Source organism: Cohnella phaseoli (genome assembly GCF_003386235.1).
In the GTDB taxonomy this organism is placed as follows: Bacteria; Bacillota; Bacilli; order Paenibacillales; family Paenibacillaceae; genus Cohnella; species Cohnella phaseoli.
Genome location: NZ_QRDZ01000003.1, coordinates 1 through 56,909 on the forward strand (window position 1 = coordinate 1; position 56,909 = coordinate 56,909).

Below are 56,909 nucleotides of genomic sequence, written 5' to 3' on the forward strand. Positions count from 1 at the left end.
TAGTTAATCTCGATGAAAAGAGGGGGGGATGTATCTCCTGGAGGAGCGAAGCGTTTGCCTTTGGAATCGTGAAATCTCCTTGTTACGAGTTTACCCATTCCGATTTCACGATTCCAACAGCAACCGTAAGGAGATACATCCCCACAAAAACATTCATCGAGATAAAACAAAGGCTGCTCATAAGTCCACTTATGAGACAGCCCCATTTTTTTTCCTCAACTCGACAAAAAAAGGTAGATTAGGCTGGCAAGATTAGACAGACTCCGAATTTGAAAGCGATTATACTGGTTTCATCCATCCCGGCCTGCATGTTTGGAGATGTTCCGGGCAATGAAGGATGGGGGCTTCGTATGACCGTATATGTGGATCTTGTCTTTCTGACCAACCTGGCCGTTGACGGTGTCGTGCTGATGACCACCGCCAAAGTGCGCCGCATCAACCCGTCCCGCCGTCGCCTGTTCGCAGCCGCGTCTCTTGGAGCGATGTATGCGGCATTGATGTTTTGGGCTCATATTCCTTACTTTTATTCATTCGGAGCCAAAGTATTCGTCTCGGCCGTTATGGTACTGCTGTCGTTCGGTTATGGAGGGCCGCTGCAATACATTCGAAATTTCGCGGCGTTCTACGTCGTCAGCTTCGTTACGCTGGGCGGCGTGATCGGACTGTCCTTTTTGCTGCGGAGCGCCAATTCGCCGTGGGGCGCAATGACGTTTACCGAGGACGGCGGGTTGGTTCTGGAATGGCAAATGCAGCTCGGGCTGTTTGTCGTTACGTTTCTCATGTCGATCTGGTTGTTTCGCGGCGCCTCTGAGACAAGCCGCAAACGGCAGCAGCTTGATCAGCTTGTATGGGAGACCGAGGTCCGAATTGACGACGAGAGCTGGACGTTTAAGGCGCTGCTCGACACGGGAAATCGACTCTACGATCCGCTTACACGTACTCCCGTCATGATTATGGAGGCGGCCTTATGGCGAGAACGGCTACCGGTAGGGTGGAGCGAACGACTGAAGGAGGAACCCCCGGATAAGCTCATCTCCGAGCTCGATGTGAATGCTTCGGAACCGTATACCTGGGGCAACAGACTGCGTCTCATTCCTTACCGCGCCGTGAACGGCTCCAGTAGGCTGATGCTGGCCGTCAAGCCGGACTATGTTTTGCTGTATCGGGATGGGGACGGGCATCCTCCTCTCCAAGTGAACCGGGTGCTCATTGGTTTAGATGGAGGCACTTTGTCATCCGAAGGAACTTACCGCGCCATCGTCCATCCGGACATGGCACAAGCCGACCCCGTATCGTCGGTTCCATCTCAACCTGCGTGACAGGAGGTAGCAGAAATGTTCGTGAATTTGAAGCTGAAGACGCAATTGTCGGTGTATCGCCTGTTGTTCCTGTTCGGTTGGAAGAGCGAGGAAGTGTACTATATCGGCGGAAGTGAAGCATTGCCGCCGCCGCTCAGTCGCGAGGAAGAAGAATATTTGCTGGGGCGGCTTTCCACCGGTGACGCTGCCATCCGCGCGATGCTGATCGAACGAAATTTGCGTCTGGTCGTCTACATTGCTCGCAAATTCGAGAACACGGGGATCAACATCGAAGATTTAGTTTCGATCGGCGCAATCGGACTAATCAAAGCGGTTAATACGTTTGATCCGGAGAAAAAAATCAAGCTGGCCACATACGCCTCGCGATGCATCGAAAATGAAATCTTGATGTATTTGAGGAGAAACAGCAAGACGAGAACGGAAGTGTCTTTCGATGAGCCGCTAAACATCGATTGGGACGGCAACGAACTGCTGCTATCGGACGTGCTTGGCACCGAGAACGATACGATCTATCGCAATATCGAGGAGCAAGTGGATCGAAAGCTGCTGCACAAAGCGCTTGATAAGCTAAGCGAACGGGAGCGAACCATTATGGAGCTTCGCTTCGGTCTTGCCGATGGAGAAGAGAAGACGCAGAAGGACGTCGCCGACCTGCTTGGCATCTCGCAATCTTACATTTCTCGTTTGGAGAAACGTATCATTAAGCGTCTTCGCAAGGAGTTCAACAAGATGGTTTAGGAATAAAAACCTCCTTCCCGGAGATACTTTACATTAATGCTGCTCCCCGGGAGGAATTGCCTTGACCCGTAACAAAGTGGAGATTTGTGGAGTGGACACCTCAAAGCTGCCTGTCCTCACCAATGCCGAAATGAGGGAGTTATTTCTCGCTCTGCAAACCCGTGGAGAGATTGCCGCCAGGGAAAAATTAGTGAACGGCAACTTGCGACTCGTACTCAGTGTGATTCAGCGATTTAACAATCGCGGAGAATTTGTGGACGATCTTTTTCAGGTCGGATGTATCGGGCTGATGAAGGCGATCGACAATTTTGACCTGAGCCAGAATGTTCGATTTTCCACTTATGCCGTTCCGATGATCATCGGAGAGATTCGCCGCTATCTGAGAGACAACAATCCGATCCGCGTATCGCGCAGCTTGCGGGATATTGCCTACAAGGCGCTGCAGGTGCGGGACCAGCTGACGAATCAGCATTCCAGGGAACCGACGATTCTGGAAATTTCGGAAGTGCTGAACGTTCCGAAGGAAGACATCGTTTTCGCTCTGGATGCCATTCAAGATCCCGTGTCGTTGTTTGAACCGATCTATCATGACGGAGGAGATCCGATTTTCGTCATGGACCAGATCAGCGATGAACGCAACAAGGATATTCAATGGATTGAGGAGATCGCACTCCGTGAAGCGATGAGAAAGCTTAACGATCGTGAAAAAATGATCTTGTCCATGAGGTTTTTCGAAGGTAAAACCCAGATGGAAGTCGCTGATGAGATCGGAATCTCTCAGGCTCAGGTTTCTCGCCTCGAGAAGTCGGCCATACAGCAAATGCAAAAGCACGTCAAAACCTAATCTGCAGCATCGAAAAAGAGGATGAACGTCTAGGCGTCATCTTCTTTTTTTTGCCTAATGCCTCGATGTACCTCTTAGCCGGAAGGGGCTCGCTTGACTTATTTCTGGGAGCTGCCGTGGGTCATATACTCTCTTTTTGCCCCTTATGGCCATTATCCCCGTTGCTCAGAAAAACATTGCGTATCGTGGAAACAGAGCGTTCTAGACAAGAAGACCTTCCCATCCCCCCACTCTACTTTTGTGCCTGACAGACCTCTACTTTCAAGCAAATTAACGTTCGCAATGGATTTCAACATGCCCCCCTGAACTTCAAAGTATCTCAATACATGTTAACGTACGCTAATGCATCTCAAAGAACCTCAACTTAACTCATACATTTCCAGACGCTCTAACCTATAAACTCAACATTTCTAATCGCTATAACTTAGCCGAGGTGGAGTTGAAGTGTAAAAAATTTTATTGAAAAGGCGGCTTCTTCAAAATTATAAGAGAGGACAGGCGATTAACTGGCATCCTTAAGCAATTCATAGTAGATACGCTTGTGCTGGTCGGAGTGATCGACACGACTTATAAGTTGAGGATAAGTTATAACGGAAGACGAGGCAGCGCATTTGAGCAGATGGAGAAACCGACTTGAGGATCTGTCCATATTGTTAGTGCCGAAGCAGAATTGATCAAGGTAAGACTGCAGATGTTTGGGACCGATACCGCTAAATACATAGTTAATCCAGTTGCTCGCACGTTCGCACAATTGTATTAACGGCCGGTAACGACCGGGACTGAATTTCAGAATAACGGCATTAACATCTTTAACGTCGGGGGAAACATAATTTTCTATAAAGTGGTGCTTACCTCCGTTGGTGATCCGATCATAGATTAAATATTTGTCGGGAACTTGTTTAATTTTTACGTAGGCGAACTGCCCGTTGTTATCTAGGGAAGCAGCTGCAAGCAAGGGCTGCTCTTGAGGGTGACGGAAAACGGTTGGGTTGTATGGACGACCGTAAACGCCGCAATTAATTCGTACGATTCCGCTTAGAAGCTCTTTACTATCGGTTGCAGACATCGCTTGGCGGATTTTGTGGCAGATCAGCCAGGCCGTCTTATAGGTTGTTCCGATGATTTCCGCAAGTCGAGACGCGCTAATGCCCCGTGGCTGAGCATGAAGAAATAGGGCTTGAAACCATAAGCGTAGAGGCGTACGGCTGCCCTCCATAATTGTGCCAACAATAAGAGAGGTCTGCACTCGGCATGAGCGGCATTCGAATAAAGGTAGCCGGCGAGTCCGAATCTCATAATAGCTCGGACAGGCGCATTGCGGGCAGCGGAATCCGTTCGGCCATCGTGCGGTAAATAAAGCTTGAATACAGGAGTGCTCATCTTTGAAAGTTTCGCAAAACAGCTCAAAAGTTACGCTGTTATCCATGTTCCAAACCTCCAATCACGAACGTTTGTTCTTATTTTAGAATATACTATTTTTCCGAATTTTTCAAGTGTTGAATGAGGGATACTGACACGGCAACCGAGACCGGGATTGACGGTCGACCCAACGCTTTTGCTGAGTCAAGGGGATAATGGCTATAAGGTGCGAAAAAGGGATACAACAGGGAAGGGGAAGGCATTGGGGGAGAGAGATAAGACGCATATTCCGTACATTTTTCCCAGATGGATCATATATTTAATAGCAGGGGTACGAATGCCCGGTCGGACGGGAGCGTGAGCGGATGAAAATATCGGATTTTCAGACCAAGGACGTAATTAACATCGTCGACGGGAAGAAGCTGGGGCAGGTCAGCGATTTGGAGCTTGATTTGCGGCAGGGACGCATCGATTCGATTGTAGTGCCGACTTCGACGAGGCTGTTCGGGATGTTCGGCGGAGGCAACGACGTCGTCATTCCATGGCGGAACATTGTCAAAATCGGGACCGACGTTGTGCTGGTTCGGCTGGACGACGCGAAGGTGTACCGGCTGGAGGACGGGGAAGTACATTCGGGAAGATAGCGCGCAGCCGCGCGCTTTTCTTCCGCTTGCGGCGCGGCTATGGTACACTTGGGTTCGGAGGTGCGATAGTTTGGAGCCTTTTGTATTGCACGAGGAAAAGGGGAAGCCGTCGTCTATATTCATGCTGCATTCCTGGTGCGAGCCGGGAGAGGACGAGGGACTGACCGCGGGGTTTACGACGAGACACGCAGGGAACGTCGCATTGCACGTCGGAGACGACCCGCAAGCCGTGATTGCGAACCGGGAGTCGGTGGCTGGGCTGCTAGGCTGGAAGTTCGCGGCATTCACGTGCGCGGAACAGGTGCATGGCAGCGACGTCTACGTCGTCACGGCGGAGGATACCGGACGAGGGAGCGGAAGCCGGGAAACGGCCATAGCCGACACGGACGCGATGATTACAAATGAGCCGAACGTTTTGCTCGCGATGTTTTACGCGGACTGCGTTCCGCTTTATTTTCATGATCCCGTTACGGGCGCGATGGGGCTGGCGCATGCCGGCTGGAAGGGGACCGTATCCGAAATCGCGGTGAAAACGGTCGCCAAGATGCAGGAGGTTTACGGAGCTCTGCCGGAAAATATACGGGCGGCCATGGGACCGTCGATCGGAGATTGCTGCTACGAGGTAGATGAATCCGTCCTGAAGCATGTGCGTCCCTTATTGGATAATTTGACAGAAGATATCGTCAAACTGAACGAATTTGGCGACAGAGCGCAGCTTAACTTGAAACATTTGAACCGACAACTTATGATAAAAGCAGGAATAATGCCGAGCCGCATCGAAATATCTTCATGGTGTACAAGCTGTCATACGGAAATGTTGTTTTCCCACCGGAAGGAAAAGGGAGCAACGGGACGGATGATGAGCTGGTTGGGCAAGAAATCGAGGTGATCGTTTCGTGGCATTGGAAAGCCGACTGCGAGACGTGGAGAACCGGCTGGAGCAGGCTTGTTCGAGAAGCGGCAGGAGACGCGAGGATGTGCGCATCATCGCGGTCACTAAGTATGTATCGACCGCTACGGCGGAAGCCGTCGTACGCGCAGGCGTGACCCATATCGGGGAAAATCGCTGGCCCGACGCGAAGGCGAAATGGGAAGCGCTTGGAGACCAGGCCGTATTCCACTATATTGGCTCTTTGCAGACGAATAAAGTCAAAGACGTTATCGGCAAATTCGACTACATCCATTCGTTGGACCGTCTTTCGCTCGCCGAAGCGATTCAGAAGAGGGCGCAAGCGCTGGATTTGACGGTTTCCTGCCTTCTGCAGGTGAACGTCTCCGGAGAACTGTCCAAGCATGGACTGGAGCCGGGGGCGGTTAGGCCTTTGCTGGAAGAGCTGCGTAGATTCGACCGCATCAAGCCGATCGGATTGATGACGATGGCTCCGTACGAGAGCGAGTCCGAGGAGACGAGACCCGTGTTTCGGGCGTTAAGACAGCTAAGGGACGAATTGAACGCATCGTCCGTTTTGGACGAGCCGCTAACGGAGCTGTCGATGGGCATGTCCAACGATTTCGAGGTTGCTGTAGAAGAAGGCGCGACTTGGGTGCGTTTGGGAACGGTGCTCGTTGGGAAAGAAGAAATAGAGGAGGGATAGGCATGGGTGTCATGAATAAGTTTCTTAATTACTTGGGATTGCAGGAAGAGCAGGAACAGGAAGCGGAACGCGAACGTCTCGCCGAGAACGAGGAACAGGAAATTGAAACTCCAACGTTCGAAACGCGTAGACATTCAAGTAAGAACAACGTCGTGAGCATTCATTCCCAGAAGTCCGCCCGCGTCGTTCTCACAGAGCCGCGTTCCTACGATGAGGCGCAGGAAATCGCCGATCACTTGAAGTCGCGTCGCGCAATCGTCGTTAATCTGCAGCGCGTCAGAAGAGACCAGGCGATCCGGATCGTTGATTTTCTTAGCGGCACTGTGTACGCGCTTGGCGGTCATATTTCCAAGCTGGGATCGGACATTTTCCTCTGCACGCCGGATTCGGTGGAAGTGTCGGGAACGATCACGGAAATGCTGTCGGAAGAAGCTGCCGACTATTCCAAAATGAGGTGACCCCGGGTTGGAGCAAATAGAAAACTACATTGGCATTCTGTACCGAATTTACTCTTACATGATCATTATCTACGTGCTCATGTCTTGGCTGCCGGCTGTGAAGGAAAGCTTCGTCGGCGAGCTTCTCGGTAAATTGGTTGAACCGTACTTAAGACCTTTCCGCAAGCTGATTCCTCCGATCGGCGGCATTCTGGACATCTCCCCGATCATTGCCTATTTTGCGCTCGGATTCGTCGCGCAGGGCCTGATCGCCGTGTTGAATTTTTTCTTCTAAGATTGTAGGTGTCCTATGTCGCGAATGAGTATTTACGAGCATTTTCATCCGGATGAAAAAGCATTCGTGGATCGCGCCTTGGAATGGGTCGAAAGAGCCGCCGAACGTCACGAGACGAAGCGGACGGATTTTCTCGACCCGCGCCAGGCGCATATTTTGTTTACGCTGGCGAATCGGGAGCCGGACGCCCAAGTGCGGCTGGACGGCGGAGGCCCGCAAGCCGAAAGAAAAAGAGCGCTAATCGCCCCTGATTATAGAACGCTGGACGACGAAGACATGGGAATCGTCGTACTCGACATCACTTCCGACGACCGAAAGATTTCCGAGCTGGATCACGGGGATTATTTGGGCGCTTTGCTCGGTCTGGGCATCAAGCGGGACAAAATCGGCGATCTGCATGTCGGAGAAACGGGCTGCCATGCGCTGATCGCGGAGGAAATCGGAGATTTCCTCGTTGGGCATTTCAGGCAGGCTCATCGGGTAGCCGTCAACGTCTCTGTGCGCCCGCTCTCTGAGCTGCGCGAAATCGCAGTGGAGCTTGAAGAGCAGGTGCTCTCCGTCGCTTCGATGCGGCTTGACGGGATAGCCAGCGATGTTTTTCGGCTCAGCCGAACGAAAATCGTCGATCCGATCAGAGCCGGAAGATGCCGAGTAAGCTGGAAAACGGTGGAGGATCCTTCGCATCCGCTTAGAGTCGGCGATGTCGTATCGTTGAAAGGGTTCGGGAGATTTAAGCTCATCGATGTGGAAGGCGTGTCGAAAAGCGGCAGAACTCGGGTGCGTATCGGGAAATTTGTGTAGAAGCTTAGAAGGAATTTTTCAGCTTTCGTCGAATTGATCTTGTGAACAGGTTACTTGGAAATCAGGACCGAGGAGGTGCACCGATGCCACTGACCCCACTGGATATTCATAACAAAGAATTCGCCCGCCGCCTTCGCGGTTACGACGAAGATCAAGTCAACGAGTTTCTGGATCAAATCATCAAGGATTACGAAGCGATGATCCGCGAGAACAAGGAATTGCAAAATATGGTCGCCGCTTCCCAGGATAAGCTGGGCCATTTCTCCAATATCGAGGAGACGCTGAGCAAAACGATCATCGTTGCGCAAGAAGCGGCTGACGAATTGAAGAACAACTCCAAGAAGGAAGCTCATCTGATCGTGAAGGAAGCGGAGAAGAACGCCGATCGCATCATTAACGATGCGCTGGCGAAATCCCGCAAAATCGCTCTCGAAGTCGAAGAGTTAAAAAAGCAAGCGACGATCTACCGGGCGCGTTTCCGCGCGTTGATCGAATCCCAGATGGAATTGCTGTCGCAGGATGGCTGGGAATCGCTTGAAGGGCGCGAGTCGCGGGGAATTGAAGCCTAAGCGGTTTGACAAATGCTTTACGGGAAAGTATAACAAGAGTATTACGATGAACTACTGCAATGTCGAAGACGGGAACGAGTAAGCGCGATACCTTAGCTCAGAGAGTTGGCGGACGGTGCGAGCCAACGCGAAGGATGCGCCGAATATCCTCCCCGAGACGCCTGCCGAACGTCGCCTGAAGCCCTGCGCAGCAGCGATGAGTAAGCGAGGCCGGAAATCCGCCGTTACCGGATGCTGAGTTGTCGCTCGTTTTCGCTTTATTGCGGAGCAGGCGGAACAAGGGTGGTACCGCGAGTTGGACTCGTCCCTTTTTTGGGGCGGGTCTTTTTGTTTTTGTCAATCGAAAGGATGGGATGATATGCAAAGAGTCGACGTTAAGGAAAAGGCGCGAGCCCGCGAGCTTCGCGTTCTGGAGCAGTGGAAAAAGGAGGATACGTTCCGTCGCTCCATCGACAATCGGGAGGGCAAGCCGAATTTTGTGTTTTATGAAGGGCCCCCTACGGCGAACGGCAAGCCGCACATCGGCCACATGCTTGGTCGCGTGGTCAAGGACTTCGTCAGCCGCTATAAAACGATGTCCGGATACCGCGTCATCCGCAAAGCGGGATGGGATACGCACGGTCTGCCTGTCGAACTGGGCGTGGAGAAGCAGCTTGGCATCTCCGGCAAGCAGGAAATCGAGAACTATGGCGTAGAGCCGTTTATCATCAAATGCAAGGAGAGCGTGTTCGAGTATGAGCGCCAGTGGCGGGAGCTGACGGAAGCGATCGCGTATTGGACCGATCTGGACGATCCGTACATCACGCTCGATAACAATTATATTCAGAGCGTATGGCACATTCTGGCCACGATTCATGAGAAAGGGCTGCTGTACCGCGGCCATCGCGTCAGCCCGTACTGTCCTTGCTGCCAGACGACGCTCAGCTCGCACGAGGTGGCTCAAGGCTACGAGGACGTCAAGGATTTGACCGCTACGGCGAAGTTCAAGCTGAAAGAGAACGGCGATTATGTACTCGCCTGGACGACGACGCCTTGGACGCTGCCGGCGAACGTGGCGCTGGCCGTTCATCCCGAGCTTGACTATGTGCGCGCGAAGCAAAACGGCGAAGTATATATCGTGGCTGCGGCGCTCGCTGACAAAGTGCTCAAGGGCGAATATGAGACGCTAGGTACGATGAAAGGCCGCGAGCTCGTCGGTCTGACCTATGAGCCGCTGTTCCCCTATGTCACCGTCGATAACGCCTATCGTGTGATCGACGCCGAATACGTTACAGATGCAAGCGGTACGGGTATCGTACACATTTCCCCGGCTCACGGCGAGGACGATTACCGGGTGGCGCGTCAGCATGGCATTCCGATGCTGATGGTTGTCAACAACGAAGGCAAATATATCGCGGAAGTGACGGATCTGGCCGGCCGCTTCGTGAAGGATTGCGACGTGGACATCGTCAAAATGCTGTCGGAGCGCGGACTGCTGTTTCACAAAGAAAGAATGGAGCATAGCTATCCGTTCTGTTGGCGCTGCAAAACGCCGCTGCTCTATTACGCGACGGAGAGCTGGTTCATTAAGACGACAGCGGTCAAAGATCAGCTGATCGAGAACAACAAGCAAATCCAGTGGTATCCGGAGCACTTGAGAGACGGCCGCTTTGGTAAGTTCCTCGAGGACTTGGTCGACTGGAACATCAGCCGAAACCGTTACTGGGGCACGCCGCTCAACGTGTGGACTTGCGAAAGCTGCGGCAAGGAGAAGGCGCCGCACAGCATTGCCGAGCTTCGCGCTCTGGCGATCGAGGACGTGCCGGAGACAATTGAGCTGCACAAGCCGTACGTGGACGACATTCATCTGCGCTGCGAGTGCGGCGGCAAAATGAACCGGGCGTCTGAGGTCATCGACGTGTGGTTCGACAGCGGCTCGATGCCGTTCGCGCAATACTTTCACCCTTACGGCGACGAGGCGAAGTTCAAGGAACAATATCCGGCGGACTTCATCTGCGAAGGGATCGACCAGACGCGCGGCTGGTTCTTCAGCTTGCTGGCGGTATCGACGCTGTACAACGGCCAAGTGCCGTACAAGTCGGTCATTTCTACGGGACACGTGCTCGACGAGAACGGCCAGAAGATGAGTAAATCCAAGGGCAACGTCCTTGATCCCTGGGAGATCATCGACGAGTTCGGCACGGATGCGTTCCGCTGGTCGCTGCTGGCGGACAGTGCGCCTTGGAACAGCAAGAGATTTTCCAAAGGCATCGTCGGCGAAGCAAAGTCCAAAGTTGTGGACACGCTCGTTAACACGCACGCCTTCTATGCGCTATACGCTTCCATTGACGGCTATAATCCCGGAGAGCATGAGAAGGTCAAGCTGGAGAACAAGCTGGACCGCTGGATTTTGTCGAGATTGAACACGTTGATTCAGGAAGTCGTGAAAGGCTTGGAGGTTAACGATTTCCTCAATCCGGCGAAGGCGATCGAGACGTTCGTCGACGAGCTGTCGAACTGGTATGTGCGGCGTTCGCGCGACCGTTTCTGGGGCAGCGGCCTCACCGAGACAAAGCTGGCGGCCTATCAGACGCTGGGAGAAGTGCTGCTGACGCTGTCCAAGCTGATCGCGCCGTATACGCCGTTTGTCGCCGAGGATATTTACGGCAATCTGGGCGGGAAAGGCAGCGTGCACTTGGCAGATTATCCAGAGGCGGATACGGAGGCGATTGACGCGGAGCTGGAGCGAGAGATGGCAGCGGTGCGCGGCATCGTGGAGCTGGCGCGAAACATCCGCAACGAGACCGGCCTGAAGACGCGCCAGCCGCTGTCCGAGCTGCTCGTGTCGCTGAGCGAAAGCTTCGACCTGTCGGGCTATGAAGAGATCGTACAGGACGAGATCAATGTCAAGCGGATTACGATCGTCAGCGACGACGGAGGCTTCGTCAACTTTAACCTGAAGCTGAACCTGAAGGTCGCTGGTAAAAAATACGGCAAAAACGTCGGGCCGATCCAGGCGGCGTTTAAGGCGATGTCCAGCGACGAGACGCGGGGCGTCGTGCAAGCGGGCAAGTACGAGTTCGTATCGCCGGATGGCGAAGCGCTGACCGTCGAGCTGGAGGAAATTCTCGTGGAGAAGGAAGCGAAAACAGGCTTCGCCTCCGCGTCGGGCGGCGGCTTGACGGTAGCGCTCAACACGGAGATCACGCCGGAGCTGGTGCAGGAAGGCTGGGTACGCGAAGTTATCCGCGCCGTTCAGGATACGCGCAAAAAGCTCGACCTGCCGATCGAAAAGCGAATTGACCTCGTGCTCGACGTCGATTCCGAGCTGGAAGCGGCGCTTCGCGCATTCGACGGAGTGCTGAGGGAGAATGTGCTTGTGAACGAGGTTTCATTCGGCAAGACCGAGGCGACCGAGTCGGTGCAAGCCGGCGAGAAAACAATCGGCGTAGCCATCGTATAAAGCGTAGCCGTATAAAGCGTAGCATTGGCAAAGAAAGCATAAGCTAAGACGAGCTGCAGGGCTCAAGGGCGGGGGCGACTTCGCTCGGGCCCGGGCTCGTTTTGCTTTTGATTAGTAAGGGTAATGGCAAGGGAAAGAGGTTGGCAAGGAGGAGGAAGGCAGCCATGAGCGGAAATTACAAGCAGAAGGGCAAGCCGAATTCGATTCAGGTCAAGCTGCCCGCCGGAAAGCCGGAACAATCGGCGGACAGGCTGGCCGAAGAGGCTAAGGATTTGAAAGGGACGCTGCATTACTTGTCGGACAAGCTGGAAAAGCTGAGTCAGGATATGGAGAAAGCTCAGTTGAAGGAATACGTGAATTTGATGCAGCGTCCGTGGCAGCTGATCGTTAAAAACTTCATCGCCGGTACTGCGCGCGGAGTAGGTATCGCGCTAGGGTTCACGTTTTTCGCCGCGACAATCGTTTATTTGCTGCAAATTCTCGGGGCGCTGAACTTGCCAATCGTGGGCGATTACATCGCGGATATCGTAAGAATCGTACAGCGGCAGCTTGAGATTAACCCGTATTGAGTCAGTCTAAGCCGCCGCTCCCGCTTCGATCGTTCAATAGGATTCCGGCAGCTCGCCGGTTGACTCCAGCAAGTGATCGCCTTCGTTGTCATCCATATACCGGTGGTAGGCGTGGTTGCGGACGATGGAGACATGAGTGCCGGTAATGTCGGTGGCGACGAAGCTTTCGTAAGATTCGACGAATCCGTCGTTCTCGTCGGCTTCGATTTCCATATGGTTGTAATCCTCTATGTTATTGTCTTCAGCCATCGCCGGGGTATTGGACGTCCCCCACGATTCGACGATCTGCCAGGCGTCCTCCCCGTCGAAACCGTTTTGATCTTCTCTGTCGTCCAGGCTGGTCCGGCCGAATGGCGGCGCGAGAAACTGTTCCTCGATCGGACGATCGTTGGAGGGCTCCTGACGCGGCTCGTGCTCGATGCAGTAGATGGCCGTAGGCAGCGCTTCGAGTCGTTCGAGCGGTATAAACTTGCCGCATGCGGCGCAATGTCCGTATTCCCCCGTATCCATCCGTTCCAGGGCGGCGTCCACTCGCTCCAGCCGGAACGCTTCCTTTTCCAGCAGCGCGAAATCCTTGCTCCGTTCGAACATCTCCGTACCGGCGTCGCCCGGATGGTTGTCGATGCTTGACAGCTCGCCGGTCGAATCGCGATAGGAGGCGGCGAGTCCGAAATGGCCGTTATCGTTCACGCGCCGCTCAAGCTCGCATCTTTCCTGTATCAATCTGCGCTGCAGCGATTGGAAGGTTTTCTGATCGAGATGCTTTGGCAACGTCATCCACTCCCTTTGTTCACAAGGTGCTTGACTGTAGTTTTCTCGGATGGTACAGGTTTTACGTGCGGCGTTCGCAGGGCTTGTATGGGGCTTTTGTCGATTTTTACTTGCGCTTCGTGGACGCTCCATGTCGCGGTATGATAAAATCAACAGGCAGGAGAATGAGATGAAGGGCGGAAAAAATCAATGCAACGTCGGATTTGGCCGATATGGGTTTACTACGGAATTGCGGTTTTCGCGTTCCTGGCCGATTATGCAAGCAAGAAATTCATTAGCCGTACGGTCGAGTTGAACACAGAGAAGATTTCCGTGCTGGGAAATTTCTTTGAGATTACCCATATTCGCAACAGGGGAGCGGCTTTCGGGATGCTGCAGGAGCAGCGGCTGTTTTTCATCCTCATTACGATAGTCGTCGTTTCCGGCCTCCTCTGGTATTTACACCGTTCTTATCGTTCGGCCGGCAGCATTTTATTGCTAAGCGGCTTGGCAACGATACTGGGCGGGGCCCTCGGCAATTTCCTTGATCGCGCCCTGTACGGGGAAGTTGTAGACTTCTTGCAGTTTAATTTCGGTTCGTATACATTCCCGATTTTTAATATTGCCGATACGGCGATTACCGTAGGCGTAGGTCTGATCATTTTGGATGCGCTGCTGACTATGAAACAGGAGAAAAATGCAAATGGCAATGGAGAGCAAACCAAAGACGAATCTGCCGGACAGCAGTCCGTCTAACGAAAGTTTCGAATGGACGGTCGAAGAGGGACAGAAGGGCGAGCGGGTGGACAAGCATATCGCTCAAATGCTGGCGCAGCAGGACCAAAGCTTCTCCCGATCGCAAATTCAGGAGTGGATTCGCACGGGCGCGGCGACGGTTAACGGAGCCGAGGTTAAAGCCAACGCCAAGCTGGCCGTCGGCGATACGATTCGCATCGTTCTTCCCGAACCTGAGCCGGTAGAAGCGTTCCCGGAAAATATTCCTCTGGAAATCGCATACGAAGATTCCGATGTTATCGTCATCAACAAGCCGCGGGGGATGGTCGTCCATCCCGCCGCCGGTCATCCGAGCGGTACGGTGGTGAACGCGCTGCTGTACCATTGCAAGGATTTGTCGGGCATCAACGGGGTGATGCGTCCGGGGATCGTGCACCGGATCGACAAGGACACGTCCGGCTTGCTGATGGTTGCTAAGAACGACTTGGCACATGCTTCGCTGGCCGAGCAGCTTAAGGAGCACAGCGTGACGAGAAAATACCGCGCGCTTGTCTATGGCGTCATGCAGCATGACAAGGGAACGGTAGACGCGCCGATCGGGCGAGCCAATCACGACCGCAAGCTCTACGTCGTTACGGAGAAGAACAGCAAGCATGCCGTCACGCATTTCGCGGTGAACGAGCGGTTCGACGAGTATACGCTGCTTGATCTCAGGCTGGAAACCGGACGCACGCATCAGATTCGAGTTCATATGAAGTATATCGGCTATCCGCTCGTCGGAGATCCCGTATACGGCGGCAAAAGCGGCCGAACGCTCGGTATGTCAGGCCAAGCGCTGCATGCGGAGACGCTCGGTTTTAAGCACCCGAGGACAGGGGAATATTTGGAGTTCAGCGCCCCGATTCCGGAGGATATGGAGCATGCGCTGGACATATTGAGAACGAGGTAATATATCGCTCTGCCAGCCAAGCCAGGCAAGCGTAGCGATAACTGCAAATGATCGGCGCAATAATCCATGGCTGTCTTTTCCCGTATCGTTCATAGTTTGAATATGACTATGCAACGATACAAGGGGTGTCTGGAATGAGCGCAGAACATTATCAGTCGACTTACATTCAGGAGCAGTTTGCCGCCCGCATCGGCGGCTCCAACTACGGCAAAGATACGAACATTTATAAGTTCGAGAAAATCAAGCGCGCCAAAGCTGCAGCCAAGAAAGCCCACCCCGACGTCGAGCTGATCGATATGGGCGTCGGCGAGCCGGACGAGATGGCCGACGCCGGCATCGTCGCCAAGCTGGCGGAAGAGGCGGCCAAACCGGAAAATCGCGGCTACGCGGATAACGGCATCGCCGAATTCAAACATGCGGCGGCGAAGTATTTGAAGGAAGTGTTCTCCGTTGACGGAATCGACGCGGAGACGGAGATTTTGCATACGATCGGGGCCAAGCCTGCGCTTGCGATGCTGCCTACGGTGTTCATTAATCCGGGCGATGTCGCGATTATGACGGTACCGGGCTATCCTGTTTTGGGCACACATACAAAATATCTCGGCGGAGAGGTATATAACGTTCAACTGACGAAGGAGAACAACTTCCTGCCGGACCTGAATGCCATTCCGGAAGAGATTGCGAAACGCGCAAAGCTGCTGTACTTGAACTATCCGAACAATCCGACCGGTGCTGCGGCTACGACCGAGTTTTTCGAACAGGTCGTCGCTTGGGCGAAGAAGTTCAACGTTGTCGTCGTGCATGACGCTCCGTATGCCGCTTTGACCTATGACGGAATCCGGCCGCTTAGCTTTTTGTCCGTACCGGGCGCTAAAGATGTCGGCGTGGAACTGCACTCGTTGTCCAAGTCGTACAATATGACGGGATGGCGGATCGGTTTTATCGCCGGAAATCCGTTGATCGTGAAAGCATTTGGCGACGTCAAGGACAACAACGATTCCGGACAGTTCATCGCAATTCAGAAGGCGGCCGCTTACGGTTTGGAGAATCCGCAAATCACCGAGGCCATCTCGGAGAAGTATTCCCGCCGGCACAATAGGCTCGTTGCGGTGCTGAACGAAATCGGCTTTCGCGCCGAGAAGCCGAAAGGCTCCTTCTTCCTCTACGTCGAAGCGCCTAAAGGCATCGTCGGCGGACAGCGGTTTGAATCTGCCGAAGATTTCTCGCAATATCTGATACGCGAGAAGCTGATCTCCACCGTACCGTGGGACGATGCGGGCAAATTCATTCGTTTTTCGGTTACGTTTATCGCGCAGGGAGAAGCGGAGGAAGCTCGCGTCATCGATGAGATCAAGCGCCGACTGACCGACGTTCAATTCGAATTTTAATGTGCGGATTTTCTTGACACTTCATGTCGAACATGGGATAATCGTTGTTAGTGAACGGGTACCTTTAACTCAGTCCAGAGAGACTGGCAAGGTGGCGCAGAATTGACACATATCCCTAGACATGCGACGGGCATGCTTATCTTCGGGTTAGACTGAAGTTGGGCAAGCATCGTTACCGCTGTCTGCCGATATTTTGTTCTGGCTGAATCCTCCTTGCAAATGCGCAAGGAGGTTTTTTATGTGCAAATCTCGCTTGAAGGAGGGATCGGATTGTCGGACTCGCGCGTCATCATGGACGAATCCGCCATTCGGCGGGCGCTTACCCGAATCGCTCACGAGATGGTCGAGAAGAACAAGGGCATTCAGAACTGCGTGCTGATCGGGATACGAACCCGAGGCGTCTACTTGGCGCAACGGGTTGCCGAAAGAATTTATGACATCGAAGGCCAGCCGATTCCGGTCGGCGAACTGGACATTACCCGCTATCGCGACGATCGCCCTTCGGCGACTAGAGCGAACGCGGCCGGGCCGGGAGAAGAGCTGAAGCGGCTCGTAACCGACAAGCGAATTATTTTGGTCGACGATGTGCTTTACACCGGGCGCACGATCCGCGCGGCGCTGGATGCGCTGATGGACTGCGGAAGGCCGCAATCGATTCAACTGGCTGTCCTGGTGGACAGAGGACATCGCGAGCTTCCGATACGCCCCGACTATATCGGTAAGAACGTGCCGACGTCTCGACAGGAGAAGATCGATGTTTCGTTGAGCGAAGTCGATGAGACGGATTGCGTTACGATTATGCATCCACGCGAGGCGGAGATCGAAGGCTAGACCAAGGATAGGATTAAAAGTTCAATTATGCTAGAGGAGGCGCCAGTGAACAGATGACGACATGGATTATTAACGCTAGCAGATGGAGCGCGGAAGCCGGAGGACTCGAGGTCGCGCATGTGCGTATCGAGGAAGGGATTATCGCGGAGTGGCGCACCGGAGAAGCGGCGCCCGACACATCGGGGGCGGAAACGATCGACGCTCGGGGCAAGCTAATCTCGCCGGGGTTGATCGATATGCATGTTCACTTGCGCGAGCCGGGTTTTGAATACAAAGAAACGATCGCCAGCGGTACCGAATCGGCGGCCAAGGGCGGCTTTACCGTCATCGCGCCGATGCCGAATACGCGGCCGGTGATGGATACGCAGGAGACGATTTCGCTCGTGCTGGACAAGGCGAAGACCGAAGGCGTCGTACGGGTGCTGCCTTATGCGGCGATCACGAAAAATGAGTTGGGCCGAGAGCTGACGGATTTCCCTGCTCTGAAGGAAGCGGGAGCGATCGGTTTTACGGACGACGGCGTCGGTGTGCAGAACGCGCAGATGATGAAAAACGCAATGGCGCTTGCCAAATCGCTCGACATGCCGGTTATCGCACACTGCGAGGACGACACGTTGGTGGAAGGCGCGGCGGTAACGGAAGGCGAGTTCGCTCGCAAGCACGGACTTAAGGGCATTCCGAACGAGTCCGAAGCGATCCATGTCGGTCGGGACATTTTGTTGTCCGAGGCGACTGGCGTACACTATCATGTATGCCATGTGAGTACGGAGCAATCGATTCGTCTTATCCGCCTAGGCAAGTCGGTCGGCGTAAACGTCACTTCCGAGGTGTGCCCGCATCATCTGATCCTTTCGGACGAAGATATCCCGGACAGCATGGACGCCAACTGGAAAATGAATCCGCCGCTGCGGACACCGAAGGACGTCGAGGCCTGCATTCAGGCGCTGGAGGATGGAACGATCGACATTATTGTCACCGACCATGCTCCGCATAGCGAGGAAGAGAAGGCTCGCGGAATGGAGCGCGCTCCGTTCGGAATCGTCGGATTCGAGACCGCATTCCCTCTGCTTTACACGAAGTTCGTACGCACCGGACGTTGGAGTCTCGACTTCCTGCTGCGCCGAATGACGAGCGATCCGGCAAGAGTGTTCCGCCTTCCATATGGAACGTTGGAACAAGGAGCGCCGGCGGACTTGACATTGATCGATCTGGAGAACGAGCGCGAGGTTGATCCTGCGACGTTCCTGACGAAAGGTCGCAATACCCCGTTTGCGGGTTGGAAGCTATACGGCTGGCCGAGCATGACGATGGTCGGCGGCAAAGTGGTCTGGACCGAAGAGAACGGCATTAACCGCTAAGGAGTGATTGGAATGCAGGCAAGATTGTTGTTGGAAGACGGTACGCTGTTTACCGGAAAAAGCTTCGGAGCCGAAGCCGGCTCCGTTGGAGAAGTGGTGTTTAATACAGGGATTACAGGGTATCAGGAAGTGCTGTCCGATCCTTCGTACTGCGGCCAGATCGTCACGATGACTTATCCGCTCATCGGCAATTACGGCATCAACCGCGATGATTTCGAAAGCATTCGCCCGTTCGTACACGGCTTTGTCGTGCGTCGTCACGAGGACGTGCCGAGCAACTGGAGAGCGCAATATACAGTAGACCAACTGTTGAAAGAATATGAAATTCCGGGCATTAGCGAGATCGATACTCGCATGCTGACGAGAATTCTTCGCGTGCACGGCACGATGAAAGGCATCATTACCACCGGCAACGAGCGTGTAGAGGAATTGCTTGAGCGTCTCGGAGCGGCTCCGTTGATGCGCGACCAAGTCGCGCGAACGTCGACCAAGTCGGTTTTCTCCAGCCCAGGAAACCAAGAACGTATCGTACTGATCGACTACGGCGCAAAAAGCGGCATTCTGCGCGATCTGACGCAGCGCGGCTGCGACGTAATCGTTGTTCCGCAGGATGCGACGGCAGACGAAATTCGCCGCTTGAACCCGGACGGCATCCAATTGTCCAACGGTCCTGGGGACCCGAAAGACGTGCCGCACGCCGTTGAAACGATCCGTCAACTGCTCGGCGAGTATCCGATCTTCGGAATTTGCCTTGGACACCAACTGTTTGCGCTGGCGTGCGGAGCGGATACGGGCAAGCTGAAATTCGGCCACCGCGGCGGCAACCACCCGGTGAAAGAGCTGGAATCCGGCCGCTGCTTCATCACTTCCCAGAACCACGGCTATACGGTCGTCGACGAATCGATCGCCGGAACCGAACTGGAAGTGACGCACATCAACAACAATGACAAAACGATCGAAGGCTTGAAGCACAAACGTTTTCCGGCCTTCACCGTTCAATACCATCCGGAGGCGGCTCCAGGACCTTACGACAACAGCTACTTGTTTGACCGGTTCCTGCAAATGATCCGCGATCACAAGAATGCCAACCCGGAACGTCCGCGTCAAGCCCAATTGTCGGAGACGCTGAGAGGAGAGCTGCTGTATGCCCAAAAATAATTCGCTCAAAAAACTGCTCGTCATCGGCTCCGGTCCGATTGTCATCGGACAAGCGGCGGAATTCGACTATGCCGGCACGCAAGCCTGCCAAGCGCTGAAAGAGGAAGGCTTCGAAGTCGTCCTGATTAACAGTAACCCGGCGACGATCATGACCGACACGAACATCGCTGACAAAGTCTACATTGAACCGATCAACCTGGAATTCGTCTCCCAAATCATTCGCCAAGAACGTCCGGACGGCCTTCTGCCGACGCTCGGCGGACAAACGGGTCTTAACATGGCGGTTGAGCTGGCGAAAGCAGGCGTCTTGGAAAAAGAAGGCGTTAAGCTGCTCGGCACGCAGTTGACGGCGATCGAAAAAGCGGAAGACCGCGACCTGTTCCGCGCCCTCATGCGCGAGCTCGACCAACCGGTGCCGGAGTCAGACATCGTTACGAACGTTCAAGCGGCCGTAGACTTCGCCGCGACCATCGGCTACCCGGTCATCGTTCGTCCGGCTTACACGCTGGGCGGAACGGGCGGCGGTATTTGCGCCAACGAGGAAGAACTGCGTGAAATCGTCGACAGCGGTATTCGCTACAGCCCGATCGGCCAATGTCTGATCGAGAAATCGATTGCCGGCATGAAGGAAATCGAGTATGAAGTTATGCGCGACGCCAACGATAACTGTATCGTCGTCTGTAACATGGAAAACTTCGATCCGGTCGGCGTTCATACCGGCGACAGCATCGTCGTCGCGCCAAGTCAGACGCTGTCCGACCGCGAATACCAAATGCTTCGCTCGGCATCGTTGAAGATCATTCGCGCGCTGAACATCGAAGGCGGCTGTAATGTACAGTTTGCGCTCGATCCGCAAAGCTACCAATACTATGTCATCGAGGTTAACCCTCGCGTCAGCCGCTCCTCGGCGCTCGCGTCCAAGGCGACGGGCTATCCGATCGCTAAGATGGCGGCGAAAATTGCGATAGGCTATACGCTTGACGAGATCGTCAACCCGGTTACGGGCCAAACATATGCATGCTTCGAGCCTACGCTGGACTACATCGTATCGAAAATTCCGCGCTGGCCGTTCGATAAGTTCACCTCCGCGAACCGCAAGCTGGGCACGCAGATGAAGGCGACCGGCGAGGTTATGGCGATCGGCCGCACGTTCGAGGAATCGATCCATAAAGCGGTGCGCTCTCTCGAAATCGGCGTGCACCGTATTTACCTGAAGGGTGCAGAAGAGCTATCCGACGAAGTGCTGGAAAACCGGTTGATCAAACCGGACGACGAGCGAATGTTCCTTGTCGCCGAAGCGTTCCGTCGCGGCTGGCCGCTGCAGCGTATTCAGGACTTGTCCAACATCGACTGGTGGTTCCTCGACAAGATCGAGCGTATCATTCAGCTGGAAGACGAGATCCGCAGAGCGCCTGCGCTTACTCCGGAGCTTCTGTATAAGGCGAAGAGAAACGGATTGACGGACCGCGCAATCGCGGAGCTGAGAAGCGAAGGACATCCGTCCGGAGCCTATACGAAAGAAGCGGATGTCCGCACTTACCGTAAGGAACAAGGCTTCACGCCGGTTTATAAGATGGTAGATACTTGCGCCGCGGAGTTCGAGGCGACGACGCCATACTACTACTCCACTTATGAGACGGAGAACGAAGTTCTTCCGAGCGACAAAGAAAAAATCATCGTGCTCGGCTCCGGTCCGATCCGTATTGGACAAGGCATCGAGTTCGACTACTCAACCGTTCACGCCGTATGGGCAATCCGCAATGCGGGCTACGAAGCTGTCATTATCAACAACAACCCGGAGACGGTGTCCACCGACTTCAGCACGTCGGACCGCCTCTACTTCGAGCCGCTCTTCTTCGAAGACGTTATGAACGTCATCGAGCAGGAGAAGCCGATCGGCGTCATTGTACAATTCGGCGGACAAACCGCGATTAACCTGGCAGCGCCGTTGGCGAAAGCCGGCGTTCGCATCCTGGGCACATCGCTGGACAGCATCGATGAAGCGGAAGATCGCAAGCGGTTCGAAGCGCTGCTAAGCAAGCTGAGCGTACCGCAGCCGAAAGGCACGACGGTCACTTCCGTTGAAGAAGCGGTTGGCGCTGCGCAAGAGCTCGGTTATCCGGTTCTCGTGCGTCCGTCTTACGTCCTTGGCGGCCGGGCGATGGAAATTGTCTACTCCGACGATGAACTGCTCTCCTACATGGAAGTGGCTGTGAAAATCAATCCTGAGCATCCGGTTCTGATCGACCGCTACATGCTTGGCAAAGAAATCGAAGTCGACGCGATCTGCGACGGCGAGACAGTGCTCATCCCGGGCATCATGGAGCACGTCGAGCGCGCGGGCGTTCACTCCGGCGACTCGATCGCGGTATACCCGCCGCAATCGTTGTCCGACGATGTGAAACAACAAGCGATCGACATTACGATCAAGATCGCCAAGGAACTGAAAACGGTCGGACTCGTCAACATTCAGTTCGTCGTATGGCAAGATCAAGTGTACGTGATCGAGGTTAACCCTCGTTCGTCCCGTACCGTGCCTTTCCTGAGCAAAGTGACCAAGATTCCGATGGCTAACCTGGCAACGCAAGCGATTCTGGGCAAAAAGCTGACAGAGCTTGGCTACCAAGAAGGTCTATGGCCGGAAGACGAGTTCGTCTCGGTCAAAGTGCCGGTATTCAGCTTTGCCAAGCTGCGCCGCGTCGACCCGACGCTGACGCCGGAGATGAAGTCGACCGGCGAAGTGATGGGCCGCGATCGTTTCTATGCGAAGGCGTTGTACAAAGGCTTGGTCGGCTCGGGCATGAAAATCCCGAATTCCGGCGCGATCATCGCCACGGTTGCCGACAAGGACAAGGAAGAAGCGATTCAAATTTTGAAGGGCTTCTACAATCTGGGCTACAAGCTGCTTGCAACTGGCGGTACGGCTGACGCTCTTGAGGCTGCAGGACTTAAAGTTCGCCGCGTCAACAAGCTGTCCGACGGCTCGCCGAACATTCTGGATCTGATCCGCACCGGAGAGGCGCAGTTCGTCGTCAATACGCTGACGAAGGGCAAAACGCCGGAGCGCGACGGATTCCGTATCCGCCGCGAAGCGGTCGAGAACGGCGTCGTCTGTCTGACGTCGCTGGACACGGTAAGCGCCCTGCTGAACATGCTGCAGGCGCTCCGTTTCTCGAGCGAACCGATGCCTGCGTTCCAGTCCTAACATGAATGTCGCCCGGTCCCCGATTCGTCAGGGGATCGGGCTTCTATATTCCGAGTCGAATCACAGGGAGGAATCGGAGTGTCGTTACTAACCCGCAATGAAGCGGCAGGAAAGATCATGGTGGCGCTGGACAAGCCCGATGCGCAAGCGGCGCTGGAACTGGCCGAGAGGCTGCAAGGCTTCGGTTGCTGGATGAAAGTCGGCATGGAGCTGTTTTTCGCCGCCGGTCCCGCCATCGTGCAAGAGCTCAAGAGCCGGGGGTTCCGCATTTTCCTCGACTTGAAAATGCATGACATTCCGAACACGGTACGCGGAGGAGCCCGGAGCATTACTCGGCTTGGCGTCGACCTGTTTAACGTGCATGGAGCGGGCGGGCTGGCGATGATGAGCGCAGCGGCGGAAGGCGTGCAGGATGCGCTGCAGGCAGGCGATGTCGAGCAAGCGCCGCTCGTTATTGCGGTGACGCAGCTGACGAGTACAAGCCAGCAAGTTCTCAATGATGAGATCGGTATCCCGGGCGATCTGGAGAACGCCGTTGTCCACTACGCGGAGCTGGCTCGCAAGGCCGGGCTGCAGGGCGTTGTCGCTTCGCCGTTGGAGGTTGCCGCGGTCAAAAAGGCTTGCGGGGCGAGCTTCATTACCGTAACGCCGGGCATCCGTCCGCGTTGGGCTGAAGTCGGAGATCAGACGCGTATTACGACACCTCGTGACGCGCTTGAGGGCGGTACCGACTATTTGGTCATCGGACGTCCTATTACGGGAGCAAGCAAGCCGGAAGAAGCGCTGGACACTATATTAAAGGAGATGACTCAATTATGAGCAACTATTCCGTCGAACAACTGCCGGCCGTCATCGCGGGCAATCTGCTGGACATCGGGGCTGTCGCCCTTCGTCCGAATGAGCCGTTTACTTGGACATCGGGCATCATTTCCCCGATCTACTGCGACAATCGGCTCACAATGAGCTATCCCGACATTCGGGACGCAATTGCCGAAGGCTTTGCAACGCTCATTCGCACGCACTATCCGGACACAGAAGTTATTGCCGGAACTGCGACGGCTGGTATTCCTCACGCTGCATGGGTTGCGCAGAAGCTGAACCTTCCGATGGCGTACATTCGCGACAAGGCCAAAGGACACGGCAAGCAAAATCAGATCGAAGGTCTGATCAAGGACGGGCAGAAGGTCGTCGTCATCGAGGACTTGATCTCCACCGGCGGTAGCTCGCTTAAAGCGGCACTGGCTGTGATGGAAGCAGGCGGAGACGTGCAGGGAGTATTGGCGATCTTCACTTATCAATTTGCTCTGGCGGAGCAAGCTTTCCAGGATGAAAGCGTCGAATTAAAGACGCTGTCGAACTACTCGGCGCTCGTAGACGAAGCGCTGCGTCGCGGCACGATTAACGAGTCCGACGTTAGCCTGCTGCAGTCATGGCGGGAAAATCCGCAAGCGTTCGGAAAATAATATGGTCAAACAAGCGGCGGCTCTCTGATCGGAGAGTCGTCTTTTTTGTCGTTTACTCCGTCTCCAGACCGAGATTCAAAGCGTGCTCTGGACCGTCGATCGCTTGCGCGGCTTGAGTTACAATAGATCTATCCTATGTGATTGGGCAAAAAAAGGAGAGTGTAAACGTGGCCATTCTGGAAGTGAAGAACCTGCGCAAAGCGTTCGGCGCCGTGCAGGCCGTGGAGGAAATCAGCTTTTCCGTCGAAAGCGGCGAGGTGTTCACGATCATCGGCCCGAACGGAGCTGGAAAAACGACGACGCTGGAAATGATCGAAGGCATGCAGACGCCCGATGGCGGGTCGATCTCGATCAACGGGATGAAGTGGGACAAGGAGGCTGATCGGATCAAAACGATTATCGGCGTACAGCCGCAGTCGAGCGCCTTGTTTGATCTGCTCACCGTGGAAGAAAACCTGGATTTGTTCGCCTCGTTCTACCCTCGTTCCAAACATCCGTCCGAAGTGCTGGAAATGATCAACTTGACCGATCACCGCCGCAAAAACGTGAAATCGCTATCCGGCGGACAACGGCAGCGGCTGGCGATCGGCCTGGCGATGATCAGCGATCCCCAAATCATTTTCCTCGACGAGCCGACAACCGGACTGGACCCGCAAGCTCGACGCAACATTTGGGACATCGTTCTGAAGCTCAAGGAGCTTGGCAAGACGACCATTTTGACAACTCACTACATGGAAGAAGCCGAAAAGCTAAGCGACCGCGTCTGCATCGTCGATCAGGGCAAAGTCGTTACGCTCGACACGCCGGCCAATCTAATCGACAGCTTAACGAAGGAGCGGGAGGTTCGGTTGCACTTCCAGGATGGGGAGGCTGCGGCGCTGGAGACGGAGCAGGTGGCCAAGAACGATGCTACAGTCGTCCGCACGGAGCTTGAAGGCTCTTCGCTTAAGCTATGGTCGGTGCGTCCTGAGGAAACCCTGTACGGAGTCTTCGGTTTTACGAAGGAAAGAGGGTACCGGGTCGAACAGGTTTCCATCCGCGAAATGAGTCTCGAGGACGTATTTATCGCCTTTACCGGCAAAGAGTGGAGGGACTAGGGTGAGCAACGGCAAACAGCTTGGCAAATTATTCGGCGCACAGCTTAAAATGATGTTCCGCGAGAAGCAGGTTTGGTTCTGGAATCTCTTTTTTCCGATCATTCTGATGGTTATTTTTATGATCATTTTTGGCGGGGGCGGCGGAAGCGACTTCAAAGCTAAAATCGCGGTTGTTAAGCCGAGCGTAAGCGAAGCGTCAAATATGTTGGAAGGTTACTTGCGCCAAGTGCCTGTCCTGGAGTGGAAGTCCGAGCAGCCGGTGACGGCCGAACAAGCGGACGAGTGGGTGAAGGACAAAGATGTAGACGCTGTCATCATTCTTCCTGGCGATAACGCGACTACACTCGAGGTCATTGTCAACAAAGAAAACGAGAAAGGCGCGACGACTCAAGCGATTGCGGGCATTCTGGATAAATTCGTGCAGCAGACGAATTACCAAGTAGCCGGCGTCACGCCGACTTACTCTGTGCAAATGACGGCCGTTTCGAGCGGCAGCGAGGATTTGAGTTATGTCGATTTCCTGCTGACGGGGATGATCGCGCTCGCCGTGGCTCAGGGCGGATTGTTCGGCATGGTAGACATGGTAGAGATGAGACGGAAAGGATTGCTGAAGAGATTAAAGCTTACCCCGGTGAAAATGGGACTATTCGGAGTAGGTGGAATGATGGTGCGTTTCATATTAGGGATTGTGCAAATCATCATTTTGTCTCTGATCGGAGTGCTCGGCTTTGGCGCCAAGCTCCATCTGGACTTCCCGACATTGATCGTCGCCTTCTTGATCGGAGCGCTGGCCTTTAACGCATTGGGCTATCTCTTCTCCTCCTTCAGCAAATCTATCGAGGCTTATATGGGAATGGCTAACATCGCTAGCTTTCTAATGATGTTCTTGAGCGGCATTTTCTTCCCGACGAGCGGGTTTCCAGAGTGGCTCATTCCCGTATCGAAAGTGCTTCCTCTAACCTATTTCGTAAACGGAATTCGAGACGGAATGGTGTATGGCAGCGGGCTTGTATCCGCCGACTTCTGGGCCGGAATCGGCATTCTCGGCGCTTGGGGCGTCGTCGCTTTCTTAATCGGGGTATTGATCTACCGCAAAACAAAAATCGACGCTCGCTAACTTACTATCCTTTTTAGAGCCTGCTGGCTTGATCGTGGCGCAAATCCGGCGTCCTGCGATTAAGCTTTGCAGGCCTCTATTCTTTCTCTTTTTCGCAGCCTGTTCCATTATCCCGTTGACTCAGTACTATGCCTGCCCGCTGCTATCTCAATCTCCAGCTTATAGCTATTATCCCCGTAGCTCAGACTCTCCGCCCGAAACTGATCATTTTTCCTGCTTATGGTCATTATCCCCGTAACTCAGGCTTCTCGCCTTCAGTCCATCAATTTTTCTTGCTTATGGTCATTATCCCCATAGCTCAGAGCAGTTGCTTTCGGTATCGGCTATTCAACTTGCTTTGGCGCTATCCCTACGACTCAGATATCTTAAACTTAGTTCATTACCGAGTTGAGAAACGAATTGCTTGGTGGATCTATTTTTGGAAATTTGAATAAAGACTGCGGGCGCCCAGAATTCTGAGCAAAAGGGATAGTGGACATAAGGTGCAAAAGTGGAGAGAGTTGGCCAGAATTCTGAGCGAAGGGGATAGTGGCCATAAGGTGCAAAAGTGGAGGAAATGGTCCAGAGTTCTGAGCGGAAGGGATAGTGGCCATAAGGAGCGAAAAGAAGGGCATTGGGCCCACCATTCTGAGCAGAGGGGATAAGAGAGCCGGTAGGATATGTCCTGCCGGCTCACTGTATACGGGACAGCTATTGCAGTTGAGAGAGCCACTGTTTGATTTCTTCATTAGGAAGGGCGGTCGCCGTCGGGATCGGGATCGAATCATCGGATAGTTTGTATTGATGCTTCAGAGAGATGATTCGTCGCAAGCTGGCGTCAAGGCGGGCTTCGGAGATTACTCCGGATTGGGCCGCTTTGAGCAGCTTATCGTAGACTTGACTCGCCGTGTCGTAGCCGTGGGCGACAAGGATGAGATCGCTGCCGGCCAGAAAGGACTGTAGAGCCGCTTCTTCAATGCCGTAGTTGCGAGCAATAGCGCCCATCGTCATGTCGTCGGTAATAACGACCCCGTCGTATCCGAGCCGATCGCGAAGAAGGTCGGTGATGACGGCTTTGGACAGAGAGGATGGAGAGTCGGGATCAATCGAGGGAAATAGAATGTGCGCGATCATGACGGCATCCGCTCCTTGATCGATTGCTGCCCGAAACGGGATCCACTCCAGCTTCTCCAATTGTTCGACTGTCTTGGGGACGGTAGGCAGCTCCAAATGGGAGTCGACGGAAGTGTCTCCATGCCCGGGAAAATGTTTGACGACGGCAATCGTGCCTCCTGCCTGTAAACCGCGCATCGCGGCAACGCCCATGTCGGCGACAAGCTTAGCGTCGGTTCCGAACGAGCGGCTGCCGATGACCGGATTTTTCGGATTGCTGTTCACGTCCAGCACGGGCGCGAAATCCATGTTAAAGCCCATGATACGTAGCTCCTTGGAGAGCAAGCCGCCCATCTCTTCCGCCAATTCTGGCTTGCCTGTCTTTCCGACCTTCATCGCATTCGGAAGGGCAGCAAAATCTTTGGGCAGGCGACTAACCGTACCGCCTTCCTGGTCGACGCTCATGAAGAGGGGGAGCGGATTGTCGGCATTTCCCTGCTTTAATTCGTTCACGAGGCGAACCGAACCTTCAAGGTCGGAGAAGTTATCCTTGTACAGAATCACCCCCCCGACCTGTTGATTCGTTATTAACTGTTGCATCTTCTCATCGAATTTCGTACCGTCAATGCCCGCGATAATAAGCTGTCCGACTTTTTGCTCAAGCGTCATGGATTCGAGAAGACGAGAAATGTCATCTTTATCGGAAGAAGGAGGCTTTTCCGATGAAGAGGTCTCGGAAGGAGATGAACCTGAGGGAGAGGGGACGGACGTAACGGGAGGGGAAGAGATTGGCGAACTAGGCGAGACGGAAGGTGCCCCAGGCGAGGAGGCATTCGAGCAGCTGCATAAAATCAGAATGAGCGCTCCGATTCCGAACGTCGTCTTTATTTTCGCAAAACCGTGCTTCATCACACGACACTCCTTTAGCAAAAGGCTCCCGCGTCTCTATAGAAGAGGCGCGGGAGCGCAGTTATTTTAGATAGAGAATGAGCTTTTTAAAGAGACGATGCGGTTAAAGACGGGAAGCTCCGGCGTGGAGTCCTTCGGATCGACGTTAAAGTAGCCATGGCGGAAAAATTGGAACTTGTCGCCGCCGGCCGCCTCTTTCATTTCGGCCTCCACAAAGCCCTTCAACACTTGAAGGGAGTCCGGGTTAAGATGATCGAGGAACGATTGGCCCTCATCTTCGGATTCGTCGGAGATTAGCGGCTCGTACAGCCGGAATTCCGCCGGTACCGCTTGCGATGCTTCGACCCAATGGAGCGTTCCTTTTACTTTGCGTCCGGCAAAGCCGGAGCCGCTTTTGGTCTCGGGATCGTACGTGCAGCGAAGCTCGACAACGTTGCCGTCCGCGTCGTGCACGACTTCCTCGCATTTAATGAAGTACGCGTGCTTTAGACGCACTTCGTTGCCCGGGAACAGGCGGAAATACTTTGGCGGCGGGTTGTCCATGTAATCGTCCCGCTCAATGTAAATTTCTCTTGAGAACGGAATTTTGCGATGGCCCATCTCCGGGTTCTCCGGGTTATTCTCGGCGTCGAGCCATTCCGTCTCGCCTTCGGGATAATTCGTGATGACGACTTTGAGCGGGTCCAGCACGGCCATCGTCCGCAGCGCCTTGAGCTTCAGATCCTCGCGGATAAAATGCTCCAGCATTCGCTCATCCACAACGCCGTAGCTCTTGGCTACGCCGATTTCGCGGCAGAAAGCGCGAATCGCTTCGGGCGTATACCCCTTGCGGCGAAGACCCGAAATGGTCGGCATACGGGGATCGTCCCAGCCGTCCACCTTTTTCTCGTCCACGAGCAGTTTAAGTTTCCTTTTGCTCATGACCGTATTGGTGAGATTGAGCCGAGCAAACTCGTATTGATGCGGTGTCCATGGCATTTCGCATTCGCGGATGACCCAATCGTAGAACGGGCGCTGATCTTCGAACTCCAGCGTACAGATCGAGTGGGTTACGCCCTCAATCGCATCCTCCAACGGGTGCGCAAAAGCGTACATCGGGTAGATGCACCAGGCGTCGCCCGTATTGTGGTGATGAGCATGCACAACGCGATATAAAATGGGATCGCGCAGGTTGACGTTCGGAGAAGCCATGTCGATCTTGGCGCGCAGCACCTTTTCCCCGTCGGCGAACTCGCCTTCCTTCATTCGGCGGAACAAATCGAGATTTTCTTCGACGGACCGATTCCGGTAGGGGCTCTCTTGACCGGGAGAAGTGAGCGTACCTCTGGTCTCGCGAATTTGATCCGCAGTCTGGTCGTCCACATAGGCCAAGCCCTTGCGAATCAACAGTCCGGCGCGCTCGTACATTTCCCCGAAGTAGTTCGAAGCGAAATACAACCCGTCCCATTTGAAGCCGAGCCATTCGACGTCCTTTTTGATCGATTCTACGTACTCCACGTCTTCCTTAACCGGGTTCGTGTCGTCGAAGCGCAGATTCGTTCTTCCTTTGAACTCGTCGGCGAGCTCGAAGTTCAGACAGATGGATTTGGCATGCCCGATGTGCAAATACCCGTTAGGCTCGGGAGGGAAGCGGGTGACGATCTCTTTTACTTTTCCCGAAGCAAGATCTTCGGATACGATGTTTCTAATAAAGTTCGATGACGACGTCTTAGTTTCCAAGGTGACCAACCTTCCTCGCAATAAATCGTTATATCCTCTAATAATACACAAAAATGCGGCGTCTTATAAAGGGTTAAGCGAAAAAACGGAAAAATGTCGGGTCTCGTCGTTTGATCGAACGGGGATGAACGATTTTTTTCTCCTAAAAAAATGATAAAGATTTAATTTTTTCAGTAACTTTTCAGATAGACATCTCGTTATAATCAATGAAGAGATTGGCAAGGGAGGAAGTTGAATGCTGTCATGGCTAGGCCGAAGGTCCGCGGCTGAGAAGTCAGGCGAACAGGGAGAGGATTTGGCGAAGTCGCTCGAGAAGGCGAAGAAGCCGGAAGCCGCGATAGCGGTACAAGAGCGCCCGAGTGCGGACGGACCGTTGTTGTCCGTACGCAACGTAGAGAGATCCTTCGACGTCGGCAGCCAGAAAATCAGGGTACTTAAAGGAATCAACCTGAACCTTTACCCATCCCAACTCGTCATGCTAAGAGGACGCTCGGGTTCGGGCAAAACAACGCTGATGAATTTGATGGGCGGGCTGGATACGCCGACGAAGGGGGAAATCTTTTTCAAAGACCGTCCGTTCCATAAGTGGGATGACGACAAGCGCACTGTCGTGCGTCGCAAGGATATCGGCTTTATTTTTCAGGCATTCGCCTTGATGCCCTTATTGTCCGCTTACGAGAACGTCGAATTGTCGCTGCGCATGGCGAACATTCCGCGTTCGCAATGGAAGGAAAGAATTACGTCCTGTCTGGATCTGGTCGGTCTCTCCAAGAGGATGCACCATCGTCCTTTCGAGCTATCTGGGGGAGAGCAGCAGCGTGTGGCCATCGCCAAAGCGATCGCGCACAAGCCGAGTCTGATTCTGGCGGACGAACCGACGGCGGAGCTGGATAGCCAGATGACCGCACAAATTATGCAGGTATTCAAAGAAGTCGTTGCGGCCGAAAATATTTCGCTCTGCATGACGACGCACGACCCTACGATTATGGAGGTAGCAGATCATGTCTATGAAATGGTGGACGGCGTATTCGTCGCCAATTGACCGTAAGGCGCCTGTGCGCCGCAGCCGCAAAAGCGCCGGCGTGATGGCCGCGCTGGCGTTGTCGCTGGCGATTTCGGGGTGCAGCTTGCTGCCGAGTGAACCGGAGGAAGAGGATCTGTCCGCGATCCAACTGCCGAAAATATCTGAGAAGCCTCAGTATGCGGTAGAGACGAAAACGCTGGAAACGAAAGTATCGGGCTCCGGCAAAATTTTGTCCTCTCAGGAGAAGCAGGTTTATTTTTCGTTGGAGGGAAAACGCATTAAGAAGCTGTACATAGAAGCCGGTCAGGCGGTTAAAGAAGGGCAGACGATCGCGGAGCTCGATGTCGACGAGATGAAGAAAACTCTTCGCCAACGGTCGCTTTCCTTTAAGAAACAAGAGCTTGAAATGAAAAATACGCTGCGCAAAAAAGACGAGATGGATCCGATCGAATTCGAGATGGCTACCTTGCAGTTCGAGGAAGCTCGACAGGAAATCGTCGACATGCAGGAGGATATCGGCAAGGCGGTGCTGACGGCCCCATTCTCGGGTACGATCGTCTCGGTACCAGTGCAGGAAGGCGATTCGGTCAAAGCGTACGGTACGGTCGCGGTTATCGCGAACCCGAACAGCTTGGTCGTCGCGGCGGAGCTGTCCAAGGACGATCTAAACAAGGTCGCCGTAGGCATGGAAGTGCGCGTCGACATCAACCAGGTTGGGCAACTGAAAGGCAAGATAAAGCAAATGCCTATTCCTTCGACGGACAATCAGAACGGCGGCAATAACGGTGGCAACAACGGCGAAAAAACGGACAGCATCAGCAAATATTTGCTGGTCGACGTCGGGAAGCTGCCTAAAGAGGTCACGCGCGGTACTCCGCTGTCTATCTCCGTCGTTATCAATCGTAAGGAAAACGCGGTCGTCATCCCTCTTTCCGCCCTGCGGACGATTGGAGCGCGCACTTACGTTCAAGTAGCGGAAGCGGACGGAAGCAAGCGCGAGGTTGACGTAGAGCTCGGACAGCAAACCTCGACCGATGTGGAAATCTTGAATGGTTTGACACCAGGACAGAAAGTCGTAGGTCGTTAATCTATGACCGCGCTGATTCGATTTCTCTTCCGCAAAATGTGGAACACGCGCTGGATGACGCTCAGCACGCTTGCCGGTTTGTTCGTTGCGGTCGCTTTTACAACGAGCATTCCGATGTATGCGGACGGCGCGCTCAAACGCGTCGTCTCGCAATCTTTGCAGGACAACAGCGAGGGCTTGCCCGCAGGATCGATGTTGATCCGCTACCAATCGACGGACGGCAAAACCGATCTGGAAAGCTTCCGTAACGTCGATCAGTATATTCGTGAGGAGATCAAGAGCGACATCGGGTTTCCGGTGGAGGTATCCCAGCGGAGCTTAACGCTGCGCAGCTCGGAAGTTTCTCCCGAAGATCCGACGAAGGTGGATGCCAGCCGTACGAGAAAGCTGTCGATCGCTTCCTTCGAAGGGCTGAAGGAACAGGTCGAGATGGCTGGAGGGAAGTGGTTCGCGGATACTTCGGATTCGGACGGCACGATTCAAGCCGTCATGATGGAAGAGGCATTGTTCCGCAGCGATCTCCATGTCGGCGATGTGCTGCTGTACTCGATTGCCGGGGAGACGCTGCGGGTTAAGATCGTCGGAGCGTTCAAGCCGGCGGACGATAACAACCCTTACTGGTATCAAGGTCTGGAAGGACTCATGAATTATTTGTACGTAGCCGATCCGGTTTTGCTGGAGGATCTGTCGGCCAAACGAGGCATCCCGATTCAGATCGCCAGCTGGTACTCGGCTTTTGATCTGAGAGAGATTCAGACGAGTCAGCTTTCTCCGCTCTCCAACAAGCTGAGCCGCATCGACATCGAAGTATACAAGAAGCTAAAGGACACTCGTCTGGAGTTGAGCTTCGCGGAAATGTTGAACGATTTCCGCCGCGACAGCATCCAACTGCAGACCATGCTGTTTACGCTCGCAGCTCCGATGATCGCAATGGTATTCTACTTTATTACGATGAACACGCAGCAGGCGCTTGAGAAGCAACGATCTGACATCGCCGTACTGCGAAGCCGGGGAGCTAGCACTAGGCAGATTTTTATGCTGTTCCTCCTGGAAGGCGCTTTGCTGGGCTTGGTTGCACTGGTTGTCGGTCCGTTATTCGGCTGGTTCATGGCCAAAAGTATCGGATCGGCCAGCGGGTTTTTGCATTTCGTAGACCGCAAGGCGATACCGGTCGGATTTTCGATCGACGGCGTGCTGGCCGGCGTCGCAGCCGTGATCGTGGCGATCGCGGCGACTGTTATCCCGGCGCTCGTCTTCACGAGAACATCAATCGTCGATTACAAGAGGCAGATGGCTAGAGGAGATCGTAAGCCGTTCTGGCAGAAATGGTTCATCGACGTGCTGCTGCTGGGAGTGGCGGGTTACGGCTGGTACCTGTTCAACGAGCGCCAGATGGTCACCTTTAAGACGGGGATGACGACGGATCAACTCAACGTGCAGCCGTTTCTGTTCTTTGTACCGGCGCTGAGCATTTTCGCTGCTGGTCTGGTATTTCTCAGGCTGTTCCCGCTGCTGCTCAAGTTGTTTAACTTGTTGTGGCAGAGAATTTTGCCGGTGCCGTTTTATTTAACGCTCACGCAGCTTTCGCGCTCGTCTAAATCGTACTACCCGCTCATGATTTTGCTTGTTCTGACGCTGGGGCTCGGGGTATACAATTCCTCGGCTGCACGGACGATCGGGCTGAACTCGGAAGAGCGGATCATGTACAAATACGGAACGGACGTCATTGTCCAGACCGTATGGGAAGGTACGCCCGAGTTTAAGCAGCCAACCAAACAAGGCGGCGGAAACGGCGGGGGTGGCGGAAGCGGCGGCGGAGGCGGCCAAGGCGAACGTCCTACGCCAACGAAGTTTAATTATAACGAGCCGCCATTCGAAGTATTCCGTACGCTCCCGGGCGTCGAGCACGCGGCGCGCGTGCTGCAAACCAAAAGCAGCATGACGGTCTCGGGCAAGACGGCGGGTCAAGCGACGATTATGGGCATCGACAACGTCGATTTCGCCCGTGTCGGTTGGCTGCGCAAAGACATGTACCAGATCAACCCGTACAAATATCTCGAATGGATGGGGCAAGTGCCGGAGGGAGCGTTTATCTCCTCCAACGTAGCCAAGAAGTTCGGTTTGAAACGGGGAGATATGGTTCAGACGGTTATTCAGGAGCAGACGGTCGAGTTCATTATTTTGGATATCTTGCCTTACTGGCCTAGCCTGTATCCGGATCAAGCGCCGTTCTTAATCGCGAATCTGGGCTACATCTACGATCAGGTACCACTCATTCCTTACGACGTATGGCTGAAAATGGAGCCCGACGCCAAAGTGCAGGATATTATTCCGGTGCTGCAGAAGGAAGGCATTGAGCTTGCTTCCATCAACAGCATGAGATCCGAATTGACGACGCAGAGCAAGCACCCGGCCCGAGGCGGCGTGTTCGGAATTCTCAGCTTGGGCTTCCTGGTGACCATTATCGTTTCTCTGTCGGGTTACATTTTGTTCTGGTTCTTTAATCTGTCGCGCAGAGTCGTGCAGATTGGTATTCTTCGCGCGATGGGGCTTTCCCGCAAGCAGTTGACGGGGATGCTGCTGCTCGAGCAGATTTTTACGGCCGGTCTGTCGATCGGACTCGGCATCGGCATTGGCAAGCTCGCGAGTCTGCTATTCCTGCCGTTCCTGCAGACGACCGACAATTCGACGAACCAGGTTCCGCCGTTCCGCGTCGTGTTCGAAGCTGCCGATACGAACAGGCTGTACATCGTTGTCGGAGTCATGATGACGATCGGCGTGGCGCTTCTCATCACGCATATTAGACGCTTGAAGGTTCACCAAGCCGTCAAGCTGGGAGAGGAGCGGTAAAAAAGCATGATTACATGCGAAGGCCTCGTTAAAATTTATAAAGCCGACGACTTGGAGGTCGTTGCTCTACAGGGCTTAAACCTATCGGTTAAAGCCGGAGAGATGATGGCGATTATCGGCAACAGCGGAAGCGGGAAATCGACTCTGCTGAACATTCTGGGCGGGCTTGACCGCCCTTCGGCGGGGCAAGTGGAGGTCGGGCCGTGGAACCTGCTGAAGGTCAATGATGAAGATCTTGTCAAGTATAAGCGGGATACGGTTGGCTTCATCTGGCAGAACAATGCCCGCAATCTACTGCCGTTCTTGAGCGCCATCGAGAACGTAGAGATGCCGATGATGTTTTCCGGCAAGCTGGATCGGGCCTACGCCAAACAGCTGCTCGAATGGGTCGGCTTGAAGGACCGGATGCATAACAAGCTTCAGCAGCTGTCCGGGGGAGAGCAACAAAGGGTGGCGATTGCCATCTCGTTGGCGAATCGGCCGCAGCTTCTACTGGCCGACGAACCGACGGGCTCGGTAGATTCTCGGACATCGGACATCATCATGGATATTTTTCGTAAATTTAATCGGGAGCTTGGCCTGACGATCGTAATCGTTACTCACGACTTGTCGCTGGCAAGCAAGGTGGACCGGGTGGTCGCGATTCGCGATGGACTGACGAGTACAGAGTTTATCAAGAGGAATCCGAACCTCGACCATTCCGCACCGTTATCGGGCGGTAAGACGCCGGAAGAAGCGCACGAAGCGTTCGTTGTCGTGGACCGGGTCGGCCGCCTGCAAGTCCCAAAAGAATACTTGTCCGCTCTCTCGATCGGAGACAAAGCAACGATGGAGTTCGACGGAGACAAGATTGTCATTACTAAACCGAAATCCTTGGAGGAGGAAGAATCAAAATGAACAAACAGGCAGGAAAAACCCGCAAATGGGTGCTTACCGGAATGACCTTATCCTTACTTATCCCTACTTTGGCTGCGTGTAACTCGGGCGGAAGCGCGAACGACCCGGACAATCGCCGCACTCTGCGCATCGGCACGATGTATGGCAGCAAATCGGATGAAAGCTGGTTCCGCCAGCAATTCACCGATATGTTCGAATTTACCCACTCCAACATCGATATCGAGGTTGTTCCCGCGATCGATTATTCGGAGATGCAATTCGAGGACCAATCGAAGCAACAGGAGCCAGTCGATCAAATGGCGAAGCTCAAGGCCATTATGACAGGCAGCAATCCGGTTGACGTCATGATCATTAACGATATAAGCATGCTGGGGCAACTGGTGAATGAAAACCTATTGAAACAGCTCGATCCGATGCTGAAAGAAGATAAAATGGACCTTACCGAATTCGTGCCGACCGTCATTGACGGGATCAAAGAACAAGGCGACGGTTTCTTGTACGCCCTGACGCCTACATTCCAATCTTCGGCTCTGTATTACAATAAAAAGCTGTTTACGGCTCGGGGAGTCGAATTCCCGCAAGACGGCATGAGCTGGGACGATGTGTTTAATCTGGCTAAGCGTATGAAGTCGGGAGAAGGCAAGGATTCCGTTTTCGGATTCACGTTTAACCAATGGGGTGCGGGCGACAACTTCTGGGATTTCCAAAACTTCGCTGCTCCTCTCCAACTGAGAATGTACGACGATAAGGGCGAAACGATGACGGTCAATACGCCGCAATGGCAGACTCTCTGGGAGACAGTAGCCCAACTGAAGAAAGACCGCGTAACGCCTAGTCAGGACGACATGAATTATGAGCAGCCCCAAGGAGAAGATTACAGATACAATCCGTTCCAAGGGCAACTGTTCCTTACCGGTAAATCCGCTATGACGATCGGCGATTACGGTCTGATCAACCAAATCCAGCAAATGAACGATAACAGCGAGAAATTGAAAATGGAGAAGCTGGATTGGGATGTCGTGACCATACCGTTCCACATTGGCATGGAAGGCTTTGGAGGCAATATTAGTTTGAGTCAGCTTGCGGGCGTCAACGCTAATGCAGCGAATACTGACGACGCATGGGAATTTATCAAGTTTATGAACGGCAAAGAGTGGGCGAAGCTGAAGTCCCGCAGCACCTACGAGCTGTCCGCACGCAAAGAGTTTGTGAAGGTACGCGACGGAATGAGCTATAATATTGATGCATTTACGAAAATGAAGCCTTCCCCATCGCAATACTTCCACTCCTCGATCAAGGATCAGGAGCTTCTGAGAGAAAAACCGAACCTCAACTTGATTAATGAGATGGGCTCGATGCTATTCATGCAAGTGATGCAGGGTAACAAATCCGCGAAGGACGCTCTGGCCTTGTGGCAAGAGAAGGGCAATGACTTGCTGCAGAAGATCAAGAACAACCCGAAAGGGAATATCGATGACGCGTTCAACGGTATTCAGGACAATAACGGCGGAGGCATCTCCCCAGAAAAAAGAGCGCTTATGGAAGCAGCAGGAGAAGCGGTTATCGTCAACTAATATGGAATAGTGCAGGCGCTCCGTCCGTTAGGATGGGGCGTTTGCTTTAAATTTTTGAGGGGAATGGATTCAAATCGACCAAAGCCGCACATGCTAGGAGCATCCACATTCCGACAGAAGCGGAGGAAGATGCATGAGATGGGTATACTGGTCCAAGCTGTACGACAGCAAATTCCAAGCCGGGTGTCTCGTTCAACGGATGGAGCATGACAGCTGGGTTTTCGGATTGGATGCACCGCGGGAGATTGAAGTGTTCCGTTCGAAAAAGGGAAAATATGGCGTTCGTTATATGCCATAATCTGGCTCCTGATGTGCAGTTTGAGCTGCCGTATAGTGGAAAAGAGCATGCTTTTGTGCTAAGCTGAAATCCGAAGGATGGGGAGAAGGGGGATATCAGCGATGCGCAGAATGCCGTTATCGGCGGAGACAGCGGTTAAATTGGCCGAGTACATGAAGGTGCCTTTGGAGCATTTAATGCATATGCCGCAGCATATTTTGCTGCAGAAATTGGGAGAAATGGCGAAGGCTCAAGCGGGAGAATCGAAGCAGCATCTGGAAACAGAAGAAAATAAAAGTGAATAAAAACATGTAAAAGCATTGACGGCAGGCCGATCTTTATAGTATATTATTTCTTGTCGCCAATAAATTGTATAATGCTTTAACGACGCGGGGTGGAGCAGCTCGGTAGCTCGTCGGGCTCATAACCCGAAGGCCGCAGGTTCAAATCCTGCCCCCGCAACCAACACCTTTCTCTGGACCTTTACGGGGGCCTTTAGCTCAGTTGGTTAGAGCGGTCGGCTCATAACCGATTGGTCGGGGGTTCGAGTCCCTCAAGGCCCACCACGAAATTTCGTGGGGCAGCGCTCCTTGGCAAATGTCCTTGGTCGCCAGAGACTCACATGCCGGGATGGCGGAATTGGCAGACGCACAGGACTTAAAAGTAGCCGCTATCGTTCCGACAATTACTCCGGTTCCTTAGCGGAGTCGGAACGCATCCCCACACGGTTTCCGCACTAATCTTACGATTCGTAAACCTACGCCTTCATTCGTTTTATTCGTCACGTTGACGAAAATTACGATATGGAGGCGTTTTTGATGAACAAGCGACGCGTTAACCTGTCCGCTGCCGGACGAAGCTCGCCCGGTACAGAGTATCCCCAAGAATCCACTGACTTCGAAGTAGCCCGTAATTCTTTTCTCCGCTATTGCCGTATCCGAAACCTCACCGACGAAACCGTAAAGTTTTATCGCGATACCACACTAGATTTATCTCGCCTACTCGTTGCACAGGAAATAATCCGTCCGATCGACATTACGCGAGATAACGTATTGACCGCGATTGAGACGAAACGTACGACCAAAATCAAGCGAGGAAAGTCGGACCTACCGAGTAGCGCGACTATGGACAAGCTTATCCGCGGTTGGCGGGCCTTCATAAACTGGCTTCATACGGAGGGCTATATACAGGTAAATCCGTTTAGTGGGATCGGGGTCATAAAGTCTGAAAAGCGGATTATCGAGACATTCAGCAACGAGCAGATTAAAACGCTATTCAATACGCCGAACCGATCGACGTTTACAGGTTATCGGGACTACACGATTATGCAAACGTTACTAGATACCGGAGTCCGAATCTCCGAACTCGCAGGAATTAGATTGTCGGATGTTAACTGGCGAGAGCGGTTAATAAAGGTTTATGGTAAGGGGCGTAAAGAGCGCCTGGTTCCGTTTAGTAGGGCGTTGGAAAAAAGCCTTCGCCTTTATTGCGAGTCTCGTGGCGTGGTAGAAACGGATGTGCTGTTTATCAATATCGATAATAACCCATTTCAGGTGCGCGGCATTCAACAAGTTATCCAACTCTACGGAGAAGCTGCGCGGATTACAGGCGTTCGCGTTTCTCCGCACACATTCCGACACACGTTCGCTAAACTCTATATCATGAACGGAGGGGACGCGTTTAGTTTACAAAAAATTCTTGGACATACTTCGCTTGATATCGTCAGAATGTACGTCAATCTGTTTAGTACGGACGTTTCCGCTAAGCACGCGAAACACAGCCCGTTAGAAAACTTATGAACTGGCGGCAACGGGAACGATCGGCGCCGAGTGGGTAACTAAAGCGGAGAAGGGTACGCTTACCATTTCGGAGCTAACGTGGCTGAATACGATTGTACTTGCGCGGAAATAAGATGTAAAAAGCGGCTCCAGTGTCGCATGTAAAGGCGGCTCACTTGCGGATTTTCCATCGGTACAATACCGGTAGAATATTCGCGGGTGAGCCGCTTTTTTGCGTTTACTTGAACTCTTCTTCAGTCACAATGAGGATTGAACCGTCGTCCGTACCGAGCCAGTCGCCAACGTCAATAAGATAAAACCCCTCAACATCTCGGACCGACTGCCTTACTTGTTCTTTCTTCTTTACTGGATCGAGCGTGACGCCGGACAGTCCTACAAGTTCCAAGTTTTTGCTCTTATCCTCTTTGTTGTACTGGTCCCCAATGAGGTTAACGCGGACACGGACGGCTTTGTCGTTGGCGAACATAATTTCTACGCGGCCCAAGTCGCCGTCAAGCGTCTCGATATAATGATTCATCGTTACCGGCCGTTTTTTGAGTTCCGGCCCCATTGCAAAATTAATTTCCTCCGTGAATACGGGATCGCCGAGGATACCGTTAACCTCCGACATAGTCTTCCTGGCGATATCCTTTACGTTTACTATCCGCTCAATTACTGGCTCCTCCGCGACTACAGGGGACGGCGTTTCCGAGGCCGGTACTTCCTCGATTGCGGGGCTGTTTTCCGTTGCTGCTGACTGCGGGGCTGCCGGGGGTGTCACAGTAGGGTCGCTATTCTCGGTCGTAGAAACCACGCATCCCGACAAGAGTACGGCTAAAAGTGCTAATATGGATATTTTTGGTTTCATGTTACCTCCCATTGGTCGATATAGGCATAAATATTCGACACCTTCCAACAAATCCCTTTCAAAAATAAATAGGCCGAGCAGAATACGCCCGACCTCCATATGATTTTCACCGCGATAGCCCACACGTTTTAGGCAGGGGGCTGCTCCTCATCTCCAATATCCTCGAGAGTTATTATTTCACGGATATCTGATATTCCCAGCGCTGTGGCGACCTTTGCGATATGCCCGAAGTTGATATTTTCTCGTTTACCGTTAACCAATTCAGATAAGGCTGCGCGCCTAACGTCAGTCATTAGAGACAACTCATTCAATGAAATACCGCGACTACGAAGCACCGCGCTGAGCGTAACAACAACTTTTTTCCCCATTGTATTGACCTCCGCAAACAGACTATTGACTGTACTTATAAGCGTACAGTATACTCAGTGTAAATGACGTACGCATATGCGTACAACAAGAAAATTTAATAGGAGGTTTCTACAATGAGTTATCGTATCCGTAAGTTCAATAACACTACCGGCAAGTTCGACCCGGACCCGGCGACGCAGTTCATCCGCCACATGGCGTATTACCTCCGAATGGTCAACCAGTACAATGCGGCGCGCATAGATATCCTGCGTGGCCGTCCCGCTAAAGTTCCGCCGCGGAACCGCCCGGCTCGTTTGCTTTCGTACAAGCTGGCACTTAATGCCCGGATTGAAGCGGAAAGGGGCGTGACCGTATGAAGACGTCCGCCGATCGAACACGTCAGCACTCGGCGATGTTCGAACAGTATTATGCGACTCACAAGCGAAAGATTGACGCATTGGCATACCGATATTCCCGGCCGTGTCCGTCACTACATGATGACTACGTTAGCGTTTTGGCTGAGCGGTTATGGCGTTGTTATGAACGTGGTCACGAGGCTGAGGGGTTGATCTACGTTGCATTAAAGCGAGCTGCAATCGACTTTTACCGGAGTCGTCAAACGCGTACTGCGTCGGCGGCTTGCGGCTTTGACTTCGATATGATCGCAGTTGAGTCCGCCGAGTCCGCTGCTATTAATTTCGCCATGGTCAGCGCGGTAATGGCGAAGGCTCCGGATGCTTGCGTGCGGGCGATGGTGATCGCGTATTATCGCGGAAGCACAATAGCGGAGATAGCGGACGCGGCCGGTGTTCACCACGAAATTGTTCGGCGCAAACTTCGTCGGCTTGCTTCGTAAATTGGAGAGGCGCTCGGTTACGGCGGCAACCGTTAATCGGGCGCCTCTCTTATCAATAATACGAACGTACGTTTCTGTTTGTTTCAACTTTTTTTCTTTCCATAGAGTTTATATAGCACAATAACAAGATTATGAATACATTCAACTATTGCAACCCCTATAAGGGCTCTAGTGAGGGGCTCATAAATCAATTCGGATGAGCTGCGCGTCGTGTACTGGAGCCATGTCATTGAGCCAATGAATAAATACGCTATGAATTTAAATAGGTAGGGTGCTATGGCGAACATGGTTTTTACTGCTTCTACCTGTGGTTTCAATATAAAACCTCCTTTTCCTTATTATACACGCGAAAGTTATAACCGCGTTCGAACAGTTCGGAAACAGTGCGACGTCGCACCATTTGCCGGTCGGTAAAATTTTCGAAATGCTCTCGCTCCCCTCCGAAATCGACCGCGCCGAATTCGTATCTACTCCGCACACGGTCCCGTCCACCGGCGAAACGAAAACGGTCGATTCGATGACCGTCCGGGAGCTGCGCGAGGTTATTTTCGCGGAAAGTGTGCGAACCGGCCCGATCCATTCGGTTACGTATATAGGGCACCGGAAATAGGCGTCCAAATCCGGTCGGCTCCGTTAACTTTGCCGAACATCTATCGCGTCTAATTCGTGTGCGAAATCTTGTGTCAGGCGGACGCAAGTAACGTCATAACGATTGGAGATTAACTGCGACAGTCCGTAAGTTTGCGGTGGTTATAGAAGTAGAGGCGAAAGGAGGAATAAATTTTTCGTCAGAGTGTGCGGGCGGGTCCGGTTCAAACGATTAGATAAGTAAGGGGCACGACATGTCCCAAATATCAAATTTCCAGCGGGTATTAGTTGTAGGAAACAAAAATCCAACCAATAAGGGAGCAGATGAAAAATGAAAGAGACTATTACGGTGATTGGAATCGAAGTAAATGAAATCGGCGCGGTACTTAGTATCGAGGGAGGCGACGTAGTTACGGTACACGATGAGCAGTTCCGCGACAGCAGTGTTATCCAAGCCGTTAAGAATGCCGTTACTTTTGCTCACGTTCTCGGACACGTTCCATTCATGTTCTACGGAGGAGCGGAGGCGCTTTATAGGTTGGCTGAAATAGACGGGAGGGTTGCGGAGTATTCGAGGTTGGGCGGACATTATGCGTGGAAGAGGGATGATATCTTCCGCCACTACCGCGCCGATTTTCAAAGTGAGTCGGCTATGCGAGAAGATGCTGCGAAGGAACTGGCGGCGGGGAACGACATATTCGGACCCTCGGCGGCGGTTGAACCTCAGGAAGACGGAACGTTCCTTCTTACGATGTGGAGTGACGGTGCTACGGTACGGACCGATTTCGTTGAAACAGCGCTTACGCTGGCCGGATTCACGTCTGACGATTCGGAATAACCGGAACCTATCGCGGCGGCTCTTTCGCGGAGCTGCCGTACTCTTTCGAAAGGAGGGAACGCCTGAGTGACGGACGTCCGGAATATTGTAGATAGGTTGTTCGATCTGTACCTCATTCAGAATTATCATTACCTCATCCAACTAAAGGACGGAACTTACGTAACGGTGAACAGGCGGAGTCGGCCGCTCCGGGCGCACCATCTAAATAACCATCTCCGCGGTCGCCAGCCAATCGGAACGTTCTCGGGCGAGTTCCTTACAAAATTTGTCTGCTTTGACGTCGATTATCGAAACCCGACTGTCGCAAAGTGGGTAGTTTACAAGCTCGCCGATACGTTGGGGGCGGGCGGATTTAACGATTTCGCGACTTCTTTCAGCGGAGGAAAGGGTTACCACGTCGAGCTCTTTTTCGATAAGGCGATATCAATTGACGCCGCACGCAAGTTTTTCGAATACACCATCGACCGCGCCGGAATTAGGGAAACGGAGGGCGGAGAAGTCGAATATAGGCCGTCGTCGACTCAAGGCGTAAAACTCCCGCTCAGCGTTCATCAGAAGACCGGAAGCTATTGCGGGTTCGCGAACATCACGGAGAGCCTTCGGGTTATGTCGCGGGAGGAGTCGATAGACTTCCTGTTCACGATTAAGAAGACGGACCATGCCGCCGTTCTAGCGGTTATCGCGGAAGAACACGCCTATGATAGTCGAGTAGCCGCTGATATGGAGAACGCGATAGGCCGCCATAAGCCGCTAGCAATATACGACCAGTCCGAAAGCTATACGATGGCGCGAGCGGCTGAACGATACTTTAAGGGATTAACGGGGCCAGGTCAGCGTCATAAGTCGTTCCTACTGCTGGCGCGGCTGATGAATCATAACGGAGTCGACCGGGCAGACGCGTTCCGCGCTATTTGGGAGTGGTTTGAGTGGCAGGATACGAGGCTCTATACCTCGGTCCGTGCGGCTTGTCTAACGGACCTTCGAGAGTGCGTCGACCACGTTTACGATAACAACAAAACGCTACTTATAGAAGTGCGCGACCTGACGGTTACGTTTGAGGAAATTGACACGATAATTCGTCGGTGTCCTCAGAAGAATCAGAAGGCGCTAACATATGCGATGCTCATTCACTCGAAGCGGTTGGCTTGCGAGAGCGGCATTTTTTACATGACGTTCAAGCAGATGGAGGAAGCTGTCGGCATAAACGAAAGTACGGCACGGCGCCAGGTAACTCAACTCGAGCGGCTCGGCGTGATCGACATAATTAGTCGGAATCAGGCGCAAAAAGGTACGTTCAAGAAGAAGCCGAACTTTTACCGGATGACATTCGGGGGCGGTTTGGACGAACGGACTCTGAGTGTCTCGGAAGGCAAAAGTTTAGCCGAGTGCGTACGTTTCTTCTATTCGGAGCACGAAATACGGGATCTACTACCACGTAGACAGAGGGAAGCACTACTGGCGGTATAGCTCGTAGTTAAAACATAAAACAAACCTATTATAGGGCAAAACGTACATGACTAAACGTGGGAGGTTATCGGTATGAATCTAAACATTAGGTTACCTCAGTATCTCGAAAACGTTCCCGAAAGGAAGGCGGCAGCGCAGCGAAAAGCGGCGCGGCCCACACCTCAAGGCTCCCGTGAATATTTGGCCGTGCGAAGGGCTACCAGGCAGAACGACTTATACGAAAATGCATGGAGCGAACTTGCGCGGATAGGGGCGTGCTACGAGTATCCATCGTGGGACGGGCTCGTAGTGTTGAGGAATGCCGCGCAGGAGCCGGTACTCTACCAAGCGGGCTATGAGGTTGTAGTAAGCTCGGACGTGCTTGAGGCGCTTAAAGCTCTTCCGGACAAAGCAGGCGTCCAAGCGGTATATGACGCGCTTGAGCAGTACGAACAATACGAAGAGTAAATCGGAAGGAGATTGCGAATGAACCTATTCAAATTTTGGGACGAACACTATCGGAAGATCGAAGATGACGCTCTCCGCGTCGAACTTGCGCGTATCATTACGGACGAGTACGAGTCCCGCGGTTGGCGTGACCGGCTGTTCAAACGATCATATCGGCATCCGATGACGCGCCGAAAGCTATCGCCGACACGCTACTCTATTCTCGATATCCTTGCGGATTTTATCATGCGACCGATACAGGCAGAAGAACGCCGAAGGAGCCATCCCGTAGCGAACTCAGATGCCGCATGGTACGCGGAGGACAAGCGGAGGAAACGGGAAAAGTCGTACGATTCGTTCACGGAGGGTGGTGGACAGATTGACGTCGACGGTCGAGTCTACTTACCGCGCGAGGAATTAGCTGCCTAAAATTTTATTTTTTTTTCGGAATTCCCGTATTTTTCTCATTTCTATTTTCCATGTATATGTGAAGGAGAATTTGAGAGCTTTCGTCCTGTCTGCCTGACGGGATGAAGGCTTTTTATTTTTCTCTTAGTTAAATTTGTGAAAGTAGGTGGAGAAAAGTGAGCGGGCAAACAGTGAAGGCTATTCGTTTATGGCTCGGGATGAGTCAACGCGAAATGGCTGGCCGTCTAGGCGTAACTGACTCCTATCTTTGTCAGATAGAAGCTGGCCGTCCCGTATCCGACGCGATTCGAATTAAGATTGCTCAGACGTTCGACGTAACAGCGGAGATGCTGGAAGCTATCCGACGCGCAAAACTGGCCGATCAGCTTCTAGTCTAACAGAATCGCCTTACGAGCGGGCGGTAAACGCTTGGGCAACACGCGGACCCAATACGAAGCCGGACGCAGACGCGAGCGATCCGCATAGGGAACGGTTGATATGAAAGTAACGCACGAAGACGGTTTCACACTCATCGAGTATGCGGAAGGCAAGCGGCCGCTAAAGGTCACCGCTTACGTAATCGATTGCTTCGACCGCGATATACAGTTGAGCCACATCGTTAAGTATGTCGAAGCTGCCGCGAATGCGCCCGTTCATGTCGCGAAAATGGAGCCTACGAAGTTTTACGCGTTGGTCGAGCGGCTGGCTACGACGGTTTGCCGCGAATTTTCGCCGACGAGGAACTGGGGCGTGACCAAACCGGAGATACGCGGCGCTGTTCTGTTCGTGCTATATGCGGCGATCAAGGCCGGGAAGTGGCCGGTTGAATACGACATGACCGATACGACTTTCGTTCAGTACGAAGAGGCCGGACTGTGAACACCGCTCAGGATCGGGCTACGCGCTATTGCGGCTTCATCCGGCCGGACCGGACATGTACGTTAATGCAGCAGCTTCGGACGGAATCGTCAGTGGTGTGTAAGCTATTTCGCGAGCAACCGGAGACATGCCGATACTTCAATGCAATTACGAATCCGAAACGAGGAGGACGCTGCCGCAAATGAAGCCCCGACCGCGTTACCCTATCGAGGTTGTATCGATCGAGTCGATTGACCACGGGCATAGGCGCCTGGTTACGCTAGTCGATACGCGGGATGGAACGACACACAAGTTAATTTACGGGGATTCCGTGACGGAGCGGACGATTCGCATTAAGGCGCCATTTCTAATTAAAACAGGGGGTCGAAGATGAGTATTTACGGAAGGGTATGGCAAGGCGGAGAAGGCACTGGGGATATGATCGATTTTATCGGACCTTCAATGGGACTATCTCCGCGCATGACGGACGAAAGGAAGCCGCCAAAAACGGTCGACCCGAACAAGCTCCGCGGCAAGGTCGTTAGGTGGTTCGAACCGCGCGGATTCGGTTTTATCGAGCCGGACGACGGCGATAAGGATATATGGTTCCACGTAAGTTCAGTTTCGGAGGGGATGACGATTAGACGCGGGATGAACGTAGCGTACGAAATTCACCGCGATATCCGGAGGGGCGGCACATCGGCGGTTAACGTGGAGGTTGTACGGTGCGGCCGCTAGTCATCGCTAATATCGATCGGATTGAAGGCGCGGAGTTCCTTGTCGCGCAACTGTTCGGAGAAGACGGCTACTTGATGGATACCGTTATCAAGCGGCATGAGTCCGATGCGGTCGCGATCGGCTACGTAAAGGATATCGCGGAGATATACGGCTGTGAAACGCCGGAGCTATGGACGTCGACCCGTGAGATATACGTTGCCGCGCTTAACGAGATCGGACTAGGCGCCAGCTTAAAGCATCGAACGGATACGTCCAGCACCCGCAGAGCTGCCGAAGAACTCCAGTCCTTATATGCTGACTTGGGAGCATCTTCGGTAGAACTTCCGCGATGGAAGACGCGCATAATAATTTTCTTAAAGGCTCTCATACAAAAACTAGGGGGAAAAGTTGAAAATGGAATTTAAAATTATCGGTGAGTACGTTAAGCAGCAGGAAAGAAACACGTCGGTGCTCGAGGAAATTGGCCGGAGCAGAGATCAAGCACGAGAAGAGTTGCACGCGTTAAAAACCGAGTACGAAAGGCTTGCCGCAGCGATGTTTGCATCCGGAGTAGGTGCTGACTCGGAGCTAGATACGCTATCCGACCGGATAGACGCGGCAGAGCGGACACTTGCGCGCCGCAACCGGGAATATGAATTTGTAGTCGGGAGACAGTCTACGAAAATAACTATCGAGGACATTATCGCGTCGTGGAACCAGGATTTTATCCCCGAATTCCGCGCGAAAGTTTACGACCCGGCAATCCAGGCGCTCCTTGACGCAAAACTAGCATATATCGATGCGTTCCGGAGATATCGAGACGCGGTCAAGCAACACGAGGGGATTAAACGAGGTGCGCTACAGGTTTTGGGCGGTGAGTCCGCGTCAGGGGGGAGCCGGTACCGCTATTCTTTAAAGAATGTTGACTTTGAGACTATCCCTGAGGCAGGCAAATACAAGATAACGGCCGCCGACCTCTACGATTTAAGCCGCGATAAAAGCCCGCGCAGTGTTCAATACGTTAAGCGGGGGTGATTACGCATGGTACCGCCAGGTGAGCGTGTATCCGCGATCTGCGACAGCGTAGCGGCCTACGCCGGAACGTACCTGTACCGCCTCGTCAAAGCGCTTGAAAATGGCGATATTTCCGCCGAGGAGTTCGTTACCCAAGTCTTCGCAAGCGAGCGGGAGTTGGCGCAGGCGGTTGCTAAGTTGCGGATGATTGATTTCCGAGATTGGAAGCGAAGAAGGGAACACGACGATCTCGTTCGAAGTATAGGCGGCCTTTTGACCGTTATTGAGCGGATGTACAGCGCGATTGTTTCCGGTGATCCGGAGGAGTGGCGAAGTATCAAAGATACAATTGCGGAGGTATCTCGGCCTATAGCGTACAGGTTCGGACCACTATGCAAGTAAACTAACAAGTAAAGGAGAAATACGAGTGGGATATACGGTATTTATGAAAGAGGACTTTAACGGGCATACCGCGGGCAAGCTGGTTACGCTTGATTACGTCGAGGCGCACCAAGCAGAGAACCAGCGCAAGGGGGTGATTGTCGGCGGCGTCGACGAAATCGAACGGCAGATAACCGAAGCGGTAGATAGGTACAAGCGGGAATACAAAGCTATGACGGAGTCTAACGACCCCGTGTACAAAGTAGAGGGGGTAATTGACTATTACACAGAGAAGATGCGCGCCAAGCTCGAGGAAGAGGTCGGTAGATTGACGGATCATTGGAAAGGGGTCTACGGGGGCATGAAGGAAGCCGCAACTGCCGAGGCCGCGCGATTGAGGCATTATATAACGGAGTCGGAGCGAGAGTCCGCAAAACAACACGCGACGAAAATTGTAAATGCGCTCAAATTCGGCGGTGATACGTCGGTTCTTGCCGAGGCCATTAGATTGGCACCTCGTATGACTAACGGCCAGAAACTAGTTCTCATGGACGAAATGGGGCGAATTGAGGGCGCAGCAGGTGGTAAGCACGACGCAATGCTCCGGAGTCTTTATGCGGAGCTTAGTAGCGTCATAACCGACGATCACGTGCCGATTAAAATTGTGGAAGCGCTCGGTAATTGGAGTGTTGACAGCGCGTACCGTATCCTACGCCTCACGCACCGTACTTATAAGCACATTAGCAGTAACGTACACAGCGGTAGAAGGCCGACATCTGCGATTTCTCTATAACAAAACAGGGGGAATTACTTTGAACGCAGCACTTACGATTAGCAAAACTTATCACCAACGGGTATCGGATTATTTTTGGGGCGCGACCCTACGCACGGAGGACGGAATCGAACCGCATCTCGGTGACAGTGACTACGATCATTCCGCGGTAACGATTTTGGAGCAAAAGATGGGAGTCGCGGTTGGGAAGTTGTCGAACCGTCAGTATACCGGTGTTAACCTTACCGTCAAGCTTCCCGAGGGAGTAACGCTAACGGAGGCGTACAAGACGATGGTGCGCGACAAATACACGGCCGACGGGACGATCGGCACAATAACGTTCGAGTAACAGGGAGCCTTCGGGCTCCTTTTTTATTTATACGGAGGGGGAACGGTATGACAACGAAATACGGACGGGTGGCATCGGCAGCGGCGGAAGTCTTCGGACTTAGTGCGGCCGTAATCGCGGCGGTTCAAGCGTTGGAGCGCGGTGATATGAGCGGGGAAAGGTTCGTACGGGAGGCACAGGATATCGACCGTAAGCTAGCGGACAGCGCCGAACAGCTCCAGTCGATTCGGTGGCCGCGGATGGATCAACAGCGGAACCATGCGCAGCTTATCGTGGGCGTCAAGGCGCTACGGAGCGCGATTATGAACGCGATCGGGGCGGCACATACCGGCAATGAGGCACAATGGTTCCGGGTAGCGGACGAGGCGGCGCGGGCTACACGTTGCATTAACGGGCATATGGCCGCGTTCAGGGCGGTGAGCTAATGTCGTTCGACCTACTCGGAAAGATACGGATAACAACAAACGGAGTCGGGACCGCGCTAAATCAGCTTCATAAGATATCGACGTCTCTTACGAACACATCCTCTAAAGTTGCACGACTTACTACGGGATTCGTCGGAGTAGGCGGTGCAATCGGCGGGGCGCTTACCGCAGCGACACTGTTCAATAAGACGATCAAGCAGGCGGCCGAATTTGAAATGCGGAAAGTGACCGTCGATGCGATGTTCGGGAAAAACCACCTTGAGAGCGCGAAGGCTTATTTCGACCTTGTAGAGGATCGTTCGGCGGTATCGATGTTCACACAGAGCGACTTCCTGGACGCCGGTAAATCATTTATTCCGACGACTAAGGACCCGAAGCAGCTCGAGAAGATGCTGAACCTCGCGGAACGGCTTGGAGCAATCGACATCGAGCAGGGCATGACCGGCGCAGCGTATGCGCTTAAGGAGTTGTTTAGCGGCGATGGCGTATCGATGGTTGAACGTTTCGAATTGCCGCGCGCCGTAATCAACGATATCAAGAAATTGCCGCTGGACAAGCAACTCGCAGTTCTCGATAAGTATTTGGACAAAATCGGAGCGTCAAATGAACTTATTGAGGCTCAGTCGAAAACAACGATGGGCCAGTACCGGAAATCGGTCGCGGAAATCAATAAGGCGTTCCGGCAAATGGGTACCGAAGGTTTGGAGTATATAAACCCGCTCCTTCAGGAATTTAACCAATGGCTTAAGGGACAGGATTTCCAACGTTTCAAAACCGCGGGCATCAATGCGTTCGGGGAGTTTGCGCGGGGAGCCTCGGATTCGTTGCGGAGAGCAGCAAAGTATATCGATACCAACTTTCTAAGTAATCCGGAGTTTAACAAGCTTACGACGATATCCGCGAAAGTCTCGTTCATTTTCGAGACGATAATGGGCTCATACAACGATTGGCTCAACAACAAGGGCGGCCGTGATCAAATCGAGGGCGTCGCGACCGATGTTGTCGGGATGATGGCAAACGCGCTCAAAGCATCTGAACCGCTTATTGATTCCGCTAAGGTCATGGGAGGAGCGCTGGCCACTGGTATCTGGGACGGATTTAAAAATGTGGCGAAGGACAAGCCGGAGCTCGCCGCGTTGATGGCTTATATGGTAACGCCGGGCACCCCTCAGATTAAGCTAGCTGCGGCTGGGTTGGCTTACGGAGCTCCGATGTTTGACGAGGCTGGCCAGATCGTGAATGACAAAAGCCTGACGTTCGGACAAAAATTTAAAAAGTTGTTCGAGGCTGACGGCCCGCTCGGGTTCAACACTGAGTCTACGCTCTCCGCTGGGTCATGGCTCGGGATTAAGCCTAACGGTTCGCAAGCCGCCGGTATCGATTACGTCCCTTTCGACGGCTATATATCTCGGTTGCATAAGGGGGAGACCGTTCTTACGCGTGAGGAAGCGAAGAGCTATCGGGAGAGTGGCGGTAGTGGCTCCGGCCAGCGTCCGATCGTGATCAATATGCACGGGACTGTTATACGGCAGGAGTCGGATATCGACAAGATTGCCCGACAACTGGCTTACAGCCTCACGCAGGGGAGGAACTGATGGCGACTGTTCTCCCGGAAGGCTCCGGCATTGGGAAGCTTCACCAAGCCATTAAGGACATCGGATTCAACCACGGCGCAGACCTCGAACTCGCTTCGGTAACCGCGGACTATCCTGACGTGCGCATTCAAGTCGATAATATGCGGATTGAGCTGGACCGGGACGACCTCGTTATCTGCGAGAGGTTAGCGGAGCACCCGCGGAAGCTTACGGTGGGTGACCGCGTATTAGTCGGCATGATGAATAGCGGCCAGTTATACTCAATCATCGACCGGTTAACGTAAGAAGAGCGGAGTATTGGCGTGAAAAAACGTCGGTACTCCGCTTATTTTTTTGTCCGTGTAACCCTACGCAACCATTTGAACAAACGTGAAATACCGCGTCATCACGGGGGTTTTTTACTAAGCAGAGGGTTACAAGTAGGTTACATATTATCGGGCGCGACCCTGCGGAGGAGACACGCCTTTGAAACTCACGGGGTATCGCTTTAACGCGCGAAAGGGTCGAAAAGTGATACGAATCGGCGCGTATCCGGATCGCAAATGCTACGTTTTGGTACGGAACTCCGTGAAAAAAGACGGAGCAGCATCCGAGTTTAAAATGTATAAATATGCGCGGATATGTTCGCCAAAGACGTCTTTTGTGTAATAGTGCCAGCCGAAAAACCGCGCCATTATGCGGTTTCTAAATACGCCAACCGAATGCTTTATACATAGAATATACACGAGACGGAAAACCCGCATGGTTACGGGATTTGCTACGTTTTGACGCAATTATTGACAAACGGAAACGGCCGTTTTTATGCACGGAATATACAGAGCGCGGAAACGTGGAGCTTCGCGAAAAAAGACGGAGCTTGTTGACGGATTGTAACGTGTGTATCCGTATTGTATCGGTCGACAATTGCGCAGTAACGCTTTAGTGCGGTACAGCAGAAGGGGGCGGGGGCGGTCGGAGAAACGCGGCCTGACCTGACTTCGGGACATAGCGGCCAAAATTTTGAACTCATATACCGGATTGCGGGGCTATAAAAATTTTCCGCCAGTTTCACGAACTCAAGGGACCCAAAATATTGGCAAGAAAATGGAATGAAGTATTGACCTTAATATTCCGTTTGTGCTAAGATATTATTCGTTGACGCAAACGCGTAGGACCCCAACAAAAGCGAATCAGGAGCCGGAACCCTTTCGCTAGTCGGAACGTATCCCCTGCGTAAGGACGAATAAAACGAAGTGTCGACGTAGCATAAACCGCATGATTACGCGGAAAACATGCCGGGATGGCGGAATTGGCAGACGCACAGGACTTAAAATCCTGCGGTAGGTGACTACCGTACCGGTTCGACCCCGGTTCTCGGCACCACTTTTAATGTTTTACCTGTGGTACATATTCGCAAAATCAACTATAAATGATGAATCCTGTGCAGTAGAAATTGCTTCTGCTTAACACACTGGATTCATAGCGTGAGATCCTTTTTCGCACTATCTGTATCCACAAAATACAGATGATGGCGAAGGAGGATTTTTTGGTTATGGCGGTAAGAATGAATAAGGTAAGAAGAGCACCTGCAACGATGGAAGAGGCACTGAATCGGTTCATTACGTGGAAGAAAGCAAATGGGATTAGCGATCAGACAATCTTGGATTACACGACTCATGTCAATTTGTTTTTCAAGAGGTATCCCGATGCGGCGAGTTCATTTGAACAACTTGAGAAGGATGTAGTTTCCCACCTTAGTCAGGAGGGGATAAAGAACAAACATCATGGTGCGGTGAAATGGCGAATGAAGTGGAAGCGGTTTCTTCCGGAATTGAAGAGGCAAGAAATGGCGGATTTATGAACGGGAAATTATTCGGGACTTAGACTGAGCGGGGATAATCTAAAAAGAAGCATGAGGTCGTTGAAGCTCAACCCGAAGTTGATCGAGCAAATTACAGGGATTCCTCGATCGGAAATTATTAGACGGTACTAACTGAAGGGGAGATGGGCATGAAGTTTCTTCTGAATTCAACAGTCATTGAAATCATTCAGGGAGATATAACACAGTCTGAAGTGGCTTGTATCGTTAACGCAGCTAACACTAGCTTGCTTGGCGGTGGTGGGGTTGATGGAGCGATACATCGAGCGGGCGGCAAACAAATCTTAGACGAATGCATTCGCATTAGGAATGCGCAGGGAAACTGTCCAACGGGAGAAGCGGTAATCACAACGGGTGGAAAGCTAAAGGCAAAGTATGTTATTCATACAGTCGGTCCCGTATGGAATGACGGAAAGAATAATGAACGGGAAAAACTCAGCAACTGCTATAGAAACACGCTCAATCTGGCTGTAGAAAAGGGGATCAAGAGCATAGCATTCCCGAATATCAGTACAGGGATCTACGGATATCCGAAGGACAAGGCGGCTGAAGTTGCACTGAAAACGGTAGTTGAGTTCGTAGAAAAAAATGAGACAATCGAGCGAATACAGTTCGTCTGCTTTGATCGTGAGAACTACGATATTTATCTAGGGGGGGGCTAAGGACACTGTGAGCGCAAAGGCATTAATTCGTTGGGAGTTTGATCCTTCACCGCTACCTTTGAACGAGTGGCTTCGCGATCTTGTCGTCATTACAGGAGAAATTCGTGGCAAAGAAATCACAGAAGCATGGACCGTGCTCGTGAAGGTTGTTGAGTGGATACCTGATACGTGGGACACTAAAGCGGAAGTGAAGTTTATTACGGAGGAAGCGCCATGGCACTTATGGCATCAAGGATATAGCTTCAAACTCTGGAATGGCAGGGATGTAGCTACGGTAACAATTCAATGAATTCGATTTCGAAATGAATGTGGGTGGGAAAGTGTATCTGTTAAAGATCATAACAGATAGCGACTTTTGCGGCGGGGAGCCCGGGTACTTGAACGAAGTGTCCCGACACGCCTCCAGAGGAGTCCTAATCAATAACGATGGACAAGTCGCGATGATGGAACTGGAAGCAGAGAATCTTTACAAGCTGCCTGGCGGCGGCCTGGAGAAGGACGAGAATAAAGAAGAAGCCTTCGTACGAGAGATCAGGGAAGAAACGGGCTATAAAGCTGTTATTATTCACGAGCTTGGGTATATAGATGAGCACAAAGTTAAAAATCACTTCATGCAGCGTTCTTACTGCTACATCGCCAAGGCAACGGACCGACAGGGGAGCGTGGCTTTAAGTGAAGATGAGTTGCAGTTAGGTATGCGAGTGGAATGGATGAGTCCCGAAGAGGCAGTTACCCAGTTGCAAGAATTGATTCATCATTGCAAGGACTACTCAACAAAGTTCATGCTTCTACGGGATTTGACGATTCTAGAACTTGCATCTTGTTGGCTTAAGGAAGGGGAAGAGACTTAAATATGATAGAGGAGTGCGTGTGGGCGATCTTCGTATCAGAAAGTGGCGGGGGCTTTCCCAACTTTTATCCGATAGGACTCTTTAGTTCACGTGAAAGGGCCGTAGAAGAACTGGATGCATTGCCGCAAGATATGAATTATCAACTTCTCAAGCTGCCCGTCAATCGGATGTTCCCTTACTACAACAAGAAGAATGGCAAGTTGATCGGTATGGACGGGATTTATCACGAGCACTTTCATTTCAAGGATGATGATGGAGGCAGCTTATGAATATCAGGAAGGATACTATGATAAGAATTTCCGAAGCTGAAGGAATTACGATTCCGAATATTAACTGGCGGGAACGCGTGATCAAGGTATGCGGGAAAGGGAGGAAGGAAGGGGGTGTCCCGTTTCAAAAACATTTGAGCGCCACCTAAAAAATACATTGAAATTCGCGGCTATTTGGATCATGACTTCTTATTTGTGAACATCGATAACACGCAGACGAAGGTTCGGACCATGCGAGAGAATATACAGGCTCGCGGATTAACGGCTGTGGTAAAGGGGGTTCGCGTAAGCCCACAAAACTGCACATCGACTGGAATAATCGACGTTTTCTCTTAGGGAGAAGGCGTCTTTTTGTTACTTTTTGACGCAATTTACGTTATACTTGATAGTAAAATTGTGGGAGGTTATGGGGTTGGGGATCAAGAAATTTTTTGGATTATGGTTAACTATGGCGTTATTACTAAGCGCTTGTAATACAGGACCGAAAGATGACCCTTCGAATGTGCTCTCAGCATACTATCAATCCGTAATTGACGGAGATTTTATTAAAGCCTATAACATGCACACCGAAGCATATAAACAACGAAATAGCCAAGAGGATTTTTCCGCTTACATGAATACATTAAGAGAATTCACAACCTTAAGCGGGTCCAAGGTTGAAAAAATCAAAGAAGAGAAGAACAGAGAGGTTGAAGGGAAGAAATATCGCCGGGTTGTAGAACTGAGTGTAGTGGAACAAATCAAGGATCTAGTCAGCAACAAGGAAACTACCTCAAACTATATTCGATTAGTGGTTAGTGAGGGAGATCAATGGATGTTACACCGAGACGGCGATCTCAAGCAATCGGTTGCCGATAATTTGGCTTTCATCGGGAGCATGTACATGTTTGGTGAGGGAAAGGAAGTGAATGTAAACGAAGCGATTAAGTATTATAAGAAAAGTCTCGAGTATGTACCAAACGACGGGAAGGTTCAAAACGTACTTGCCGCAGCGTATCTAGGTGCAAAACGTATGAAAGAGGCAGCGGAAACCGCTCAAGCGGCTTTAGTTAACGCTAAAGATAACCTCTCTCTCTCAGAAGTACATAACGTTCTCGGATTAATAGCAGAAGAGGGAGGAAATTTTAACGACGCAAAGATGGAATTTGAAAAAGCGGTCGAACTGAACCCGGATAATGAATATGCTAAAACCAACCTTGCCCGCATATCAAAAAACGATAAATAACGAACTATCAACGGACATTCATCGCTCACATGGGCGGCGGATGTCCTTTTTTCGTATAATTGTGTTTCGAGAGCTGGGGGTGGTACAATCACAGAACACAGTATAAACTTTATGTTTCTTGTGTATAAAGATTCTGCAAAATGACTAACATCAGGCCGACCCCGGTTCCCATCCCCTTAGATAAACGAGCCCTCTAATACATCAAGGGGCTCACTTATCCAAGGATTTCGTATTGACAATGTGACAATGTTTAGGGGTATTGGG

General features: G+C 52.6%; 61 protein-coding genes, 3 tRNA genes and 1 other annotated feature. Of the genes, 58 read left to right on the forward strand and 6 right to left on the reverse strand.

The genetic code is table 11. The features are described 5' to 3' along the window. Window positions 1-350: 350 nt before the first annotated feature. The 3 genes from spoIIGA (at window position 351) to sigG (ending at window position 2,901) form a co-directional block, all read left to right on the forward strand. On the forward strand, window positions 351-1,319 hold the full coding sequence (gene spoIIGA, locus DFP98_RS04085; protein ID WP_209076429.1) for a sigma-E processing peptidase SpoIIGA: 969 nt from the start codon (window positions 351-353) through the stop codon (window positions 1,317-1,319). A gap of 15 nt (window positions 1,320-1,334) precedes the next feature. Next, window positions 1,335-2,057 (forward strand): RNA polymerase sporulation sigma factor SigE, encoded by a 723-nt coding sequence (gene sigE, locus DFP98_RS04090; protein WP_116059303.1) that lies wholly within the window; start codon window positions 1,335-1,337, stop codon window positions 2,055-2,057. A 61-nt stretch (window positions 2,058-2,118) separates the two neighbouring features. Then, window positions 2,119-2,901, forward strand: a complete 783-nt coding sequence (gene sigG, locus DFP98_RS04095) for an RNA polymerase sporulation sigma factor SigG (RefSeq protein ID WP_116059304.1) — start codon at window positions 2,119-2,121, stop codon at window positions 2,899-2,901. A gap of 502 nt (window positions 2,902-3,403) precedes the next feature. On the opposite strand, the gene DFP98_RS04100 is transcribed toward sigG, so the two are convergent. Continuing rightward, complete coding sequence (locus DFP98_RS04100) at window positions 3,404-4,327, reverse strand: transposase (protein WP_116059305.1); 924 nt, start codon at window positions 4,325-4,327, stop codon at window positions 3,404-3,406. A 298-nt stretch (window positions 4,328-4,625) separates the two neighbouring features. On the opposite strand from DFP98_RS04100, the gene DFP98_RS04105 reads away from it, so the two are divergent. The 9 genes from DFP98_RS04105 to DFP98_RS04145 all read left to right on the forward strand — a co-directional run bounded on the left by DFP98_RS04105 (window position 4,626) and on the right by DFP98_RS04145 (window position 12,612). Continuing rightward, entirely contained in the window at window positions 4,626-4,904 is a 279-nt protein-coding gene (locus DFP98_RS04105; protein WP_116059306.1) for a YlmC/YmxH family sporulation protein, read from the forward strand. Between the two features lie 70 nt (window positions 4,905-4,974). After that, window positions 4,975-5,793, forward strand: a complete 819-nt coding sequence (gene pgeF / locus DFP98_RS04110; protein ID WP_116059307.1) for a peptidoglycan editing factor PgeF — start codon at window positions 4,975-4,977, stop codon at window positions 5,791-5,793. Between the two features lie 7 nt (window positions 5,794-5,800). Further along, on the forward strand, window positions 5,801-6,499 hold the full coding sequence (locus DFP98_RS04115; RefSeq protein ID WP_116059308.1) for a YggS family pyridoxal phosphate-dependent enzyme: 699 nt from the start codon (window positions 5,801-5,803) through the stop codon (window positions 6,497-6,499). A gap of 2 nt (window positions 6,500-6,501) precedes the next feature. Then, complete coding sequence (locus DFP98_RS04120) at window positions 6,502-6,957, forward strand: cell division protein SepF (RefSeq protein ID WP_116059309.1); 456 nt, start codon at window positions 6,502-6,504, stop codon at window positions 6,955-6,957. A gap of 7 nt (window positions 6,958-6,964) precedes the next feature. After that, a complete protein-coding gene (locus DFP98_RS04125; protein WP_116059310.1) occupies window positions 6,965-7,231 on the forward strand; it encodes a YggT family protein in 267 nt (88 codons plus the stop codon). A 15-nt stretch (window positions 7,232-7,246) separates the two neighbouring features. Then, complete coding sequence (locus DFP98_RS04130; protein ID WP_116059311.1) at window positions 7,247-8,032, forward strand: YlmH family RNA-binding protein; 786 nt, start codon at window positions 7,247-7,249, stop codon at window positions 8,030-8,032. An 83-nt stretch (window positions 8,033-8,115) separates the two neighbouring features. Next, window positions 8,116-8,601 (forward strand): DivIVA domain-containing protein, encoded by a 486-nt coding sequence (locus DFP98_RS04135; protein ID WP_116059312.1) that lies wholly within the window; start codon window positions 8,116-8,118, stop codon window positions 8,599-8,601. A gap of 56 nt (window positions 8,602-8,657) precedes the next feature. Next, window positions 8,658-8,913, forward strand: a binding site (T-box leader). A 46-nt stretch (window positions 8,914-8,959) separates the two neighbouring features. Next, window positions 8,960-12,043, forward strand: a complete 3,084-nt coding sequence (ileS, locus tag DFP98_RS04140) for an isoleucine--tRNA ligase (RefSeq protein WP_116059313.1) — start codon at window positions 8,960-8,962, stop codon at window positions 12,041-12,043. 164 nt (window positions 12,044-12,207) lie between these two features. Beyond that, on the forward strand, window positions 12,208-12,612 hold the full coding sequence (locus tag DFP98_RS04145) for a DUF5665 domain-containing protein (RefSeq protein ID WP_116059314.1): 405 nt from the start codon (window positions 12,208-12,210) through the stop codon (window positions 12,610-12,612). A gap of 33 nt (window positions 12,613-12,645) precedes the next feature. On the opposite strand, the gene DFP98_RS04150 is transcribed toward DFP98_RS04145, so the two are convergent. After that, window positions 12,646-13,389 (reverse strand): TraR/DksA C4-type zinc finger protein, encoded by a 744-nt coding sequence (locus DFP98_RS04150; protein WP_116059315.1) that lies wholly within the window; start codon window positions 13,387-13,389, stop codon window positions 12,646-12,648. 183 nt (window positions 13,390-13,572) lie between these two features. On the opposite strand from DFP98_RS04150, the gene lspA reads away from it, so the two are divergent. The 11 genes from lspA (at window position 13,573) to DFP98_RS04205 (ending at window position 26,663) form a co-directional block, all read left to right on the forward strand. Continuing rightward, window positions 13,573-14,118, forward strand: coding sequence for a signal peptidase II (lspA, locus tag DFP98_RS04155; protein WP_116059316.1), 546 nt, complete (start codon window positions 13,573-13,575; stop codon window positions 14,116-14,118). Further along, entirely contained in the window at window positions 14,072-15,046 is a 975-nt protein-coding gene (locus DFP98_RS04160; protein ID WP_246016432.1) for an RluA family pseudouridine synthase, read from the forward strand. The genes lspA and DFP98_RS04160 overlap by 47 nt, the downstream gene beginning before the upstream one ends. A 134-nt stretch (window positions 15,047-15,180) precedes the next feature. Next, complete coding sequence (locus DFP98_RS04165) at window positions 15,181-16,434, forward strand: LL-diaminopimelate aminotransferase (RefSeq protein ID WP_116059318.1); 1,254 nt, start codon at window positions 15,181-15,183, stop codon at window positions 16,432-16,434. Between the two features lie 291 nt (window positions 16,435-16,725). Beyond that, complete coding sequence (gene pyrR, locus DFP98_RS04170) at window positions 16,726-17,265, forward strand: bifunctional pyr operon transcriptional regulator/uracil phosphoribosyltransferase PyrR (RefSeq protein ID WP_371822905.1); 540 nt, start codon at window positions 16,726-16,728, stop codon at window positions 17,263-17,265. 53 nt (window positions 17,266-17,318) lie between these two features. Next, window positions 17,319-18,623: a dihydroorotase gene (locus tag DFP98_RS04175; protein ID WP_116059319.1), complete on the forward strand. Its 1,305-nt coding sequence runs from the start codon at window positions 17,319-17,321 to the stop codon at window positions 18,621-18,623. Between the two features lie 12 nt (window positions 18,624-18,635). Beyond that, window positions 18,636-19,781 (forward strand): carbamoyl phosphate synthase small subunit, encoded by a 1,146-nt coding sequence (locus DFP98_RS04180; RefSeq protein WP_116059320.1) that lies wholly within the window; start codon window positions 18,636-18,638, stop codon window positions 19,779-19,781. After that, window positions 19,768-22,986 (forward strand): carbamoyl-phosphate synthase large subunit, encoded by a 3,219-nt coding sequence (carB, locus tag DFP98_RS04185; RefSeq protein ID WP_116059321.1) that lies wholly within the window; start codon window positions 19,768-19,770, stop codon window positions 22,984-22,986. Before DFP98_RS04180 ends, carB begins: the two co-directional genes overlap by 14 nt. Window positions 22,987-23,103: 117 nt before the next feature. Further along, entirely contained in the window at window positions 23,104-23,805 is a 702-nt protein-coding gene (gene pyrF / locus DFP98_RS04190; RefSeq protein ID WP_116059700.1) for an orotidine-5'-phosphate decarboxylase, read from the forward strand. Then, a complete protein-coding gene (pyrE, locus tag DFP98_RS04195) occupies window positions 23,802-24,449 on the forward strand; it encodes an orotate phosphoribosyltransferase (RefSeq protein ID WP_116059322.1) in 648 nt (215 codons plus the stop codon). Before pyrF ends, pyrE begins: the two co-directional genes overlap by 4 nt. A gap of 167 nt (window positions 24,450-24,616) precedes the next feature. Beyond that, complete coding sequence (locus DFP98_RS04200) at window positions 24,617-25,546, forward strand: ABC transporter ATP-binding protein (RefSeq protein WP_116059323.1); 930 nt, start codon at window positions 24,617-24,619, stop codon at window positions 25,544-25,546. Between the two features lies 1 nt (window position 25,547). Continuing rightward, window positions 25,548-26,663 (forward strand): ABC transporter permease, encoded by a 1,116-nt coding sequence (locus DFP98_RS04205; protein ID WP_246016412.1) that lies wholly within the window; start codon window positions 25,548-25,550, stop codon window positions 26,661-26,663. 690 nt (window positions 26,664-27,353) lie between these two features. On the opposite strand, the gene nagZ is transcribed toward DFP98_RS04205, so the two are convergent. Together nagZ and DFP98_RS04215 are read right to left on the reverse strand one after the other, a co-directional pair. Beyond that, window positions 27,354-28,664, reverse strand: a complete 1,311-nt coding sequence (gene nagZ / locus DFP98_RS04210) for a beta-N-acetylhexosaminidase (RefSeq protein WP_116059324.1) — start codon at window positions 28,662-28,664, stop codon at window positions 27,354-27,356. Between the two features lie 66 nt (window positions 28,665-28,730). Next, window positions 28,731-30,383: a glutamine--tRNA ligase/YqeY domain fusion protein gene (locus tag DFP98_RS04215; RefSeq protein ID WP_116059325.1), complete on the reverse strand. Its 1,653-nt coding sequence runs from the start codon at window positions 30,381-30,383 to the stop codon at window positions 28,731-28,733. A 235-nt stretch (window positions 30,384-30,618) separates the two neighbouring features. On the opposite strand from DFP98_RS04215, the gene DFP98_RS04220 reads away from it, so the two are divergent. The 10 genes from DFP98_RS04220 to DFP98_RS04260 all read left to right on the forward strand — a co-directional run bounded on the left by DFP98_RS04220 (window position 30,619) and on the right by DFP98_RS04260 (window position 39,891). Then, entirely contained in the window at window positions 30,619-31,425 is an 807-nt protein-coding gene (locus DFP98_RS04220) for an ABC transporter ATP-binding protein (protein WP_116059326.1), read from the forward strand. After that, window positions 31,385-32,494: an efflux RND transporter periplasmic adaptor subunit gene (locus tag DFP98_RS04225; protein WP_181917483.1), complete on the forward strand. Its 1,110-nt coding sequence runs from the start codon at window positions 31,385-31,387 to the stop codon at window positions 32,492-32,494. Before DFP98_RS04220 ends, DFP98_RS04225 begins: the two co-directional genes overlap by 41 nt. Window positions 32,495-32,497: 3 nt before the next feature. Next, a complete protein-coding gene (locus DFP98_RS04230) occupies window positions 32,498-35,344 on the forward strand; it encodes an ABC transporter permease (RefSeq protein ID WP_116059327.1) in 2,847 nt (948 codons plus the stop codon). A gap of 6 nt (window positions 35,345-35,350) precedes the next feature. Continuing rightward, the gene (locus DFP98_RS04235; RefSeq protein WP_116059328.1) at window positions 35,351-36,241 is read left to right on the forward strand and encodes an ABC transporter ATP-binding protein; all 891 of its coding nucleotides are present in this window, start codon (window positions 35,351-35,353) and stop codon (window positions 36,239-36,241) included. After that, entirely contained in the window at window positions 36,238-37,815 is a 1,578-nt protein-coding gene (locus DFP98_RS04240; RefSeq protein WP_116059329.1) for an ABC transporter substrate-binding protein, read from the forward strand. Before DFP98_RS04235 ends, DFP98_RS04240 begins: the two co-directional genes overlap by 4 nt. Before the next feature lie 133 nt (window positions 37,816-37,948). After that, window positions 37,949-38,113, forward strand: coding sequence for a hypothetical protein (locus tag DFP98_RS38890; protein ID WP_181917484.1), 165 nt, complete (start codon window positions 37,949-37,951; stop codon window positions 38,111-38,113). Between the two features lie 101 nt (window positions 38,114-38,214). Then, window positions 38,215-38,397: a YycC family protein gene (locus DFP98_RS04245; protein WP_116059330.1), complete on the forward strand. Its 183-nt coding sequence runs from the start codon at window positions 38,215-38,217 to the stop codon at window positions 38,395-38,397. An 83-nt stretch (window positions 38,398-38,480) separates the two neighbouring features. Continuing rightward, window positions 38,481-38,557: transfer RNA gene (locus tag DFP98_RS04250), tRNA-Met, on the forward strand. Window positions 38,558-38,581: 24 nt separating this feature from the next. Then, window positions 38,582-38,658, forward strand: a tRNA-Ile gene (locus DFP98_RS04255). Between the two features lie 252 nt (window positions 38,659-38,910). Beyond that, a complete protein-coding gene (locus tag DFP98_RS04260) occupies window positions 38,911-39,891 on the forward strand; it encodes a tyrosine-type recombinase/integrase (protein WP_181917485.1) in 981 nt (326 codons plus the stop codon). 217 nt (window positions 39,892-40,108) lie between these two features. Here DFP98_RS04260 and DFP98_RS04265 read toward each other — a convergent pair whose 3' ends face one another. Both DFP98_RS04265 and DFP98_RS04270 read right to left on the reverse strand, forming a co-directional pair. Then, entirely contained in the window at window positions 40,109-40,738 is a 630-nt protein-coding gene (locus DFP98_RS04265; protein ID WP_147310124.1) for a hypothetical protein, read from the reverse strand. Between the two features lie 128 nt (window positions 40,739-40,866). Next, window positions 40,867-41,106 (reverse strand): helix-turn-helix domain-containing protein, encoded by a 240-nt coding sequence (locus DFP98_RS04270; protein ID WP_116059333.1) that lies wholly within the window; start codon window positions 41,104-41,106, stop codon window positions 40,867-40,869. Between the two features lie 114 nt (window positions 41,107-41,220). Between DFP98_RS04270 and DFP98_RS04275 the strand changes: the two genes are divergently transcribed. The 25 genes from DFP98_RS04275 (at window position 41,221) to DFP98_RS04420 (ending at window position 56,645) form a co-directional block, all read left to right on the forward strand. Further along, window positions 41,221-41,463, forward strand: a complete 243-nt coding sequence (locus DFP98_RS04275; protein WP_116059334.1) for a hypothetical protein — start codon at window positions 41,221-41,223, stop codon at window positions 41,461-41,463. 35 nt (window positions 41,464-41,498) lie between these two features. Continuing rightward, complete coding sequence (locus DFP98_RS39670; RefSeq protein WP_281275127.1) at window positions 41,499-41,942, forward strand: RNA polymerase sigma factor; 444 nt, start codon at window positions 41,499-41,501, stop codon at window positions 41,940-41,942. Between the two features lie 919 nt (window positions 41,943-42,861). Continuing rightward, window positions 42,862-43,368 carry a hypothetical protein gene (locus DFP98_RS04295; protein ID WP_116059337.1) on the forward strand — a complete coding sequence of 169 codons (507 nt, stop codon included), beginning with the start codon at window positions 42,862-42,864 and terminating at the stop codon, window positions 43,366-43,368. A gap of 66 nt (window positions 43,369-43,434) precedes the next feature. After that, on the forward strand, window positions 43,435-44,835 hold the full coding sequence (locus DFP98_RS04300; RefSeq protein WP_116059338.1) for a TOTE conflict system archaeo-eukaryotic primase domain-containing protein: 1,401 nt from the start codon (window positions 43,435-43,437) through the stop codon (window positions 44,833-44,835). 72 nt (window positions 44,836-44,907) lie between these two features. After that, window positions 44,908-45,282: a hypothetical protein gene (locus DFP98_RS04305; RefSeq protein WP_116059339.1), complete on the forward strand. Its 375-nt coding sequence runs from the start codon at window positions 44,908-44,910 to the stop codon at window positions 45,280-45,282. A gap of 18 nt (window positions 45,283-45,300) precedes the next feature. Continuing rightward, window positions 45,301-45,690, forward strand: coding sequence for a hypothetical protein (locus DFP98_RS04310; RefSeq protein ID WP_116059340.1), 390 nt, complete (start codon window positions 45,301-45,303; stop codon window positions 45,688-45,690). 170 nt (window positions 45,691-45,860) lie between these two features. Further along, a complete protein-coding gene (locus DFP98_RS40185; RefSeq protein WP_425455511.1) occupies window positions 45,861-46,067 on the forward strand; it encodes a helix-turn-helix transcriptional regulator in 207 nt (68 codons plus the stop codon). A gap of 100 nt (window positions 46,068-46,167) precedes the next feature. Next, on the forward strand, window positions 46,168-46,548 hold the full coding sequence (locus DFP98_RS04320) for a hypothetical protein (protein ID WP_116059342.1): 381 nt from the start codon (window positions 46,168-46,170) through the stop codon (window positions 46,546-46,548). A gap of 369 nt (window positions 46,549-46,917) precedes the next feature. Beyond that, complete coding sequence (locus tag DFP98_RS04335; protein ID WP_116059345.1) at window positions 46,918-47,265, forward strand: cold-shock protein; 348 nt, start codon at window positions 46,918-46,920, stop codon at window positions 47,263-47,265. Beyond that, entirely contained in the window at window positions 47,253-47,669 is a 417-nt protein-coding gene (locus tag DFP98_RS04340; protein ID WP_116059346.1) for a hypothetical protein, read from the forward strand. The genes DFP98_RS04335 and DFP98_RS04340 overlap by 13 nt, the downstream gene beginning before the upstream one ends. Beyond that, a complete protein-coding gene (locus DFP98_RS04345; protein WP_116059347.1) occupies window positions 47,659-48,279 on the forward strand; it encodes a hypothetical protein in 621 nt (206 codons plus the stop codon). Before DFP98_RS04340 ends, DFP98_RS04345 begins: the two co-directional genes overlap by 11 nt. 6 nt (window positions 48,280-48,285) lie before the next feature. Beyond that, window positions 48,286-48,660: a hypothetical protein gene (locus tag DFP98_RS04350; protein ID WP_116059348.1), complete on the forward strand. Its 375-nt coding sequence runs from the start codon at window positions 48,286-48,288 to the stop codon at window positions 48,658-48,660. 25 nt (window positions 48,661-48,685) lie between these two features. Further along, the gene (locus tag DFP98_RS04355; protein WP_116059349.1) at window positions 48,686-49,432 is read left to right on the forward strand and encodes a hypothetical protein; all 747 of its coding nucleotides are present in this window, start codon (window positions 48,686-48,688) and stop codon (window positions 49,430-49,432) included. Between the two features lie 19 nt (window positions 49,433-49,451). Next, window positions 49,452-49,760 carry a hypothetical protein gene (locus DFP98_RS04360; protein ID WP_116059350.1) on the forward strand — a complete coding sequence of 103 codons (309 nt, stop codon included), beginning with the start codon at window positions 49,452-49,454 and terminating at the stop codon, window positions 49,758-49,760. 47 nt (window positions 49,761-49,807) lie between these two features. Continuing rightward, on the forward strand, window positions 49,808-50,185 hold the full coding sequence (locus DFP98_RS04365; protein WP_116059351.1) for a hypothetical protein: 378 nt from the start codon (window positions 49,808-49,810) through the stop codon (window positions 50,183-50,185). After that, window positions 50,185-51,780 carry a hypothetical protein gene (locus DFP98_RS04370; protein ID WP_116059352.1) on the forward strand — a complete coding sequence of 532 codons (1,596 nt, stop codon included), beginning with the start codon at window positions 50,185-50,187 and terminating at the stop codon, window positions 51,778-51,780. Before DFP98_RS04365 ends, DFP98_RS04370 begins: the two co-directional genes overlap by 1 nt. After that, window positions 51,780-52,064: a hypothetical protein gene (locus tag DFP98_RS04375; protein ID WP_116059353.1), complete on the forward strand. Its 285-nt coding sequence runs from the start codon at window positions 51,780-51,782 to the stop codon at window positions 52,062-52,064. Before DFP98_RS04370 ends, DFP98_RS04375 begins: the two co-directional genes overlap by 1 nt. 989 nt (window positions 52,065-53,053) lie before the next feature. After that, window positions 53,054-53,142, forward strand: a tRNA-Leu gene (locus DFP98_RS04385). A gap of 169 nt (window positions 53,143-53,311) precedes the next feature. Beyond that, window positions 53,312-53,620, forward strand: a complete 309-nt coding sequence (locus DFP98_RS04390) for a hypothetical protein (RefSeq protein ID WP_116059355.1) — start codon at window positions 53,312-53,314, stop codon at window positions 53,618-53,620. A gap of 149 nt (window positions 53,621-53,769) precedes the next feature. Continuing rightward, window positions 53,770-54,300, forward strand: coding sequence for an O-acetyl-ADP-ribose deacetylase (locus DFP98_RS04395; protein WP_116059356.1), 531 nt, complete (start codon window positions 53,770-53,772; stop codon window positions 54,298-54,300). A 7-nt stretch (window positions 54,301-54,307) separates the two neighbouring features. Further along, window positions 54,308-54,589 carry a hypothetical protein gene (locus tag DFP98_RS04400; protein ID WP_116059357.1) on the forward strand — a complete coding sequence of 94 codons (282 nt, stop codon included), beginning with the start codon at window positions 54,308-54,310 and terminating at the stop codon, window positions 54,587-54,589. A 97-nt stretch (window positions 54,590-54,686) separates the two neighbouring features. After that, window positions 54,687-55,151: an NUDIX hydrolase gene (locus tag DFP98_RS04405; RefSeq protein ID WP_246016433.1), complete on the forward strand. Its 465-nt coding sequence runs from the start codon at window positions 54,687-54,689 to the stop codon at window positions 55,149-55,151. A 2-nt stretch (window positions 55,152-55,153) separates the two neighbouring features. Then, window positions 55,154-55,420 (forward strand): hypothetical protein, encoded by a 267-nt coding sequence (locus DFP98_RS39425; protein WP_116059358.1) that lies wholly within the window; start codon window positions 55,154-55,156, stop codon window positions 55,418-55,420. Window positions 55,421-55,437: 17 nt separating this feature from the next. Further along, a complete protein-coding gene (locus DFP98_RS40190) occupies window positions 55,438-55,569 on the forward strand; it encodes a hypothetical protein (RefSeq protein ID WP_425455512.1) in 132 nt (43 codons plus the stop codon). A 263-nt stretch (window positions 55,570-55,832) separates the two neighbouring features. Then, window positions 55,833-56,645, forward strand: a complete 813-nt coding sequence (locus tag DFP98_RS04420; protein WP_181917487.1) for a tetratricopeptide repeat protein — start codon at window positions 55,833-55,835, stop codon at window positions 56,643-56,645. Window positions 56,646-56,909: the final 264 nt, after the last annotated feature.

What these genes read in the sequence shown, in the direction of transcription:
- DFP98_RS04165 (WP_116059318.1), top strand. Translation starts at nt 15,181, where the DNA reads ATGAGCGCAGAACATTATCAGTCGACTTACATTCAGGAGCAGTTTGCC.
- DFP98_RS04230 (WP_116059327.1), top strand. Translation starts at nt 32,498, where the DNA reads ATGACCGCGCTGATTCGATTTCTCTTCCGCAAAATGTGGAACACGCGC.
- DFP98_RS04320 (WP_116059342.1), top strand. Translation starts at nt 46,168, where the DNA reads ATGAAAGTAACGCACGAAGACGGTTTCACACTCATCGAGTATGCGGAA.
- DFP98_RS04175 (WP_116059319.1), top strand. Translation starts at nt 17,319, where the DNA reads ATGACGACATGGATTATTAACGCTAGCAGATGGAGCGCGGAAGCCGGA.
- DFP98_RS04375 (WP_116059353.1), top strand. Translation starts at nt 51,780, where the DNA reads ATGGCGACTGTTCTCCCGGAAGGCTCCGGCATTGGGAAGCTTCACCAA.
- DFP98_RS04275 (WP_116059334.1), top strand. Translation starts at nt 41,221, where the DNA reads ATGAGTTATCGTATCCGTAAGTTCAATAACACTACCGGCAAGTTCGAC.
- DFP98_RS04295 (WP_116059337.1), top strand. Translation starts at nt 42,862, where the DNA reads ATGAAAGAGACTATTACGGTGATTGGAATCGAAGTAAATGAAATCGGC.
- DFP98_RS04305 (WP_116059339.1), top strand. Translation starts at nt 44,908, where the DNA reads ATGAATCTAAACATTAGGTTACCTCAGTATCTCGAAAACGTTCCCGAA.
- lspA (WP_116059316.1), top strand. Translation starts at nt 13,573, where the DNA reads ATGCAACGTCGGATTTGGCCGATATGGGTTTACTACGGAATTGCGGTT.
- DFP98_RS04365 (WP_116059351.1), top strand. Translation starts at nt 49,808, where the DNA reads ATGACAACGAAATACGGACGGGTGGCATCGGCAGCGGCGGAAGTCTTC.
- DFP98_RS04130 (WP_116059311.1), top strand. Translation starts at nt 7,247, where the DNA reads ATGTCGCGAATGAGTATTTACGAGCATTTTCATCCGGATGAAAAAGCA.
- DFP98_RS04390 (WP_116059355.1), top strand. Translation starts at nt 53,312, where the DNA reads ATGGCGGTAAGAATGAATAAGGTAAGAAGAGCACCTGCAACGATGGAA.
- DFP98_RS04160 (WP_246016432.1), top strand. Translation starts at nt 14,072, where the DNA reads ATGGAGAGCAAACCAAAGACGAATCTGCCGGACAGCAGTCCGTCTAAC.
- nagZ (WP_116059324.1), bottom strand. Translation starts at nt 28,664, where the DNA reads ATGAAGCACGGTTTTGCGAAAATAAAGACGACGTTCGGAATCGGAGCG.
- DFP98_RS04220 (WP_116059326.1), top strand. Translation starts at nt 30,619, where the DNA reads ATGCTGTCATGGCTAGGCCGAAGGTCCGCGGCTGAGAAGTCAGGCGAA.
- DFP98_RS04180 (WP_116059320.1), top strand. Translation starts at nt 18,636, where the DNA reads ATGCAGGCAAGATTGTTGTTGGAAGACGGTACGCTGTTTACCGGAAAA.
- DFP98_RS04145 (WP_116059314.1), top strand. Translation starts at nt 12,208, where the DNA reads ATGAGCGGAAATTACAAGCAGAAGGGCAAGCCGAATTCGATTCAGGTC.
- DFP98_RS04100 (WP_116059305.1), bottom strand. Translation starts at nt 4,327, where the DNA reads ATGGATAACAGCGTAACTTTTGAGCTGTTTTGCGAAACTTTCAAAGAT.
- sigE (WP_116059303.1), top strand. Translation starts at nt 1,335, where the DNA reads ATGTTCGTGAATTTGAAGCTGAAGACGCAATTGTCGGTGTATCGCCTG.
- DFP98_RS04260 (WP_181917485.1), top strand. Translation starts at nt 38,911, where the DNA reads ATGAACAAGCGACGCGTTAACCTGTCCGCTGCCGGACGAAGCTCGCCC.
- DFP98_RS04350 (WP_116059348.1), top strand. Translation starts at nt 48,286, where the DNA reads ATGGTACCGCCAGGTGAGCGTGTATCCGCGATCTGCGACAGCGTAGCG.
- pyrE (WP_116059322.1), top strand. Translation starts at nt 23,802, where the DNA reads ATGAGCAACTATTCCGTCGAACAACTGCCGGCCGTCATCGCGGGCAAT.
- DFP98_RS40190 (WP_425455512.1), top strand. Translation starts at nt 55,438, where the DNA reads ATGATAAGAATTTCCGAAGCTGAAGGAATTACGATTCCGAATATTAAC.
- pyrF (WP_116059700.1), top strand. Translation starts at nt 23,104, where the DNA reads ATGGTGGCGCTGGACAAGCCCGATGCGCAAGCGGCGCTGGAACTGGCC.
- DFP98_RS04310 (WP_116059340.1), top strand. Translation starts at nt 45,301, where the DNA reads ATGAACCTATTCAAATTTTGGGACGAACACTATCGGAAGATCGAAGAT.
- DFP98_RS04235 (WP_116059328.1), top strand. Translation starts at nt 35,351, where the DNA reads ATGATTACATGCGAAGGCCTCGTTAAAATTTATAAAGCCGACGACTTG.
- DFP98_RS04135 (WP_116059312.1), top strand. Translation starts at nt 8,116, where the DNA reads ATGCCACTGACCCCACTGGATATTCATAACAAAGAATTCGCCCGCCGC.
- DFP98_RS04395 (WP_116059356.1), top strand. Translation starts at nt 53,770, where the DNA reads ATGAAGTTTCTTCTGAATTCAACAGTCATTGAAATCATTCAGGGAGAT.
- DFP98_RS04240 (WP_116059329.1), top strand. Translation starts at nt 36,238, where the DNA reads ATGAACAAACAGGCAGGAAAAACCCGCAAATGGGTGCTTACCGGAATG.
- ileS (WP_116059313.1), top strand. Translation starts at nt 8,960, where the DNA reads ATGCAAAGAGTCGACGTTAAGGAAAAGGCGCGAGCCCGCGAGCTTCGC.
- pyrR (WP_371822905.1), top strand. Translation starts at nt 16,726, where the DNA reads ATGGACGAATCCGCCATTCGGCGGGCGCTTACCCGAATCGCTCACGAG.
- carB (WP_116059321.1), top strand. Translation starts at nt 19,768, where the DNA reads ATGCCCAAAAATAATTCGCTCAAAAAACTGCTCGTCATCGGCTCCGGT.
- DFP98_RS04150 (WP_116059315.1), bottom strand. Translation starts at nt 13,389, where the DNA reads ATGACGTTGCCAAAGCATCTCGATCAGAAAACCTTCCAATCGCTGCAG.
- spoIIGA (WP_209076429.1), top strand. Translation starts at nt 351, where the DNA reads ATGACCGTATATGTGGATCTTGTCTTTCTGACCAACCTGGCCGTTGAC.
- DFP98_RS04335 (WP_116059345.1), top strand. Translation starts at nt 46,918, where the DNA reads ATGAGTATTTACGGAAGGGTATGGCAAGGCGGAGAAGGCACTGGGGAT.
- DFP98_RS39425 (WP_116059358.1), top strand. Translation starts at nt 55,154, where the DNA reads ATGATAGAGGAGTGCGTGTGGGCGATCTTCGTATCAGAAAGTGGCGGG.
- DFP98_RS04370 (WP_116059352.1), top strand. Translation starts at nt 50,185, where the DNA reads ATGTCGTTCGACCTACTCGGAAAGATACGGATAACAACAAACGGAGTC.
- DFP98_RS39670 (WP_281275127.1), top strand. Translation starts at nt 41,499, where the DNA reads ATGTTCGAACAGTATTATGCGACTCACAAGCGAAAGATTGACGCATTG.
- DFP98_RS04345 (WP_116059347.1), top strand. Translation starts at nt 47,659, where the DNA reads ATGGAATTTAAAATTATCGGTGAGTACGTTAAGCAGCAGGAAAGAAAC.
- DFP98_RS04265 (WP_147310124.1), bottom strand. Translation starts at nt 40,738, where the DNA reads ATGAAACCAAAAATATCCATATTAGCACTTTTAGCCGTACTCTTGTCG.
- DFP98_RS04105 (WP_116059306.1), top strand. Translation starts at nt 4,626, where the DNA reads ATGAAAATATCGGATTTTCAGACCAAGGACGTAATTAACATCGTCGAC.
- DFP98_RS38890 (WP_181917484.1), top strand. Translation starts at nt 37,949, where the DNA reads ATGAGATGGGTATACTGGTCCAAGCTGTACGACAGCAAATTCCAAGCC.
- DFP98_RS04120 (WP_116059309.1), top strand. Translation starts at nt 6,502, where the DNA reads ATGGGTGTCATGAATAAGTTTCTTAATTACTTGGGATTGCAGGAAGAG.
- DFP98_RS04270 (WP_116059333.1), bottom strand. Translation starts at nt 41,106, where the DNA reads ATGGGGAAAAAAGTTGTTGTTACGCTCAGCGCGGTGCTTCGTAGTCGC.
- DFP98_RS04245 (WP_116059330.1), top strand. Translation starts at nt 38,215, where the DNA reads ATGCGCAGAATGCCGTTATCGGCGGAGACAGCGGTTAAATTGGCCGAG.
- DFP98_RS04225 (WP_181917483.1), top strand. Translation starts at nt 31,385, where the DNA reads ATGTCTATGAAATGGTGGACGGCGTATTCGTCGCCAATTGACCGTAAG.